The sequence below is a fragment of the Streptomyces sp. MAR4 CNX-425 genome (assembly GCF_048656465.1).
In the GTDB taxonomy this organism is placed as follows: domain Bacteria; phylum Actinomycetota; class Actinomycetes; order Streptomycetales; family Streptomycetaceae; genus Streptomyces.
The window spans coordinates 115,344-171,623 of the sequence record NZ_JBMDLF010000007.1 but is presented as its reverse complement, the minus strand read 5'-3'; the positions used below and the strand labels follow the sequence as shown (position 1 = coordinate 171,623).

Annotated in this window: 50 protein-coding genes (1 of these 50 cut by a window edge); 25 read left to right on the top strand and 25 right to left on the bottom strand. The window is 73.8% G+C overall.

The features are described from left to right. Positions 1 to 356 precede the first annotated feature (356 nt). Entirely contained in the window at positions 357 to 1,112 is a 756-nt protein-coding gene (locus ACHZ99_RS20870; protein WP_420306388.1) for a S16 family serine protease, read from the top strand. Between the two features lie 69 nt (positions 1,113 to 1,181). Beyond that, a complete protein-coding gene (locus ACHZ99_RS20865) occupies positions 1,182 to 1,688 on the top strand; it encodes an FBP domain-containing protein (RefSeq protein WP_420306189.1) in 507 nt (168 codons plus the stop codon). Here the strand turns inward: ACHZ99_RS20865 and ACHZ99_RS20860 are convergent. Continuing rightward, entirely contained in the window at positions 1,672 to 2,184 is a 513-nt protein-coding gene (locus tag ACHZ99_RS20860) for an Lrp/AsnC family transcriptional regulator (RefSeq protein ID WP_420306188.1), read from the bottom strand. The two genes, ACHZ99_RS20865 and ACHZ99_RS20860, sit on opposite strands and share 17 nt — an antisense overlap. Positions 2,185 to 2,309: 125 nt before the next feature. On the opposite strand from ACHZ99_RS20860, the gene hppD reads away from it, so the two are divergent. The 3 genes from hppD (at position 2,310) to ACHZ99_RS20845 (ending at position 7,110) form a co-directional block, all read left to right on the top strand. After that, positions 2,310 to 3,455: a 4-hydroxyphenylpyruvate dioxygenase gene (gene hppD, locus ACHZ99_RS20855; protein ID WP_420306187.1), complete on the top strand. Its 1,146-nt coding sequence runs from the start codon at positions 2,310 to 2,312 to the stop codon at positions 3,453 to 3,455. A gap of 73 nt (positions 3,456 to 3,528) precedes the next feature. Next, on the top strand, positions 3,529 to 5,676 hold the full coding sequence (locus ACHZ99_RS20850; RefSeq protein ID WP_420306186.1) for an acyltransferase family protein: 2,148 nt from the start codon (positions 3,529 to 3,531) through the stop codon (positions 5,674 to 5,676). A gap of 45 nt (positions 5,677 to 5,721) precedes the next feature. Beyond that, positions 5,722 to 7,110: an FAD-binding oxidoreductase gene (locus tag ACHZ99_RS20845; protein WP_420306185.1), complete on the top strand. Its 1,389-nt coding sequence runs from the start codon at positions 5,722 to 5,724 to the stop codon at positions 7,108 to 7,110. On the opposite strand, the gene ACHZ99_RS20840 is transcribed toward ACHZ99_RS20845, so the two are convergent. Then, a complete protein-coding gene (locus ACHZ99_RS20840; RefSeq protein WP_420306184.1) occupies positions 7,085 to 7,612 on the bottom strand; it encodes an ATP-binding protein in 528 nt (175 codons plus the stop codon). The genes ACHZ99_RS20845 and ACHZ99_RS20840 overlap by 26 nt on opposite strands. A gap of 173 nt (positions 7,613 to 7,785) precedes the next feature. Here ACHZ99_RS20840 and ACHZ99_RS20835 point away from each other — a divergent pair, with 173 nt between their 5' ends. The 4 genes from ACHZ99_RS20835 to ACHZ99_RS20820 all read left to right on the top strand — a co-directional run bounded on the left by ACHZ99_RS20835 (position 7,786) and on the right by ACHZ99_RS20820 (position 10,911). After that, positions 7,786 to 8,628, top strand: coding sequence for a helix-turn-helix domain-containing protein (locus ACHZ99_RS20835; protein WP_420306183.1), 843 nt, complete (start codon positions 7,786 to 7,788; stop codon positions 8,626 to 8,628). Then, positions 8,625 to 8,891: a DUF397 domain-containing protein gene (locus ACHZ99_RS20830; protein WP_420306182.1), complete on the top strand. Its 267-nt coding sequence runs from the start codon at positions 8,625 to 8,627 to the stop codon at positions 8,889 to 8,891. Before ACHZ99_RS20835 ends, ACHZ99_RS20830 begins: the two co-directional genes overlap by 4 nt. 150 nt (positions 8,892 to 9,041) lie before the next feature. Continuing rightward, complete coding sequence (locus ACHZ99_RS20825; RefSeq protein ID WP_420306181.1) at positions 9,042 to 10,436, top strand: AAA family ATPase; 1,395 nt, start codon at positions 9,042 to 9,044, stop codon at positions 10,434 to 10,436. Continuing rightward, positions 10,408 to 10,911, top strand: a complete 504-nt coding sequence (locus ACHZ99_RS20820) for a hypothetical protein (RefSeq protein WP_420306180.1) — start codon at positions 10,408 to 10,410, stop codon at positions 10,909 to 10,911. The genes ACHZ99_RS20825 and ACHZ99_RS20820 overlap by 29 nt, the downstream gene beginning before the upstream one ends. 87 nt (positions 10,912 to 10,998) lie before the next feature. Here the strand turns inward: ACHZ99_RS20820 and ACHZ99_RS20815 are convergent, their stop codons facing one another. Both ACHZ99_RS20815 and ACHZ99_RS20810 read right to left on the bottom strand, forming a co-directional pair. Continuing rightward, entirely contained in the window at positions 10,999 to 11,568 is a 570-nt protein-coding gene (locus tag ACHZ99_RS20815; RefSeq protein ID WP_420306179.1) for a hypothetical protein, read from the bottom strand. Between the two features lie 542 nt (positions 11,569 to 12,110). Beyond that, positions 12,111 to 12,770: an NADPH-dependent F420 reductase gene (locus tag ACHZ99_RS20810; RefSeq protein ID WP_420306178.1), complete on the bottom strand. Its 660-nt coding sequence runs from the start codon at positions 12,768 to 12,770 to the stop codon at positions 12,111 to 12,113. A 72-nt stretch (positions 12,771 to 12,842) separates the two neighbouring features. Here ACHZ99_RS20810 and ACHZ99_RS20805 point away from each other — a divergent pair, with 72 nt between their 5' ends. The 3 genes from ACHZ99_RS20805 to ACHZ99_RS20795 all read left to right on the top strand — a co-directional run bounded on the left by ACHZ99_RS20805 (position 12,843) and on the right by ACHZ99_RS20795 (position 15,348). Continuing rightward, on the top strand, positions 12,843 to 13,214 hold the full coding sequence (locus ACHZ99_RS20805) for a winged helix-turn-helix transcriptional regulator (protein ID WP_420306177.1): 372 nt from the start codon (positions 12,843 to 12,845) through the stop codon (positions 13,212 to 13,214). Positions 13,215 to 13,682: 468 nt separating this feature from the next. Further along, entirely contained in the window at positions 13,683 to 14,192 is a 510-nt protein-coding gene (locus ACHZ99_RS20800) for a DinB family protein (RefSeq protein WP_420306176.1), read from the top strand. Positions 14,193 to 14,346: 154 nt separating this feature from the next. After that, the gene (locus ACHZ99_RS20795; RefSeq protein WP_420306175.1) at positions 14,347 to 15,348 is read left to right on the top strand and encodes a hypothetical protein; all 1,002 of its coding nucleotides are present in this window, start codon (positions 14,347 to 14,349) and stop codon (positions 15,346 to 15,348) included. Here ACHZ99_RS20795 and ACHZ99_RS20790 read toward each other — a convergent pair. The 6 genes from ACHZ99_RS20790 to ACHZ99_RS20765 form a co-directional block, all read right to left on the bottom strand. Further along, positions 15,317 to 15,961, bottom strand: a complete 645-nt coding sequence (locus ACHZ99_RS20790) for a GyrI-like domain-containing protein (protein ID WP_420306174.1) — start codon at positions 15,959 to 15,961, stop codon at positions 15,317 to 15,319. The genes ACHZ99_RS20795 and ACHZ99_RS20790 overlap by 32 nt on opposite strands. An 88-nt stretch (positions 15,962 to 16,049) precedes the next feature. Next, positions 16,050 to 16,697 carry a hypothetical protein gene (locus ACHZ99_RS20785; protein ID WP_420306173.1) on the bottom strand — a complete coding sequence of 216 codons (648 nt, stop codon included), beginning with the start codon at positions 16,695 to 16,697 and terminating at the stop codon, positions 16,050 to 16,052. 186 nt (positions 16,698 to 16,883) lie between these two features. Continuing rightward, entirely contained in the window at positions 16,884 to 18,665 is a 1,782-nt protein-coding gene (locus ACHZ99_RS20780) for a DEAD/DEAH box helicase (RefSeq protein ID WP_420306172.1), read from the bottom strand. Between the two features lie 159 nt (positions 18,666 to 18,824). Further along, on the bottom strand, positions 18,825 to 19,244 hold the full coding sequence (locus ACHZ99_RS20775) for a type II toxin-antitoxin system death-on-curing family toxin (protein ID WP_420306171.1): 420 nt from the start codon (positions 19,242 to 19,244) through the stop codon (positions 18,825 to 18,827). 3 nt (positions 19,245 to 19,247) lie between these two features. Beyond that, a complete protein-coding gene (locus tag ACHZ99_RS20770) occupies positions 19,248 to 19,451 on the bottom strand; it encodes a ribbon-helix-helix domain-containing protein (RefSeq protein ID WP_420306170.1) in 204 nt (67 codons plus the stop codon). A 24-nt stretch (positions 19,452 to 19,475) separates the two neighbouring features. After that, positions 19,476 to 21,002, bottom strand: coding sequence for an MFS transporter (locus tag ACHZ99_RS20765; RefSeq protein WP_420306169.1), 1,527 nt, complete (start codon positions 21,000 to 21,002; stop codon positions 19,476 to 19,478). A 200-nt stretch (positions 21,003 to 21,202) separates the two neighbouring features. Here ACHZ99_RS20765 and ACHZ99_RS20760 point away from each other — a divergent pair, with 200 nt between their 5' ends. After that, positions 21,203 to 21,502, top strand: a complete 300-nt coding sequence (locus ACHZ99_RS20760; protein WP_420306168.1) for a hypothetical protein — start codon at positions 21,203 to 21,205, stop codon at positions 21,500 to 21,502. A 117-nt stretch (positions 21,503 to 21,619) separates the two neighbouring features. After that, entirely contained in the window at positions 21,620 to 22,444 is an 825-nt protein-coding gene (locus ACHZ99_RS20755; RefSeq protein WP_420306167.1) for a hypothetical protein, read from the top strand. Positions 22,445 to 22,679: 235 nt separating this feature from the next. On the opposite strand, the gene ACHZ99_RS20750 is transcribed toward ACHZ99_RS20755, so the two are convergent. From ACHZ99_RS20750 to ACHZ99_RS20725, 6 genes are all read right to left on the bottom strand, one after another. Further along, complete coding sequence (locus ACHZ99_RS20750) at positions 22,680 to 24,965, bottom strand: xanthine dehydrogenase family protein molybdopterin-binding subunit (protein WP_420306166.1); 2,286 nt, start codon at positions 24,963 to 24,965, stop codon at positions 22,680 to 22,682. Further along, on the bottom strand, positions 24,962 to 26,647 hold the full coding sequence (locus ACHZ99_RS20745; RefSeq protein WP_420306165.1) for a 2Fe-2S iron-sulfur cluster-binding protein: 1,686 nt from the start codon (positions 26,645 to 26,647) through the stop codon (positions 24,962 to 24,964). The genes ACHZ99_RS20750 and ACHZ99_RS20745 overlap by 4 nt, the downstream gene beginning before the upstream one ends. Beyond that, positions 26,644 to 27,540, bottom strand: a complete 897-nt coding sequence (locus ACHZ99_RS20740; RefSeq protein WP_420306164.1) for an FAD binding domain-containing protein — start codon at positions 27,538 to 27,540, stop codon at positions 26,644 to 26,646. Before ACHZ99_RS20740 ends, ACHZ99_RS20745 begins: the two co-directional genes overlap by 4 nt. 252 nt (positions 27,541 to 27,792) lie before the next feature. Beyond that, positions 27,793 to 29,481, bottom strand: a complete 1,689-nt coding sequence (locus ACHZ99_RS20735; RefSeq protein WP_420306163.1) for a beta-N-acetylhexosaminidase — start codon at positions 29,479 to 29,481, stop codon at positions 27,793 to 27,795. A 168-nt stretch (positions 29,482 to 29,649) separates the two neighbouring features. Beyond that, entirely contained in the window at positions 29,650 to 29,952 is a 303-nt protein-coding gene (locus ACHZ99_RS20730; RefSeq protein ID WP_027754355.1) for a DUF3039 domain-containing protein, read from the bottom strand. 30 nt (positions 29,953 to 29,982) lie between these two features. Then, entirely contained in the window at positions 29,983 to 30,567 is a 585-nt protein-coding gene (locus tag ACHZ99_RS20725) for a YqgE/AlgH family protein (protein ID WP_420306162.1), read from the bottom strand. A 1,295-nt stretch (positions 30,568 to 31,862) separates the two neighbouring features. Between ACHZ99_RS20725 and murA the strand changes: the two genes are divergently transcribed. Then, entirely contained in the window at positions 31,863 to 33,236 is a 1,374-nt protein-coding gene (gene murA, locus ACHZ99_RS20720) for a UDP-N-acetylglucosamine 1-carboxyvinyltransferase (RefSeq protein WP_420306161.1), read from the top strand. Positions 33,237 to 33,371: 135 nt separating this feature from the next. Here the strand turns inward: murA and ACHZ99_RS20715 are convergent, their stop codons facing one another. The 7 genes from ACHZ99_RS20715 to ACHZ99_RS20685 all read right to left on the bottom strand — a co-directional run bounded on the left by ACHZ99_RS20715 (position 33,372) and on the right by ACHZ99_RS20685 (position 42,190). Further along, positions 33,372 to 33,653 (bottom strand): HU family DNA-binding protein, encoded by a 282-nt coding sequence (locus tag ACHZ99_RS20715; protein WP_027741684.1) that lies wholly within the window; start codon positions 33,651 to 33,653, stop codon positions 33,372 to 33,374. 273 nt (positions 33,654 to 33,926) lie between these two features. Then, entirely contained in the window at positions 33,927 to 35,360 is a 1,434-nt protein-coding gene (locus ACHZ99_RS20710) for an NAD-dependent malic enzyme (protein WP_420306160.1), read from the bottom strand. A 378-nt stretch (positions 35,361 to 35,738) separates the two neighbouring features. Next, positions 35,739 to 38,030, bottom strand: a complete 2,292-nt coding sequence (locus ACHZ99_RS20705; RefSeq protein WP_420306159.1) for a HelD family protein — start codon at positions 38,028 to 38,030, stop codon at positions 35,739 to 35,741. A 210-nt stretch (positions 38,031 to 38,240) separates the two neighbouring features. Next, a complete protein-coding gene (locus tag ACHZ99_RS20700) occupies positions 38,241 to 38,984 on the bottom strand; it encodes a zf-HC2 domain-containing protein (RefSeq protein WP_420306158.1) in 744 nt (247 codons plus the stop codon). Then, positions 38,981 to 39,529 carry a sigma-70 family RNA polymerase sigma factor gene (locus ACHZ99_RS20695; RefSeq protein WP_420306157.1) on the bottom strand — a complete coding sequence of 183 codons (549 nt, stop codon included), beginning with the start codon at positions 39,527 to 39,529 and terminating at the stop codon, positions 38,981 to 38,983. The genes ACHZ99_RS20700 and ACHZ99_RS20695 overlap by 4 nt, the downstream gene beginning before the upstream one ends. A 60-nt stretch (positions 39,530 to 39,589) precedes the next feature. Beyond that, positions 39,590 to 40,732, bottom strand: a complete 1,143-nt coding sequence (locus ACHZ99_RS20690; protein WP_420306156.1) for a uroporphyrinogen-III synthase — start codon at positions 40,730 to 40,732, stop codon at positions 39,590 to 39,592. 69 nt (positions 40,733 to 40,801) lie between these two features. Beyond that, complete coding sequence (locus tag ACHZ99_RS20685; protein WP_420306155.1) at positions 40,802 to 42,190, bottom strand: nitrate/nitrite transporter; 1,389 nt, start codon at positions 42,188 to 42,190, stop codon at positions 40,802 to 40,804. 324 nt (positions 42,191 to 42,514) lie between these two features. Between ACHZ99_RS20685 and ACHZ99_RS20680 the strand changes: the two genes are divergently transcribed. Then, on the top strand, positions 42,515 to 42,883 hold the full coding sequence (locus tag ACHZ99_RS20680) for a MerR family transcriptional regulator (protein WP_420306154.1): 369 nt from the start codon (positions 42,515 to 42,517) through the stop codon (positions 42,881 to 42,883). Between the two features lie 57 nt (positions 42,884 to 42,940). Next, positions 42,941 to 43,939, top strand: a complete 999-nt coding sequence (locus tag ACHZ99_RS20675; protein ID WP_420306153.1) for a zinc-binding dehydrogenase — start codon at positions 42,941 to 42,943, stop codon at positions 43,937 to 43,939. 71 nt (positions 43,940 to 44,010) lie between these two features. On the opposite strand, the gene ACHZ99_RS20670 is transcribed toward ACHZ99_RS20675, so the two are convergent. Next, complete coding sequence (locus tag ACHZ99_RS20670) at positions 44,011 to 45,087, bottom strand: LysR family transcriptional regulator (RefSeq protein WP_420306152.1); 1,077 nt, start codon at positions 45,085 to 45,087, stop codon at positions 44,011 to 44,013. Between the two features lie 83 nt (positions 45,088 to 45,170). Between ACHZ99_RS20670 and ACHZ99_RS20665 the strand changes: the two genes are divergently transcribed. Further along, on the top strand, positions 45,171 to 46,496 hold the full coding sequence (locus ACHZ99_RS20665; protein WP_420306151.1) for an MFS transporter: 1,326 nt from the start codon (positions 45,171 to 45,173) through the stop codon (positions 46,494 to 46,496). A gap of 80 nt (positions 46,497 to 46,576) precedes the next feature. On the opposite strand, the gene ACHZ99_RS20660 is transcribed toward ACHZ99_RS20665, so the two are convergent. After that, a complete protein-coding gene (locus ACHZ99_RS20660; RefSeq protein WP_420306150.1) occupies positions 46,577 to 46,954 on the bottom strand; it encodes a nuclear transport factor 2 family protein in 378 nt (125 codons plus the stop codon). 436 nt (positions 46,955 to 47,390) lie between these two features. On the opposite strand from ACHZ99_RS20660, the gene ACHZ99_RS20655 reads away from it, so the two are divergent. The 7 genes from ACHZ99_RS20655 to ACHZ99_RS20625 form a co-directional block, all read left to right on the top strand. Next, the gene (locus ACHZ99_RS20655; protein ID WP_420306149.1) at positions 47,391 to 49,025 is read left to right on the top strand and encodes an FAD-binding protein; all 1,635 of its coding nucleotides are present in this window, start codon (positions 47,391 to 47,393) and stop codon (positions 49,023 to 49,025) included. 146 nt (positions 49,026 to 49,171) lie between these two features. Beyond that, positions 49,172 to 50,446, top strand: coding sequence for a lactonase family protein (locus ACHZ99_RS20650; protein WP_420306148.1), 1,275 nt, complete (start codon positions 49,172 to 49,174; stop codon positions 50,444 to 50,446). Positions 50,447 to 50,664: 218 nt separating this feature from the next. Continuing rightward, positions 50,665 to 51,969: an extracellular solute-binding protein gene (locus ACHZ99_RS20645; protein WP_420306147.1), complete on the top strand. Its 1,305-nt coding sequence runs from the start codon at positions 50,665 to 50,667 to the stop codon at positions 51,967 to 51,969. Then, a complete protein-coding gene (locus ACHZ99_RS20640; RefSeq protein ID WP_420306146.1) occupies positions 51,966 to 52,967 on the top strand; it encodes a carbohydrate ABC transporter permease in 1,002 nt (333 codons plus the stop codon). Before ACHZ99_RS20645 ends, ACHZ99_RS20640 begins: the two co-directional genes overlap by 4 nt. After that, positions 52,964 to 53,785, top strand: a complete 822-nt coding sequence (locus tag ACHZ99_RS20635) for a carbohydrate ABC transporter permease (protein ID WP_420306145.1) — start codon at positions 52,964 to 52,966, stop codon at positions 53,783 to 53,785. Before ACHZ99_RS20640 ends, ACHZ99_RS20635 begins: the two co-directional genes overlap by 4 nt. A 28-nt stretch (positions 53,786 to 53,813) precedes the next feature. Continuing rightward, a complete protein-coding gene (gene yicI, locus ACHZ99_RS20630) occupies positions 53,814 to 56,117 on the top strand; it encodes an alpha-xylosidase (RefSeq protein ID WP_420306144.1) in 2,304 nt (767 codons plus the stop codon). A 52-nt stretch (positions 56,118 to 56,169) separates the two neighbouring features. Continuing rightward, positions 56,170 to 56,280, top strand: partial view of a LacI family DNA-binding transcriptional regulator gene (locus ACHZ99_RS20625; RefSeq protein WP_420306143.1) — the beginning only. It continues 897 nt past the right edge of the window; 111 of the gene's 1,008 nt are visible here — the first part of the coding sequence; its start codon is at positions 56,170 to 56,172; the stop codon falls past the right edge of the window.

Below are 56,280 nucleotides of genomic sequence, written 5' to 3'. Positions count from 1 at the left end.
ACGCACGTACGTGGGAACAGCGGCTCCGCCGCGGGACGCGCCGCGCTGCGTGACGCGGTGCGGAAACGCGCGGACGCGACGGCCGGTGCGCACGACGCGGCGCGGAGTCACCTGCGCCGAATCGTGCGACACCAGGCGGCCGCCGCGCAAGCGCGGCGTCGCCGACGCGGGACGCCCCGGCCACCAGGCCGCGCCGGCACTCGGCCCGCACCCGGGGCGCGCCGCCCGCCCGGCGAAGATACGGCCCCGCCCCGCGCCACCGATCCGCACAGCGCCCGCGGAGCGCGCTCGGCGCACCATCCCGCGGCGCCCGCCCGGCGAGGGCGCCGTAGATTGGAGCCGTGCTCTCTCGCCGTGTGACCCTCGCGCTCGCCGCCGTGCCCGTGGCCGGGCTGCTCGCCGCCGCGGCGTTCGCGCCGCTGCCGTTCTCGCTCGCCAAGCCCGGGATGACCGCCGACGTCCTCGGCGAGCACCGGGGCGAGCCCGTCATCTCCGTCTCCGGGGCGGAACAGCACCCCACGGACGGCGAGTTGCGGATGACGACGATCGCCGCGACCGGACCGGAGGTCGACCTGCGGATCGCGGACATCGCCTCCGGCTGGTTCGCCACGGACGAGGCCGTGATGCCCCAGGAGGCGGTGTACCCCGTGGGCGACTCCAGGAAGGAGATCCGCGAGTACAACGCCGAGCAGATGCGCGAGTCCCAGAACACCGCCGTCACCGCCGCCCTCGCCCACCTCGGCCGCGACCCCGGCAGCGTCGACGTCGAGCTGCGCCTGACCGACGTCGGCGGCCCCAGCGCCGGGCTGTTCTTCGCGCTGGGCATCGTCGACAAGCTCGGCCCCGACGACCTCACCGGCGGCGAGGTCGTCGCCGGTACGGGCACGATCGACGCCGACGGCACCGTCGGCCCGGTCGGCGGCGTACCGCTGAAGACGCAGGCCGCCAAGCGCGACGGGGCGACGGTGTTCCTCGTGCCGGCGGCGGAGTGCGGCGACGCGGAGTCGGAGCTGCCGGACGGGCTGCGCCTGGTGCCGGTGGAGAAGCTGTCGGACGCGGTGACGTCGCTGAAGGCGCTGGCGTCCGGGGACGGCGACGTACCGGGCTGCTGATCCGGTGCGCGTACGGCCCGCGCGGAATTCGGATGCGGCCCGTACGCGCTGTCCGTAGGGTCGGCGGGCGTGGAACCGCTCAGCGAGAAACAGATCCGCGCGTCCTTCGTGAACTGCACCAAGGGCGACGCCACCCGGCTCAGGCTGCCGCTCGACTTCGCCGCGACGCCCTGGGCGGATCTGGACTTCCTCGGCTGGGTGGACCCCGGCGCCCCGCTCCGCGCCCACCTCGTCGTCCCGCGCCCCGACGGCCCCCTCGGCATCGCCCTGCGCGTCCCGGCGGCGGGCCGCGCGAGCGCGATGCGCTCGCGCATGTGCCAGCTCTGCCTGACCGCGCACGCCGCCTCCGGCGTGCGGCTCCTCGCCGCCCCGCTGGCGGGCGCGCGGGGGCGGCGGGGCAACACGGTCGGCGTGTACGTGTGCGCGGACCTCGCCTGCTCCCTCTACCTGCGCGGCCGGCGGCAGCCGAAGCTGCGCACCGTGCCCCAGGAGGAGTCGCTGACCGAGGCCGAGCGCGTCGCGCGCATGCGGGGCAACCTGGAGGACTTCACGGCGAAGGTCACGGCCGGCGCGTAGGACCGCCGTCCGGGCCGGCGCCGTCCCCGGGGCCTGCGCCCGCCGCCTGCCGCACCAGCGGCACGATCCGCAGCGGCACCGGGTTCTCCATCACGATCGCCGTCGACGCGCGCACGATCCCGTCGAACCCCACCACCAGGTCGATCACCCGTTGCAGGTCCGCGTTCGACCGCGCCACCAGCCGGCACAGCATGTCGCCGTGCCCCGTGATCGTGTGCAGCTCCAGCACCTCCGGCACCCCGGCGAGGTGGCTGCGTACGTCCGTGCCCCGGCCCTGCGTGATCTCCAGGGTGGCGAACGCGGTCACCGGGTAGCCCAGGGCCGCCGGGTCGACGTCGGGGCCGAAGCCGCGGATGACGCCGCCGGACCGCAGCCGGTCCAGCCGGGCCTGGGTGGTGCCGCGGGCGACGCCGAGGCGGCGGCTGGCCTCCAGCACGCCTATGCGCGGCTCGTTCGCGAGCAGCTCCAGCAGCCGGCCGTCGAGCTGATCGATCATCTGGCGCGCTCCTCGCTGGTCAGCTTGTACAGATAGCCCGACGATCACCGAGTTCGACCGGGCATTATGTCCAGTGTTTTCGGCAACTATTGCACACCTTGCCAACCGGAGAGACCCTTTTGAGCATGACCGAGACCATTGATCAGCCCGCTCCGCAGACCCGGCAGGACGACCCCTTCCCGGTGAAGGGGATGGACGCCGTGGTGTTCGCGGTCGGCAACGCCAAGCAGGCCGCCCACTACTACTCGACGGCGTTCGGCATGCAGCTGGTCGCGTACTCCGGACCGGAGAACGGCAGCCGCGAGACGGCCAGTTACGTCCTGGAGAACGGCGCCGCCCGATTCGTCTTCACCTCCGTCATCAAGCCCGCCACCGACCGCGGCCGCGCCCTCGCCGCGCACGTCGCCGAGCACGGCGACGGCGTCGTCGACCTCGCCCTCGAAGTCCCCGACGCGCGCGCCGCCTACGCGCACGCGGTCGCCCAGGGCGCCACCGGCATCGAGGAGCCGTACGAGCTGAAGGACGAGCACGGCACCGTGGTGCTCGCCGCCATCGCGACGTACGGCGAGACCCGCCACACCCTCGTCGAGCGCACCGGCTACGACGGCCCGTACCTGCCGGGCTACGCGGCCGCCGCGCCCCTGGTCGAGCCGCCGGCGCGGAGGACGTTCCAGGCCGTCGACCACTGCGTCGGCAACGTCGAACTCGGGAAGATGGACGAGTGGGTGGCCTTCTACAAGAGGGTCATGGGCTTCACGAACATGAAGGAGTTCGTGGGCGACGACATCGCCACCGAGTACTCCGCGCTCATGTCGAAGGTCGTCGCCGACGGCACCCTGAAGGTCAAGTTCCCGATCAACGAGCCGGCGCCGGGCAAGAAGAAGTCCCAGATCGACGAGTACCTGGAGTTCTACCACTCCCCCGGCGTCCAGCACATCGCGCTCGCCACGAACGACATCGTCGGCACGGTACGCACCATGCGCGCGGCCGGCGTCGCCTTCCTCGGCGTGCCGGACGCGTACTACGACACCCTCGGCGAGTGGGTCGGCGAGACCCGCGTGCCGATCGACGAGCTGCGGGAGCTGAAGATCCTCGCCGACCGCGACGAGGACGGCTACCTGCTGCAGATCTTCACCAAGCCGGTGCAGGACCGGCCGACCGTCTTCTTCGAGATCATCGAGCGGCACGGCTCGATGGGCTTCGGAAAGGGCAACTTCAAGGCGCTGTTCGAGGCCATCGAGCGCGAACAGGACAAGCGCGGCAACCTCTGACCGCCGGCCGGCCCCCGCCCGTTTCCACACCCCCGGCTCGACCGTTCCGCGACCGGGATGATACGCAACTGTGATGCGTATCGAGCGGAAGCAGCAGGAGGCTGCGCAGGAGAACGAGCAGGACGAGCGGCGCCGCCCGGCGTTCCGCCCCGACGTGGAAGGGCTCCGGGCGGTGGCGCTCGGACTCGTCCTGCTCTATCACGCGGGCGTCCCCTGGCTGGCCGGCGGATACGTCGGCGTGGACGTCTTCTTCGTCCTCTCCGGCTTCCTCATCACCGGCCTGCTGCTGCGCGAGGCCGAGCGGCACGGCACGGTGTCGCTGCTGCGCTTCTACGGCCGCCGCGCCCGCCGGCTGCTGCCCGCGGCGGCGGTCGTGGTGCTCGCGGTGTGCCTGGCGGCGGTGCAGTGGATGCCGCCGCTGGAGCGGCGGAACGTCGCCGAGGACGCGGTGGGCGCCGCGCTGTACATGACGAACTGGCAGCAGGCCGGGCGGGCCGTCGACTACTCGGCGGAGGACGCGGCGGCCAGCCCGTTGCAGCACTACTGGTCGCTGGCGGTGGAGGAGCAGTTCTACCTGGTCTGGCCGCTGCTGGTGCTGACCGTGCTGTGGACCTTCCGGACGGCGCGCGGCGGCCCGGGCGGCGGCCGATGGGGCGCGCGGCCGGTCGGCCCGCGGGGCGGCTTCGGGCTGCGGGGCCGGCTGGCGGTGGTGCTGGCGGCGCTCGCGGCGGTGTCGTTCTGGCACGCGGTGCGGCTGAGCGCCGAGGAGGGCGGGGCCGCGTACTTCTCGACGTTCACGCGCGGCTGGGAGCTGGCCGCCGGCGGGCTCCTCGCCCTCGTCCCGGCGACCGCGTGGCGCCGGGTGCTGCCGGCGGCCCGCGCCGGCGCGGCGGCGGCGGGCGCGCTCGCGGCCGCCGGGCTGGCGGCCGTCGCGTACGCCGGGCTGCGGTTCGACGACGCCACCCGCTTCCCGGGCCCGTGGGGCCTGCTGCCGGTGCTGGGCACCGCGGCCGTCGTCGCCGCCGGCTGCGGGCCCGCCGCGCACCCCGTCGCCCGGCTGCTGGCCGTCCCGCCGCTGCGGTACGCCGGGCGGATCTCGTACTCCTGGTACCTGTGGCACTGGCCCGCCGTCGTCTTCGTACCGCTGGCCCTCGACCGCGAGCTGTCCGTCCGCTGGATGCTCGTCGTGGTCGCCGCCGCCGCGCTGCCCGCGGCGCTCACGCACCGGCTGGTGGAGGAGCCCGTACGCCGCGCCCGCGCCCTGCTCCCCACCCCCCGCGCCCTCGCCGTCGGCGCCGCCTGCACCGCCACCACCGTGCTGGTCGCGGCCGGCTCCTGGGTGACCACCCCGACGATCGCGCTCGCCTCCCCCGAGCAGGCCCGCGGCGCCGCGGCCCTCGCCGACGAGGAGCAGCCGCAGAAGGACGCGAAGGCCCTGCGCCCGCTGCCCGAGAAGGCCGCCGACGACCGCGGCCGGGTCCACGACGACGGCTGCCTGGCCGAGAAGCAGGAGACCGAGTCCGGGGACTGCGCGTACGGGGACACCGAAGGCGACGAGACCGTCGTCCTCTTCGGCGACTCGCACGCCATGCAGTACGCGCCCGCGCTGGAGAAGGTCACCGAACGGCGCGGCCTGCGCCTGGTCACCCTCACGAAGGCGGGCTGCACCCCGGCGCAGGTCACCGTCTACAACAGCGGGCTGAAGCGGGCGTACACCGAGTGCGACGAGTGGCGCGCGCACGCCCTGGAGCGCATCGGCGACGAGAGCCCGGCGCTGATCATCACCGGCACGCGGGACGCGAAGACCGTCATGGAGGACGGCCGCCGGCTCAGCTCCGAGGACGGCGCGCGGGCCCACCAGAAGGGCTACGAGAAGACCCTCGACGACCTCCTCGGCACCGGCGCCACCGTCATGACCCTCGCCGACAACCCCTACCCGCCCGAGGACATCCCCTCCTGCGTCTCCGGCTCCTTCCGGGACCTGGAGGACTGCGCGTTCCCGGAGTCCGACGGGTACGGGTACGAACCGGTCAGCACGCGCGCGAACGCGAAGTTCGACGAGGTCGCGCTCATCGACCCCAAGCCGGTGATGTGCAAGGACGGCACGTGCCCGGCGGTGATCGGGAACGTCATCGTGTACCGGAGCGGGGCGCACATCACGGCCTCGTACATGGAGACGCTGACGGACTGGCTGGACGCGCAGCTTCCGCAGGTGGTGTGAGGCGGCGGGGTTCCGCGGCGGGAGGAGCCGTTGCAGGCTGGAGCCATGAGCGATCAGGCAGTAAGGGACGAGGCCGTGCAGGCCGCACTCCGCACCGGCCTGCCCGCGGCGGCGGTGCTGACCGACCCGGAGGTCACCGCCTCGTACGCGGGCGACATGGCCGGGTTCTGCCCCTCCGGCACGCCCGCGGCGGTCGTGCTGCCGCGGACGGTCGAACAGGTGCAGCACGTCATGCGCACGGCGACGGCGCTGCGGGTCCCCGTCGTCCCGCAGGGCGCCCGCACCGGCCTGTCCGGCGGCGCCAACGCGGGCGACGGCGCCATTGTGCTGTCCTTCCTCAAGATGGACCGCATCGTCGAGATCGACCCGGTCAACCGCATCGCCGTCGTCGAACCCGGCGTCGTCAACGCCGCCCTGTCGCGCGCGGTGGCCGCCGAGGGCCTGTTCTACCCGCCGGACCCGTCGAGCTGGGAGACCTGCACGATCGGCGGCAACATCGGCACCGCCTCCGGCGGCCTGTGCTGCGTGAAGTACGGCGTCACCGCCGAGTACGTCCTCGGCCTCGACGTCGTCCTCCCCGACGGCCGGCTGCTGACCACCGGCCGCCGCACGGCCAAGGGAGTCGCCGGCTACGACCTCACCCGGCTCTTCGTCGGCTCGGAGGGCAGCCTCGGCGCGGTGGTCGGCGCCACGCTCGCCCTGAAGCCCGCCCCGCCGCCGCAGCTGGCGCTGGCGGCCGAGTTCCCGTCCGCGGCGGCGGCGTGCGACGCGATCTGCCGGATCATGGCGGGCGGGCACGTCCCGTCGCTGCTGGAACTCATGGACCGTACGACCGTACGGGCCGTCAACACCCTCACGAAGATGGGCCTCCCCGAAACCACCGAAGCCCTCCTCCTCGCCGCCTTCGACACCCCCGACCCGGCCGCCGACCTCGCGGCCCTGGGCACCCTGTGCACGGCGGCCGGCGCCACCGAGGTCGTCCCGGCCGCGGACGCCGCGGAGTCGGAACTGCTGCTCGCCGCCCGCCGGTCGGCCCTCCCGGCCCTGGAGTCGCTGACCGGCACGACGATGATCGACGACGTCTGCGTCCCCCGCAGCCGCCTCGGCGCGTTCCTCGACGGCGTCGCCGCCATCGCCGACACGTACGACCTGACCATCGGCACCTGCGTCCACGCGGGCGACGGCAACACCCACCCCAACGTCTGCTTCGACCCCCGCGACCCGGACGAGACGGCGCGGGCGCGGGAGTCGTTCGACGCCATCATGGCGCTGGGCCTGGAGCTGGGCGGCACGATCACGGGGGAGCACGGGGTGGGGCTGCTGAAGAAGGAGTGGCTGGCGAAGGAGCTGGGGCCGGTGGGGCTGGAGTTGCAGCGGGACATCAAGCGGGTCTTCGACCCGCTGGGGCTCATGAACCCGGGCAAGCTGTTCTGACGCCCGGGGGCTGCGGCTGGGGCCGTGGCTGCGACTGCGGCGGGGGCTGCGGCTGCCGGCGGACCTCGGCCCAGACGGTCTTCACGGCGGCGTGCGGCTGGAAGCACCCCCACCGCTCCGCGAACGCCGCCACGAGCACGAGCCCCCGCCCGCCATCACCGCCGGGAGCGTGGGACGGGCCGGGGAACGGGCCGGTGGGCAGGGGGCGTTCGGGCCGGGCGTCGGAGACCTCGACCCGTACGACGCGCTCCCCCAGCGACAGCCGCAGCCGGAAGTACCGCCCCGGACACCGCCCGTGCACGGGTACCGGTAGGCCGGCCAGCTCGGCGGTCACGGCGGCGACGGCCCGCGCGGTGGGAGCGGCTCGGGGGATGCCCCACTCGCCGAGCTGGTGCACGGCGAGGAGCCGGGCGCGGCGGGCGCCGCGGGGGGTGGGGCTGAAGAGGGCGGAGAGGACAGCGGGGTCGGTGGGGTTGGTGGGGTCGGCTGTTGGTGCGTGCATGGAGCAACGGTGGCGAGGGACGGGCAAGGGTCGGCAGGGTCACCGGACTTCAGAAGCGCCACGTACGAACGGGGGCGGACTTTGTACGAGTCGATGCCCGAAACCCTTGCCGGTACGTGTCGTTGTACCCGGGTAGCACGCGCGTACGACCGTGAGACAGGGGCGTGGGGCAGATGGGGAACAACCGCCGCCGGGGGAAGCGCATCAACGACGACGACAGGCCGGGCAGCTGGGTCGCGTACGGCAAGCTGCTGAAGTTCTTCCGCACGAAGGCGGGGCTCACGCAGGAGGAGCTGGCCGACCGGATGGGGTACTCGGTAGACCACGCGGCGTCGGTGGAGCAGGGACGGCGCCCGGCGAAGGCGGAGTTCACGGAGCGGGCGGAGGAAGTGGTGGGGGCGGGGGGCGTGTTGTGGGAGTTGCAGGACGAGGTGGACTTCGCGCAGTTGCCCACGTTCTTCCACGACTTGGCGATCCTGGAGAAGGAGGCGGTGATCCGGTTCTCGTACGACCCCCTGGTGATCCCAGGGTTGCTTCAGACGGAGGACTACGCGAGAACCATGCTCAGCGGCGCCTACCCGCCCCTGGACGACGAGACGGTCGAGGAGTGGTTGACCGCACGCCTCGCCCGGCAGTCGCTACTCACCCGCAAGAAGCCCATGGTGACGTTCTCCTTCATCATCGAGGAGGCGACGCTGCGTCGCCTGGTAGGCGGCCGCGAGGTGATGCGAGCGCAGCTCCACCGGCTGCTGGAGTGCGCCAAGCTGCGCAACGTCGACCTCCAGGTCATGCCCTCGTCACGAGCGGTGCATGGCGGCCTGAACGGGCACATGGTGTTGCTGGAAACACCCGATGGAAAGCAGATCGTCTACGTCGACTCCCAGGGCTGCGTGATGTCCCGGGCCGGCCGGGAACAGACCAGCCCCTTCTGGCTCCGCTACGGTTCAATGCGCGCGTTCGGCCTCAGCACCGACGAGTCGGTCCGCGTCATCGAGCAAGCGGCAGGAGAGCTATGAGCACTACCAAGACGGAGACCCAGGAGCCGGGGTTGTCCTGGTCCAAGTCGAGCTACAGCGGCACGCAGGGCGGCGACTGCATCGAGGTAGCCCTGACCTGGGCCAAGTCGAGCTACAGCGGCCAGGACGGCGGCGACTGCATCGAGGTAGCCCCCACCCCCCGCACCGTCCACGTACGCGACTCGAAGGACCCCGAGGGCCCCATACTCCGCTTCACCCCCGACGCCTGGGCCGACTTCCTCACGTACGCCCGCACCCTCTGAGGCACCCTCCTGCCGCACATCCACGCCGCACGCCGCGGGCTGCCCGCAGCTCGTGGCACGCGGCGGGTTCGTGTGCGCGTACACACCGATGGCACCGACCGGCTGAGTGATCTGCCGTCCATGCGAGGACCCACCGGATAGGTTCATCCCATGCCCGGCCGTCTCCTCGAACTGCGCGTCGAGAACTTCCGCAGCCTGCGCGACGTACGCATCCCTCTCGGTCCGCTGACCGTGCTGGTGGGGCCGAACGGCGTGGGCAAGTCGAACGTGCTGAAGGTCTTCGACTTCCTCGCCGACATCATCCGTACGGACCTCCAGCCCGCGCTCGACGCCCGAGGGGGATTCGACGAGGTCGCCTTTTGGGGCGGCCAGAAGCCGCCGACGTTCATGCGCGTCCGGCTCACAGCCACCTGGACGACCAACTCCACCCTCACCGCGCCCGACGAGTACAGCCTGACGATCAGGCGCCGATCGCTGCCCGCGAACCGGGACAGCAACCGCGCCGCCTACACCCTGTCGCGCGAAGAGAGCTTCGTGTTCAGGCGGACGCAGGGCCGGGGACGGCGCATCACGATCTCGGGCGAGGAAGCCCGTGTGGTCGACAAGCGCGCCGGAAAGGAAGAGAGTCCCGGAAGCAGCATCGGCATCCGCCGGCTGAGCAGCGGCTTGTCCACGCTCCCCAGGCTCGGTCCCGCGGACGGCGGCAACGAAGTGACCCGCCTCGCCGACCGCCTTTCCTCCTTCCGCGTCTTCGACGTCGACGTGTCCGCCGCCCGGCTGCCCGCTCGCCTGCGTGGCGCGGAAATGGCGACGCTGGCGCCGCACGCCGAGAACCTGGCCGCCTTCCTCATCCACCTGAGCGGCCTGGAGGAAATCTGGGAGAACCTCGTCGAGGATGCCCGGCGGTGCCTTCCCCAACTGGAGAACATCGAATTCGAGGAGGCCGGCGGCTCGGTCGATCAGCTGCTCGTCGTCCTGCGCGAGCGCGGCCTGCGTCGCCTGACGCCACTGGCCGACGCCTCCTACGGCACGGTGCGACTGCTGGGCCTGCTCGCCCTGCTTTATGATCCCCACCCGCCGGCCCTCACGTGTATCGAAGAGATCGATCACGGACTGCACCCGCAGGCGCTGGAACTCGTCGTACAGCGGCTGCGGGAAGCATCCGAGCGGACCCAGTTCATCGTGGCCACACACTCACCCGCACTCGTGAACCGGCTTCGCCCGGACGAGTTCGTCGTGTGTGATCGGGACGACGAGAGCGCGTCCATCATTCCGGCACTGACCACGGGTGAAGTGGAGGGAATCGTCGAAGCGTCCGGTGATCAGCCGCTCGGCGAGCTGGGACGTGCTGTGAATGCCAGAGGGCGCGGCGGGAGCCGAAGCTCCGGCCCTCGGGACCGAGTGATCGTCTTCGCCGGTGAAGACCAGAACGACTGCGCAATCATGCCCGATCTGGTCCGAGCGCATCGTCCCGACCTCAGCGAACGCCGCCAAGCTGGTGCGCATCAACGATCCCGTGCGGCTGCGCAGGAAGTCCGGTCCTGACCTCGACGCAGCCGTCCAGGTTCTCGTGGGAAAGGCCCGGGCCAAGGCACTCCAGCAGCGGGCGACGTTGCTGGGGTTTGTGGTGCATGAGGACCTGGACGGTTTCACCGACGGCGAGTACGCCGGAATCCGGGCAGCGGTCACGGACGCGCTCGGCCGCCAGTGCGACGGAGTTCACCACACTGCACTGGCGCTCGCTGCCTGGGAGTCCGAAGGCTGGCTTCTCCTCTTCCCGGACGCCTTCCCCCACGTGAAACCTCAATGGATAGTCCCCGCGCGGTTACGCGGCAGGGACTTCGGCCGGATCGGGGAGCCCAAAGAAGAACTCAAGAGACACCTGGGCCTCCCGCGTTTCCGCGAAAGCGACGGCCCCGCGGTCGCGCGTAAAGCTCGGGAAAAAGATCTGATCCACGCCCCCGAGGGGCGGAACGACTCGTACACCGACTTCATCGAGGACCTCAAGGGATGGACGTGAGCGTCAGGCCAAGGCGGTGACGCTCCGTGCGGTCTTCGACGTCGCAGTACTCGGCGTCATGTGGGCCGCGCGCTCGTCCGGCCGCACTCAGTAGCCCGGCGGGCCCTGTTCGCCGTCCACGTCCGGCTCGACCTTGTCGCCTTCGGCGTCGAGGACGAACCACTCGGCGCCGAACTCATCGAGGCCCTGGCCGTTGGTGTCGCCCGGCTCGGAGTCGCCGTCGTACCGGTAGAGCGGGTGGTCGTTGTACGTGACCTGGGTCTTGCCGTCAGGCCGCTCCGACGTGCCCAGCAGCTCGGACCTCGCCGAGCCTTCGGCCTCCGGCTCCTTCGGCGTGAGCAGCGGCGGCCAGGCTTCGGCGCACTCGTCGTCGCAGGTCGAGGCCGTGGACTCGTCGGCCTCGAACAGGTAGAGGGTGCGGCCCTTGGCGTCGACCAGGATGGTGCCGAGGTCGCCGACCGACTCGGTCTTCACGGTGGCCCGCTTGTCGTCCTGCGCGACGGCCGACGCCTGGGTCGACGCCGTGGCCGACGGCTTGCTCGACGGCGGTGCCGACGCCGAGGCTGCGGAACCGCCGTCGTCGCCGGAACATCCGCTCGCGGCGGTGATCGTCATGAACGCGGCCGTTCCCACGACGGCCAGGCGGTATCGCCTCATCACAGCTCCACACCTCATGAGGCCCTATGTCTCAAGGGCCGGTGCGTGCATGTTCCCCGACCGTGGGATTTCCGCGGCGCACGGTTTCCTCCGCGCCTCCAAGATCCACCCGGATGGCGGCGCCAGCCCCGGCCCGGGCCGTCAGCGACACCGAACGCCGAACGTCGACGAGTCGGAGCCTTTACGTACGTGCTTCACGTCCGATGCGTGACCTTTGGACGGACCATTGTGCAGCGCGTCCCTCCGACGTCAGGCCGTGCAGTCGAGGGACACGAGCCAGCGGATCGCGTCCGGGAGCACGGCTCCCGGCGAGGGCTGGATGCCCTGCTACGGCACCGACGGTCTCTACATCGACGTGGACACCAGTTCCGCGCACTTCGACGGCACGCCCACCTCGGCGGGCAGTGGCTCCTGTTCCGCCTCTACATCCGGAAGAGCGACGGGGGCCCCATCACCCCCACTGAAGCCGAGCAGTTCCAGTGGCACGTCAACTGGATCGGCGTCGACAACCCCTGACGCAACGCCTCCGCGGCGCCCTCGCCCTACCGGTGGCCGGCGGGCCCGGTCGCGTACGCCAGCGGCGGTGCGATCGCCTGCGCGTCCGCGCCCTCGCCGACCCACAGGGTGATGAACAGCGCGGCGGTCGCTTCCAGGAGCCCGGCCTGTTCGAGGCCGCCGCCGGCGACGGGTTCGCAGCCTATGTCCCGTACCAGCTCGCGGGCGCGGGCGAGGGCGGTCTCGTCGTCGCCGCAGACCGGAACGGCCAGGGGGCGGCCGTCGAAGACGGGCGGGCGCATGCGCCACACGTCTTCGTGGCAGAGGTTGAACGCCTTGACCACGTGGGCTCCGGGGGCGGCGGCGGCAAGTTGCCGGGCGGCCGAGGGGCCGGATTCCGTGAGCAGTCGGAAGCCGGGTCCGACGGGGTTGGAGCAGTCGAGGAGGGCCTTGCCGACCAGGGCGGCGCGCAGGTCCTGTACGACCTCCGCCCCCGCCCCGAAGGGCAGCGCGACCAGCACCGCATCCTCACCGGCCTCGGCCGCGGCACGCAGACCGCCGGCAGTGGCGGTGCCGCCGATGCGCGCCGCGAGGCGCCGCGCCCCGCGGACGTCCCGGCCCCCGATGGTCACCCGGTGCCCGGCCCGTACCCAGTGGGTAGCGAGCGCGTCGGCCATGTTGCCCGTGCCCAGTACGCCGATCCTCATCACGCGTGTCCTTCCGTTCCTGCGCGACTGTTCACGACGACGCTAGAAGGTCGTTCAGGCACCATTTGGTACGTGACGACCAACGCCTTCCTCGCCGACTGCCGCGCCCGCCTCACCTTCGACCTGCTCTCCCACACCTGGAACCCCGTGGTGCTGTGGGCGCTGCGCGACGGGCCCAGGCGGCCGGTGGAGCTGCGGGAGCGGATCGGGGGCATCAGCTCGAAGGTGCTGACGGAGACGCTGCGGCGGCTGCAGTTCAACGGGCTGGTGGACCGGCTGGCGCACGGGGAGGCGGCGGCGGGGGTGGAGTATCGGCTGACGGAGCTGGGGGAGAGCCTGCTGGGGCCGATAGGTGCGGTGGGGGCGTGGGGGTTTGCGCACGGGGATGAGGTGATGGCGGCCCAGGAGAGGGTGTGTGGGGCTGAGGCGGAGGGGGGTTGGTGAGGGTGGCGGGGCCGGGGGTCTCGTGTCAACCGCAACCCCGACCCCGCACCCCCGACACCCGGCCCACCCCACCGGATCACCACAACCCCGACCCCGCGCCCGCCGGAGCCGGATCGCCTCGCGGGGCACGTACCGATGTCAGCCGCAGGGGGCGGGCCGAGGCGGAGGCTCCGAACGCGCCGAGGTGACGGCCTTGCCGGAGGAGGCGACGGGGCCGCGTTGTCCGAGGAGGCGCATACCCTGGGGCGGGAGTGCGGGGCACGTGGGCGGTGGTTTGGGGTGGGTGAGGTGGTGGGGTAGTGGGGTGGTGGGGTGTGTGAGCGAGATTGACTCCGCGTCCACCTCCGCCTTCACCTCCGCCTCCACCCCCAGCCTGGGCTCCCCCGCCCTCGTCCCGGCTCCGACACCGCCCCCGACCCCGCCCTCAGTCCCTCTCCCCCACCCCGCCCCACTTACGAAAGCCTCCCCATGCCCAGCGACTCCCGCCCGGAACCACCCCGCACCGGAAACGAACGCGACACCCTTCGCGCCTTCCTCGACTACCACCGCGCGACCCTCGCCATGAAGTGCCAAGACCTCACCGACGACCAGCTCCGGCAGCAGTCCATGCCCCCGTCCACCCTCTCCCTCCTCGGTCTCGTACGGCACATGGCAGAGGTCGAGCGCGCCTGGTTCCGTCGCGTCTTCGAGGACAACGACGCACCCATGGTCTGGTCCGACAAAATCGACTTCCAGGCCGCCTACGACGCCACCGCCTCGACCCGGGACGAGGCGTTCACCGCCTGGCAGGCCGAGGTGGAGAACTCCCGCCGTATCGAGCGGCAGGCCGCGTCCCTGGACCAGATCGGTTTTCAGCCGAGGTGGCGCCAGGACGTGTCGCTGCGCATGGTCATGGTGCACGTCCTCCTGGAGTACGGGCGGCACAACGGCCACGCGGACTTCCTCCGCGAGGGTGTGGACGGCACGACGGGCGCCTGAGTCCGAGCCGATGAAGTGGGGTTTGGCACTCGTTGTCTGATTTTCCGCCTGTGAGGGTGGGTTCATCTCATGGATGATGGAGGAGTGAGAACTGCTTCATACAAGGGCACCCCGGGCACTTCGCTCCGGGGCCGTCCCGTTAACCTCCGCGACTATGACCGATCTTGAGACCCATCAGCCGGCCGCGGACGGCACCGGCGGCGAACCCGCCGCCTCCGCGTCCACGACCGAGGCTGACGCCGAAACCGGCAGAGACGACGACACTGCCGACACTGCCGAAACCGCCGACGCCGTCGACACCGACGGCGCCGTCGACACCGCCGACACCGACAAGGCCCCCGCACCCCCCACCCACCGCCTGCTCTGGGCCGTCGGCGGCACCACCCTCGCCGTCCTCGCCGCCGACCTGGTCTCGCGCGGCATCAACGCCTACGAGGACATACCGAGCGTCCGCCGGATGCTCAACGTCGACCTCGAAGCCAACCTCGCTACCTGGTGGAACAGCACCCTCCTCCTCGCCGTCACCGGCGTGGCCCTCGTCGCCGCGCTGCTCAGCGGGCGCGACTCGCGGCCCGGCCGGCTGTCGTGGCTCGGCTTCGCCGCCGCCACCGCCCTCCTCAGCATCGACGAGACCGTCTCGCTCCACGAGCGCCTCGGCGAGGTCGGCAAGTCGTGGAAGGAAACCGCCGGCGTCGCGCTGCCCTCCCACGCCTGGGTCCTTCCCGGGGCAATCGTCGCCGTGGCGGGCACCGTGTGCGCCGTGCTGTGGGCGCGGCGGCTGCCGCGGGATCTGCGGTGGGGGCTGCTGGGCGCGCTGGGGGTGTATCTGGGGGGTGCGCTGGTGGTCGAGGCGTTCAACGGCTGGGCGCACAAGAACGACTACAGCCTCACCCTCATGCTCGGCACCCTCGTGGAAGAGGGCCTGGAGATGGGCGCCTGCGTCGTGGCCCTGGCCGCCCTCGGCCGCTACGTCGTCCTGGAGCGCGACCCGCTGACGGGCCGGGCCACCATCCACCTCCGCTCCGAGCACCGCGAGCGTCCCGAGCGCCCCAGGCCCCCCGAGCGCCCGGAGCCCCCCAAGCCCTCCGGCAACGGCGGCGAGGCTTCCTCCGCCGACCGGTCCGTCAGCCGTTCCCCCGTGCGACCGGCTGCCTGAGTACGGTCTTCAGCCTCTCCGGCCGCGTGCGCCGCGGGTCGCTGAGGTAGACCTCGTGGTGGCGCCCCGTCATCCGGAGGCCGTTCGCGGCCAGGTACTCGTCGTGGAGCCTGGCCAGCGCCGGCCCTTCGTCGTCGTACGGGCCCACGTGCAGGAGCTGCGCGCTGGTGCCCTCGTGCAGGGTCTCGACGCGCAGCAGCGGCAGCGCGGGCAGCGCGGCCGCGCCCTTCTTCGCCAGCGCCGCCTGCCGGGCCTCTGCCACCGACTCGGCCATGATCCACTCCGGCAGGCTGATCAGCATGCGCCACTGCCACGCGCCCTTGTCGCGGGTCACGAACACCTCCGGGCGGTCCGCCCACCACAGCCCCTCCAGGGGCCCGACGACGAAGTCCCGGCCCAGCCCGCGCTTGCTCGCGAACTTGATCGTGTACGCGACCGAGTACAGCGCCTCGACCGCCTGGGCGTAGGAGGCGCTCGTGTTGGGATCCCCCTCGCCGTCGACGGCGAGGAAGCGCTGCGCCGGTACGTCGACGAGCGCCCAGTCGGTGTTCGTCGGCGCGTAGAGCTGCTTGAGGTCCCGCTTGACGTCGTACTTGCTGTCCGGTGGCGGCATCCGGGTCAGCGTAGACCGCCCCTCTGTCAGTCCGGTTCCGAACCCGCGTCCACGCGCCCCCGGCACCCCCGTCAGCCCCGCCCCCCGCCTACCGGCTCAGCGACACCCCGTGTTCGTCGGCGTACGCGCGCCGGCACAGCCCGTGGCAGAAGCCGTACAGGACCCCCTCGTGCACGAGCGTCAACGCCGAGTCGTCGAGGTCCACGGCCATGCCGCAGACCGGGTCGATCAGTTGCCCCTGCGGCGGTTCCGGCGCCGGGCGGGCCGCGGACTCGTCGCGGTACGGCCGGGAGATGAGTTCGGTGAGGTCCAGGCTGCTCATGGCCTTTCCCTGGATGCCGACACCGCCCTCGGTGATGCCGTCCACGAGGACGATCGCGTGCGGTTCGCGCCGTACCCGGTCGGGGTCGCGGCCGGCGGCGCGCTCGCTCTCGGCCAGTACGTCGGTGACGATTCTCACCGTGTGGTCGCACATCTCCTTGCGCCACGAGGCGGGCACGGTGACCCGTACCAGGTAGCGCGGCGGATCCGCCGGATCGGCGGCCGGCCGCTGCCCGAGGTACCAGGTGGCGGGCTCGTGCACCAGCACCTGGGTGAGGGCGCGCTGGGCGTCGATGATCTCGATGGCGTGGCTGTCGTCCTCGACCATGAGCGTGTCGACGAGCCGACGCGCCAGCGTCTGCCGCTCCTCCTCGTTCAGCGCGCCGGCGGGCACGAACACCTCGATCAACAGCATCCCGGACTCCTGTGGTGCGCTCGACTGCGGGGACACCGGTTACTGTGCCCCGGAGGGGTATCCACGGGCATCCGTCGTGGGAAGGACGGTCTCCCTACTCCAGGGGATGCAGCCGGGGTGAAGGTGACCCCAGGGACGCAGGGCGCAGGGCGCAAGGAGCAGGGCGCAGGCGTCCCGCTCCCGCGCTCACTTCATCCGCGTGGCCCACTCCCGCACCTTGGCTATCCGCTGCCGGATCTGCCCCGGCGTCGCCTCCGCGCTCGGCGGGCCGCCGCAGACGCGGCGCAGCTCGGTGTGGATCACCCCGTGCGGCTTGCCGCTCTGGTGGACGTACGCCCCGACCAGGGAGTTCAGCTCCTTCCGCAGCTCCATCAGCTCCCGGTGCGTGACGACGGGGCGCCGGTCGGCGGGCAGTTCCAGCAGGTCCGCGTCCTCCGCCGGTTTCTTCCGGCTGTGCGCGATCTGCCGTGCCTGCCGCTTCTGGAGCAGCATCTGCACCTGGTCCGGCTCCAGCAGCCCGGGGATGCCGAGGTAGTCCTGCTCCTCCTCGCTGCCCGGGTGGGCCTGCATGCCGAACTCGGCGCCCTCGTAGACGACCCGGTCGAAGACGGCGTCCGACTCCAGCGCCTCGAAGGGCAGCTCGTCCTGGTCGCCGGTGTCCTCGTCCTGCTGCTTCTCCGCCTCCGCGAGTTCCTTCTCGCTCTCGGCGTACGGGTCCTCCTCGCCCTCCGGCTTCGGCTTGTCGAGGACGTGGTCGCGTTCGACCTCCATCTCGTGCGCGAAGCCGAGCAGCGCGGGGATCGTCGGCAGGAACACGGACGCGGTCTCGCCGCGCCGCCGGGACCGTACGAACCGGCCCACCGCCTGCGCGAAGAACAGCGGCGTCGAGATCGTCGTCGCGTACACCCCGACCGCCAGCCGCGGCACGTCCACGCCCTCCGACACCATCCGGACCGCGACCATCCACCGGTCCTCCGAGGCGGTGAACTCGTCGATGCGCTTCGAGGAGCCCGCGTCGTCGGAGAGGACGACGGTGGCGCGGTGGCCGGTGATCTCCTTGAGGAGTTTGGCGTAGGCGCGGGCGGAGTCCTGGTCGGCGGCGATGACGAGGCCGCCGGCGTCGGGGATGCCGCGGCGGATCTCGGTGAGGCGGCGGTCGGCGGCGCCGAGGACGTTGGGCATCCACTCGCCGCGGGGGTCGAGGGCGGTGCGCCACGCCTGGGCGGTGGCGTCCTTGGTCATGGGCTCGCCGAGGCGGGCGGCGACCTCGTCGCCGGCCTTGGTGCGCCAGCGCATGTTGCCGCTGTAGGAGAGGAAGATGACGGGCCGGACGACGCCGTCGCCGAGGGCGTTGCCGTAGCCGTAGGTGTAGTCGGCGGAGGAGCGGCGGATGCCGTCGTTGCCCTCTTCGTAGACGACGAAGGGGATGGGGTTGGTGTCGGAGCGGAACGGGGTGCCGGTGAGCGCGAGGCGGCGGGTCGCGGGCTCGAACGCCTCCAGGCACGCCTCGCCCCAGGAGCGGGAGTCGCCGGCGTGGTGGATCTCGTCGAGGATGACGAGGGTCTTGCGCTGCTCGCAGCGGTTGCGGTGGAGCATCGGCCGCACGCCCACGCCGGCGTAGGTGACGGCGACGCCGTGGTAGTTCCTGCCGACCGGCCCGGCGCTGTACTCGGGGTCGAGGCGGATGCCGATGCGGGCGGCGGCCTCGGCCCACTGGGTCTTGAGGTGCTCGGTGGGCGCGACGACGGTGATCTGCTGGACGACGTGGTGGTGGAGCAGCCAGGAGGCGAGGGTGAGCGCGAAGGTGGTCTTGCCGGCGCCGGGGGTGGCGACGGCGAGGAAGTCCCGGGGCTGGGACTGCAGATAGCGGTCCATGGCCGCTTCCTGCCAGGCGCGCAGCTTGCCGGCGGTGCCCCAGGGGGCACGGCCGGGGAAGGCCGGTGAGAGGTGATGAGAGGTGGTGCTCACGGTCTCCGGGGGGTCGTTCGCGGTCGGCTGTCGGTCGGTTGGCGATCGGTGGGTCGGCCGGCAGCCGGGGCGTAGCGGCGGGTACGTCCCGGCAGCGGTAACCGCGTCAGCCTACCGGGGCCGCGGAGGCGGCTCCCGGGGCGCCGGACGAGACGAGATTCACACGAAGCCCGGTCGCGGGCCCTCCGTTTCGCCCTGGCCGCCCCGGCGCAGGGCCCGCAACTCCGCCGCGATCACGGCGACATCCTCGGTCTTGCCGGCCGCGATGTCGATGACGAGGCCGAAGGCCCGTTCCGGGTCGATGTCCAGCATGTCCACCCCGTTGATGTCGAGGAACACGACCGTGCACATCCAGGCAGTGCGCTTGTTGCCGTCGACGAGCGGGTGGTTGGTCGTGAGGGACTGCAGCAGTGCCGCCGCCTTCTCCACCAGGCCGGGATAGGCTTCGATGCCGAACATCTGCGACTGCGGCCGTCCCAGCGCAGAGGTGAGCAGCCCCAGGTCCCGTACCACCACGCGCTGTCCGGCGCAGGCAAGTTCTGCCAGGTCCAGGGCTTCCTGGACCGTCAGGTACTTCACGCGCTACTCCCCCAGCCTCCGGAGCAGATCCGCGTGGTGCGTGGCGTACTTCGCCCCGAGCTTGCGGACCGTGGCCCGGTCAGCCTCTTCGGTCAGATAGCGCTCGATCGCCACCAGCACTATGGCGTGCATGCTTCGACCCTCCTCGTCGGCGCGCTCCTTCAGCGCCTCCTGGAGGTCGTCCGGCAGCCTCAGATTCATGGCCATACCACAATGGTACCGCACTTCGTATCAATGCGGTACCGGCTTCACCCCGGGCGTCCGCAGCCGCCCCGCCACCGCCGCCCCGACCAGCGCCACCCCCGCCATCGGCAGCATCACCGCCACGAACGCCCCCGGCCGCCCGCCGCCGCCCGCGTCCAGCGCGCCGTGGCCGACCGCCGCGCCGCCCAGGGCGGCGAAGACGACGCCGGCGACGGCCAGCAGGACGACGTTGGCGAGGCTGTCGGAGAGTTGCAGGGCGGCGGAGTTGGTGCCCGCCTCCTCGGGGGCGGAGAGCTTGAGCAGCAGCACGCTCGTGCCGGAGATGGCCATCCCCATCCCGTAGCAGCCGAAGGCCCACTCGACGGCGACGATCCACACCGGCAGCGACTCCACCAGCACCAGCGGCGCGGTCGCGATCGCCGTGGCGGCCAGCACCATGCCGATGCGGACGAGGCGGACGCGGTACGGGTCCAGCCGCGGCCGCGCCTGCGTCCAGGAGCCCAGCGCCCAGGTCCCCCCGCCGACCGCCAGGCACATCCCGGCCTCCGTCACGGACAGCCCGCGCTGGGTGACCAGCATCAGCGGCACGAAGCTCTCCGCCGCGATGAACGACCCCGCCGCGATGCCGCGCATCAGCACGACGGTGGGCAGCCCGCGGGCGGCGACGTACGTGCCGCGCGGCAGCAGCATGCGCGCCGCCGGGACGAGCAGCGCGGCGCCGGCCAGCGCGGGCAGCAGCGAGAGCCAGCGCATGTCCTGGCCCGCGTACTGCAGCAGGCCGCCGCCCGCGGCGATGGCCAGCGCCAGCCGGATGCGGCGCCGGTCGAGGGCGGGGGGCGCGGCGGGGTCGACGGGGCCGCGGGCGCGCCGGCGGATGGCGGGGAGGGTGACGGCCAGCGGCACGACGACCAGCGGCGGTATGCCGAGGAAGACCCAGCGCCACCCCAGGTGCTCGGTGACGCCCCCGGCCGCGAGCGGCCCCACGACGGACGGCACCACCCACGACGCAGCGAACGCCGCGAGGATCGACGGCCGCAGCCGCTCCGGATACGCCCGGCTGACGGTCACGTACAGCGCGACGATGACCAGCCCGCCCCCGAGCCCCTGCACGGCCCGCCCGGCGACGAACGCCCACATGGCCTGCGCGGTGCCGGATATGAGGAGCCCGGCGGCGAACGCGCCGATTCCGGCGGTCAGGGGGTGCAGCGGCCCGCTGCGGTCGCACCACTGGCCGGAGAAGACCATGGCGAACAGCGCGGTGGTGTAGAAGGCGGAGAAGGCGTAGGCGTAGAGCCCGATGCCGTCCAGGTCGTGCGCGGCGGCGGGCATCGCGGTGCCCACGGCGGTGGCCTCGAAGGCGATGAGCAGGACGACGGCGACGATGCCGATGCTGAGCGCCCGGTACGGCCGCCGCAGCACACCCCCGGACGCGCCCGGGGCGCCGTCGGTGCCGGTGCCGCCGGTGTCACGGGCGCCCGCATCGCCGTCGCCATCGCCACCGCCGCCATCGGCGGTGGCGTCGGTATCGGTGTCGCGCGATTCGAGGCCGGCCATGAGCAGCAGGGTATGGCCCGACACCGACACGCGCGCCTGTCCATGGTCGGTCCGCCCCTAGGCCGTTGGGCCTAGGCCCGCCCCCGCCCCCCGCGCGTACGCCCACTGGCCCTCTCGGGATGCGGCGCTCCGGCGTCGCGATGACGATCGACGGGCGGGCACGGGAGCGTGCCCGGTAGTGAACGAGAGGTGGAAAAACCGTGAGGGTGCTGCTGACCGCTCAGCTGGACACCGAGAAGGCGAACCGGGCAATCACGGACAATAAGCTCCCCAAGATCATGTCGTCGCTGCTCGAACAGGTCACACCGGAGAGCGCGTTCTTCGGGGCGAAGGACGGGGTGCGCACCGCGTTCATCGTCTTCGACCTGAAGGAGCCGTCCGACATGCCCTCCGTCGCCGAACCGCTCTTCCAGGAACTCGGCGCCAAGGTGACCGTCATGCCCGTGATGAACTTCGACGACGTTCAGGCAGGGCTGCGGAAGAAGTACGGATCGAGCTGACCGCCGACGCGCGTTCGGCCCGCGCGCGTCTCCGCGCCGGCGGCGTCGGGCCGTGAGCGGCACCGGGCGGATCCCGTCCGCCGGCATCCGGGTCCAGGCGAAAGGTGCAGACGCGGTATGGGCGACGGCCGGCTCACCCTCTCCATGGTCGACACCGGGCGCGTGCCTCCGCTGCTGGCGCTGGCGGCGCTGGTGGTCACCTTCCTCGTCACCCGCGGCATCACCCGGATGATCCGCGCCGGCCGGGGGCCGTTCCGGAACGTCAGCCCTGGCGGGATGCACATTCACCACGTGGTGCCGGGGGTCGTTCTCATGGTGATCGGAGGGTTCGCGGCGATCTTCGTGACGGGAGGCGTGGTCGCCGAGTCCGTGGCCGCCGTCGTGTTCGGCGTGGGCACCGGTCTGGTGCTGGACGAGTTCGCCCTGATCGTCCACCTGCACGACGTCTACTGGAGCGAGCAGGGCCGCGCCTCGGTCGAGGTCACCGTGCTGACGGTGGTGGTCGTCGGCATGGTGCTGATCGGCTCGTCCCCCTTCGACGTCGACGACCGAGGGGGGCCGCAGGAGCAGGGGGTGCTGCTGTGGGCGGTCAACCTCGTCGTCGGCACCCTCATCGCCGTGGTCGCCTTCGCCAAGGGCAAGTTCCGGATGGGGGTGCTCGGCGTGGTCATCCCCCTGGTCGGGGCGGTCAGCGCGATCCGCCTGGCCCGTCCCCGGTCGCCCTGGGCGCGCCGCTTCTACGCCCGCCGGCCGCACAAGCTCGCCCGCGCCACCCGCCGCGCGGCCCGGCACGACGCCCGCTGGAGCGGCCTGCGCACCCGCTTCGAGAACGCCATCGCCGGCGCCCCCGGCCGACCCCCGCAGCAGGACCGGGACCGGGATCGGGATCGGGATCGCGACCGGGACCAGGACCGGGACGATCCTCCCCTGCCGCCCGGGTGACCCTCGGCGGGACAACGTCGCGGGCAGGGCCCGGAGCCGGTCCGGACGCGTGTGCACGTCCCCGTACGGCCCCTCCGGTGGGCGGTGCCGCGTTCCGGCGATGCGGCTCACTGCGCGTGGACCGTACCGCCCGGGAGGGGACGTTGCGGGGGGGGGACGTTGCGGACAGGGGCGCGTGACGAGCCGGAAGGGACCTCCTACGGCCCGGTCGGCGCCCGGCGCGCGACCCGCTCGCCTACTGCTGCACCGCCGCCGACTGCGGCCGGATCGGCAGCCGGCTCACCGGCCGCCCCGTCGCCGCCCGCACCGCCGCCGCGACCGCCGCCGGCGAGGTGACCACCGGCGCCGCGCTCGCCGCCTTCGCGCCGAACGGCGCCACCACGTCCCGCTCCTCGACCAGCTTCACGATCCGCACGGCGGGCGCGTCGAGCGCCGTGGGCAGCGGGTAGCCGGTGAAGTCGGGGCGGCGGACGATGCCCTTGTTCGTGCGGAGGTTCTCCATCAGCGCCGCGCCCACGCCCTGCGTGACGCCCGCCTCGATACGGGCCGCGAGCTGCCGCGGGTTGAGGACCTTGCCGACGTCCTGGGCGACGGTCATCTCCACCACCCGCACCGCGCCCAGCTCCACGTCCACGTCCACCACCGCGCGCACCGCGCAGAACGCCAGGCCCACGAACGCGTCGCCCTGCCCGCTCGCGTCCAGCGGCTCCGTCGGGTGCGGGCGGCACTGCGCCGTGGCCCACAGCTCCTTGCCCTCCAGCGCCTCCGCGACCGTCGTCGACAGCACCCCGTCGTACGACGTGATCTTGCCGTCGGCGATCGTCAGCAGCTCCGCGGACATCCCGAACTTCTGCGCCAGCGGTTGCAGCAGCTGCGTACGGACCATCTTCGCGGCCCGCTCCACCGCCCCGCCCGAGACCCAGGTGTGCCGCCCGTGGCAGGCGGGGCCCGCGGTGGGCTGGTCGGTGTCGACGGGCGCGGTGTGCACCTCGTCGACGCCGAGGACCTCCTGCACGATCTGCCGGGCCAGGGTGGCGAAGCCCTGGCCGGTCTCGACGGCCGCGCAGATGACGGTGGCGACGCCGCCGCTGACCCGCACGGTCGCGGTGGCCACCTCGTCGGCGCCCTCGGCGCCGAGCATGTGCACCATGCCGAGCCCGTAGCCCACGCCCCGGCGCACGACGTCCGGCTCGCCGGCGCCCTCGGGGCCGCCGGGCAGCAGCCCGTCGTCCTGGTCCGCGGGCAGCGGCGCCTCGCGTACGGCGGTGAGCAGTTCGGCGACGGGCGCCGGGCAGGTGACGGTCTGGCCGGTGGGCAGCAGGTCGCCGGTGGCCATGGCGTTGCGGGCGCGCAGCTCGGCGGGGTCCATGCCGAGGGCGGCGGCGAGCTTGTCCATCTGCCCCTCGTAGGCGGCGCAGACCTGCATGGCGCCCTCGCCGCGGACGTGGCCGGAGGGCGGGTTGTTCGTACGGACCGCCCAGCCGTCGACGAAGGCGTGCGGGACGACGTACGGGCCGCAGGAGAAGGACACCGCGGCGGCCAGCGCCTCGGCGGAGGTGTCGGCGTAGGCGCCGCCGTCCATGAGGATCTGCGCCTCGACCTTGACGAGCTTGCCGCGGGCGTCGGCGTGGTGCCGGTAGCGCATGAGGGTGGGGTGGCGGTGGGCGTGGCCGAGGAAGGACTCCTCGCGGGTGGCGAGGAGCTTCACCGGCGAGCCGGTGCGCAGCGCGAGCAGCCCCAGGGGCAGCTGCATGGAGCCGTCCTCGCGGTCGCCGGTGGCGCCGGGGACGCCGGTGACGACGACCTTGACCCGGTCGGCGGCCAGGCCCAGGCAGGCGGAGACCTGGTCGCGTACGGAGTGGGGGTCGGTGGCGGCCGCGTAGATCTCGACGCCGCCGTCGGGGCGCGGGACGGCGAGTCCGGCCTCGGCGCCGATGGGGGCGGGGTCCTGGCGGCCGATGCGGTACGTGCCCTCGACGACGACCTCGCCGGCGGCCTGCGGGTCGCCGTAGCGCAGCGGGATGTGCCGGATGAGGTTGCCGTCGGGGTGCAGGGGTTCGGCCTCGAAGGCGGCCTGCGGGTCGGTGACGGGGTCGAGCAGCTCGTACTCGACGACGATGGCGGCGGCGGCGAGCCGCGCGGTGTCGGGGTGGTCGGCGGCGACGGCGGCGACGGGCTCGCCGTGGTGCCGGACGACGTCGTGGGCGAAGACCGGCCGGTCGCGGACGCCGCGGCCGTGGGCGGCGGCCTCGGGCACGTCGCGGTGGGTGACGACGACGCGGACGCCGGGCATGGCCGCGGCGGCGGCGGTGTCGACGGAGACGATGCGGGCGTGCGCGTGCGGGGAGCGGTGCAGGGCGGCCCAGAGGAGGCCCTCGGCCCACAGGTCGGCGGCGTACGGGAAGGTGCCCTCGGACTTGGCGACGAGGTCGGTGGCGGCCAGGGACGCCCCGATGCCGTGCCCCTCCGGGTCGCCCGGGGGGACGGCGGTCGTCGCGGTGCGTTCCGGGGAGGGGGTCATCGGGGGCCTCCCTCGCGGGGGTTCGGCGGGCGGGGCGGGGGCATGCGGAGTCCGCCGGGCTCGGGGTGGGTGCCGTGGGCGGGGTGGGCGCCGCCCTCGCCGGGTCCGGCCTGCTGGGGGATGCGGGCGCGTTCGGCGTCGCCCGCGGGGGCCGCGGGGCCGGGCGGGGGCGCGTCGTCGGCGTCGTCGGGGGCGCGGCGGCCGGCGATGACCTCCTGGACGGCGTCGAGGACGGCGCGGTAGCCGGTGCAGCGGCACAGGTTGCCGCTGAGCGCCCGGCGGGCCTCCAGCTCGCTCGGCGCGTGGTTGCCCTCCAGCAGGTCGTGCACGGTCATCGCCAGGCCCGGCACGCAGAAGCCGCACTGCACCGCGCCCGACGCGGCCAGCGCCCGCTGGACGTCGGAGTGCACGCCCTGGTCGGCCAGGCCCTCGACGGTGCGGATCTCCGCGCCCGCGGCCGTCGCCGCCGGTACGAGGCACGCGGCCACGAGGCGGCCGTCGACCTTCACCGAGCACGCGCCGCACTCGCCCTGCGCGCAGCCGTCCTTCGCGCCCGCGAGCCCGAGCCGCTCGCGCAGCACGTACAGCAGGGATTCGCCGATCCAGGCGCCGGTGACCGGGCGGTCGGCGCCGTTCACCCGCAGGACGTACGAGGCCAGGGGGTGTTCGTCGGGCGGGGGCGGAAGCGCGGGGGGCGGGGCGGTCTCCGGCACGGTCTCCGGGGCCGGTTCCGGCTCCGGCGCGTCCGGGCCCGCGGGCCCGTCCGGCTCCGCGGGCGCCCCGGCCTCCGGCGGCAGCGGTACGTCCTCCGCCGGAGGCGCGCCGTGCTCGCGGGCGTCGTCGCCGTCCGGCTGCGCGCCGGCCGCGGAGCGGTCGTGCAGCGCGTACTCGCCGGAGTCCTCCGGCAGGTCGTCGGGGGCGGTCGGGATCTCCCAGGACGGCGCCGCGTGCTCGCCCGGCTGCACCGGGCGCCACGCGCTGATCCGGCCCTCGGCGGGCGGCCCCTCGCGGTCGGCGGGGTGCTCGGCGGGCCCGGGCGGACCGGGGGGGACGTCGCCGTACGGGCCGTCGCCGGCGTCCGCGTGGGCGGCGGCGCCGGGCCACGCGCCCGGGTCCGTACCGGATCCCTGCCCGCCGCCCGCGGCCGGGTCGTGGTCGGCCGGGTAGCCGGGGCCGGCGGTCCACGCCGGAGCGCCGTGCGGGCCCGCGTCCTGCGGCAGCCCGTACGCGCCGGGACCGCCCTGCGCGTAGCCCTCGGCCGCCGCGCGGCGGCTCTCCGCCACCGCGCGCAGGCCCGCCTGCCCGAAGCCGCCCGCCCCGGGGCCGGGCCGCCGGGTGCCCTCGTCCGGACCGGCCTGCGGCCCGTACCCGTACGCCTCCGCAGCCTCCGGGCCCGGCGCCGCCTCCGCCGCCGTCGCGGCCTCCTGGCCCCGCAGCCCCTCCGGGATCTCGAACTGGCCCGTCTGCCCCGGGTCCGTCGCCGGGACCGCTATCGGCGGCGGCACGTACCCGTGCCCCGGGGCCGCCAGCGGCGCCCCCGCGTCGCCCTCGGCGAACACCTCCGGCGGCAGCTGCACGAACGCCGTCGCGTCCGGATCGCCGTCCGCGCCCTGCGGCATCGGCTGCCAGCCCCCGGTACCGTACTGCGGCTGCTGCTGGTCGTCCGCGTGGTCCCGGCTCACGACAGCGCCCTCCCCAGTGCCCGGCGCGCCAGCGCCGCCACCGTACGCCGCAGGTGCACCGCCGCCGCCGGCAGCCGCGGCGGCTCCGCGCCCTCCGCGGCGGGCGGCGGGTCGGGGATGCACGCGGCGGCGACGTACTCGCCGAAGGCGGCCAGCGCCTCCGGGGGCAGGCCCCGGTTGCCGTCCCAGTCCATCAGCCCGGCGACCCACTGCTCGGCGTCCAGCGGCCGCAGCGGCGCCGGCGCCACCGCGCCGACCGCGCACCGCACCGAGCGGTGCGCCGGGTCCAGCACCAGCGCGACCGAGGCGACGGCGCGCCCCGGCCCCGTACGCCCGGTGGCCTTCAGGAACACCTGCGGGGCGTGCAGCAGCGGGGCCCGTACGAACGCGATCAGCTCGCCGGTGCGCATCATCTCCACCCCCGCGAGCAGGTGGCTGACGGGGATCTCGCGGTGCCCGCCGGCGGGCTCGGCGATCACCACGGTGGCGTCGAGCGCGGCGAGCACCGGCAGCGCGTCCCCGGTGCGGCCGGCGGAGGCGATGTTGCCGCCGAGCGTGCCCGCGTTGCGCACCTGCGGCGGGCCCGCGGCGCGGGCGGCGGCGGCGAGCGCGGGGATGAGCGCGGCGAAGTCGGGCCGGCCGATGCGCGCGTGGGTCAGGCCGCTGCCGAGAAGGGCGGCGCCGTCCTGGTAGTGCCAGCCGCGCAGCTCGCTGATCCGGCCGAGGCCGACGAGCGCGGAGGGGCGCAGCAGTCCGGCGTTGACGGCGGCCATCAGGTCCGTCCCGCCCGCGACGGGCACGGCGGCGGGCATGGCGGTGAGCGCCGCGACCGCTTCGTCGAGCGAGTCCGGCAGCACCACCGTCTGCGCGGCCTGCGGTGCATGAGTGGTCAACCCTGCTGCCCCTTCCGCAGTGTCCCCCTGGTGTTCCAGCCGTTCCGCCGTACGGTACGGGCTCCCGGCCGGGACGAGGCAACTCTGGCACATCCGTCCCGGTCCGGGGCCGCCTGAAGGCGGCGCGGAAGAACACGAGCGTACCCCGCTCGGCACCCAACTCGCGGGCCCGGATTGGGACCTGGTCGGCGCCGAGTGGGGATTGTCACTCTTCGGGGAGTCTTGTACGACTTCTCGGGGCGGCTGACCGGCTCACACGATCGGGGGCGGCCCTTCGATCGGGCGTCCGAGCACCCCCGGGCGCCGCTGCCACGGCCGCGGGCCGCCGGGCGGGCGGTAGTCGACGCCGAGCGCGTCGAGGCGCCCGTAGTGCTCCTCCATGCGGGCCGCGAAGCCGGCGAAGTCCCGCTCCGCGGACGGCGGCAGCGCGGACCAGGCGACCTCGGCGAAGGCGGCGAGCCGCGGATAGACCTGGTAGTCGAAGCGCTGCGGGCTCTCCAGCACCTCGCTCCAGACGTTGGCCTGGGTGCCGATGACGTGCTTCGCCGCGGCGTCGTCGCCCTGGAGCTGCGGCGGTACGGGCTCGAAGCGGTAGACGTCCTCCAGGGTGCGTACCTGCGCGATCGGGATCGGCTCGTCCGGGTCGCCCGATTCACGGTAGTTGAGGTAGACCTGCTGCTCGGGGCACATGACGACGTCGTGGCCCGCCCGGGCGGCGGCGATGCCGCCGGCGTAGCCGCGCCACGAGGAGACGGTGGCGCCCTCGGCGAGGCCGCCCTCCAGGATCTCGTCCCAGCCGATGAGGCGGCGGCCGCGGTCGGCGAGCCAGCGGTCGAAGTGCCGGATGAACCACGACTGGAGCTCGTCCTCGTCGGCCAGGCCCAGCTCGCGGATCCGGGCCTGGGCGGCGGGCGAGGACTTCCACTGGTGCTTGGGGCACTCGTCGCCGCCGACGTGCACGAAGGTCGCCGGGAAGAGGTCGAGGACCTCCTCGAAGACGCCCTCGTAGAAGCGCAGCACCTCCTCGGTGGGCGCGAGGACGTTCTCCGAGACGCCCCACTCGCACCACACGCCGAGCGCCTCGGTGTCGACGACGTCGGTGTTGCCGAGCCAGGGGTAGGCGTGGATGGCGGCCTGCGAGTGGCCGGGGATGTCGATCTCCGGGACGACGGTGATGTGCCGGGCGGCGGCGTACGCGACGATCTCGCGGATGTCGTCCTGGGTGTAGAAGCCGCCGTGCGGGCGCTCGTCCCACACGTCGGAGGCGCGGTGGCCGACCTTGGTGCGCGGGCGCCAGCTGGCGTCCTCGGTGAGCTTGGGGTGGCGCTTGATCTCGATGCGCCAGCCCTGGTCGTCGGTGAGGTGGAAGTGCAGCACGTTGAGCTTGTGCGCGGCCATCAGGTCCAGGTGGCGCAGCACCTCGCGCTTGGTGAGGAAGTGCCGGCAGACGTCGAGCATGAAGCCGCGCCAGCCGAAGCGGGGGGCGTCCTCGACGCGGCAGTGCGGCAGCTCCCAGGCGCGCTCGCCGAGGGGCGCGGTGCGGTAGGCGGCGGGGCCGAGGAGCTGCCGGAGGGTCTGCGCGCCCCAGAACAGCCCGGCGGGGCCGCCGCCGGTGACGCGGACGCCGCCGGGCCCGACGGTGAGCCGGTACGCCTCGGGCCCGGCCGGCGCGGCGGGGGCGGCGGCGAGGGTGAGGCCGGGGTCGATGTCGAGGCGTACGACGTCGGCGGCGGCACCTGCGGCGGGCTCCGCGGCGGGCTCTGCGGCGGCCGGGTCTCCCGGGGCGAGCGGCAGCCCGGTGGCCGCGCCGAGCTCGGCGCGCAGCCACCGGGCGACGTCTTCCGCCCCGTCGCCGGCGACGAGGACGGTGCCCTGGCCCAGGGCGAAGGTCGCGGTGTCGCCGGTGCGGGCGGCGCTTCGGGGCGCGGGGATGAGGTCCATGATTTCATCCTGCACCAGGAAGCCGTTTTGGACTAGACCATTCCGGCCGCGACCCGGGGACCGGGGGCCGCGGCGTCGGATCCCCGGTCCGGGACGACCGAAGCGGCACGGCCGGGGCAGAACGGGGCGGTCAGGCGGTGCGGCCGAAGCGGGACGGCCGGAGACCGGCTACTTCTTCTTGCCGCCGTCCTTACCGCCGTCCTTGCCGCCGCCACCGGCACCCATGGACTCGTAGATCTCCTTGCACATGGGGCAGACGGGATACTTCTTCGGGTCGCGCCCCGGTACCCACACCTTGCCGCAGAGCGCCACGACGGGCGTACCGTCGAGCGCGCTGGCCATGATCTTGTCCTTCTGGACGTAGTGGGCGAAGCGCTCGTGGTCGCCGTCGCCGTGCGACACCTCCGGCGTCGGTTCGACGAGGGTGCCGGTGCCGGTTCCGCGATCGGGCTCGGGGAGAGGAGTGCTCATGTTGGCCAAGGGTACCGACGGCACCCCGGATTAGTTGAGGCTCGGGTCGTCCGGATATGTCGCGACCATGGCAAGCTCGCTGCGCTGCCGCCGCAACACGGCCCGCCACAACCCCTCCGGCGCAGGCGAGGACACGTCCCCGGGCTCGGACTCCACGACGTACCACGCGCCGTCGTCCAGCTCCTCCTCCAACTGCCCGGGCCCCCACCCCGCGTACCCCGCGAAGATCCGCAGCGTGCCCAACTCCGCCGCGAGCAGCTCCGGCGGAGCGTCCAGATCGACCAGCCCGATGGCGCCGTGCACCCGCCGCCAGCCCAGCGGCCCGGCCCCACCGCCCGGCCCGCCACCCTGCTCCCCCGGCACCACGGCCAGGCCGAGCGCCGAGTCGAGGGAGACCGGCCCGCCCTGGAAGACCACGCCGGGATCACCCGCGAGACCGGCCCAGTCCCGCAGCACGTCACCGACGCCGACGGGCGTCGGCCGGTTCAGCACAACGCCCAGCGAGCCCTCCTCGTCGTGATCCAGCAGCAGCACCACGGTCCGGGTGAAGTTCGGATCGGTGAGCGCCGGCGTCGCGACGAGCAGCCGGCCCGTCAGGGATGACACCTCCGTCATGCGGACATGATCCCGCAGTTACGGGCGTGTGGGGAGCGGACGACCGAGGAATACGGCAAAGCGCGCACGGAGCGCCGCGCGCGGCGACCCCGGGCGCCCCTCCCGCCCCCGCGGGACCGCAAGCGGCGCGGCGGGGGCGCGCGAACCGCACCCACGCGGCCCCGGGGGCCCGTACCCCGCCCCCGCCCCTCCCCGAACCCGTGGGCTCCGCCCCCGGCCCCCACGCACGTCCGCACCCCCGGGGGCTCCGCCCCCACACCCCCACACGACCCGCACAAACCCGAGGGCTCCACCCACCCCGCAGCGGCCCGGGCGCCCCTCCCGGCCCCGGGGCCCCGCGAGCAGCGCGCGCGGGCCCACAACGCACGCCCCCGCGCGCGAGGGGGTCGACCCCCGACCCCGCCCCATCCCGACGCCCCGGGGGGCTCCGCCCCCACGCCCCCACACGGCCCGAGGGTTCCACCCGCCCCGCGGCGGCCCGGGCGCCCCTTCCGTCCCCGGAGACCCGCAGGCCGCACGGCGAGGACGCACAAAGCGCGCCCCCGCGCGCCCGGAGGTCGACCCCCGACCCCGCCCCGCCCCGAACCCGGGGGCTCCACTCCAGCCCTCTTCACGCACGTCCCGCCCGGGGCTCCGCCCCCACACCCCCGCACGGCCCGCACGAACCCGAGGGCTCCGCCCGCCCCGCGGCAGCCCCGGGCGCCCCTCCCGTCCCCCGGGGCCCCGCAGGTAGCACGGCGAGGACGCACAAAGCGCGCCCCCGCGCGCCCGGAGGTCGACCCCCGACCCCGCCCCGCCCCGAACCCGGGGGCTCCGCCCCCGGCCCCCACACGCGTCCCGCCCCCCGGGGCTCCCGTCCCCACACGGCCCGCACGAACCCGGGGCTCCGCCCCAGCCCCCTTCACGCACGTCCCCACCCCGGGGCTCCGCCCCCACCCCGCTCACACGCGGCCCCCGCGAACCGAAGGGCTCCCCCCGGGCCCCACACGCCGCCCTGCCCCGCGGGGGCTCCGACCTCACACTCCGCCGCCCCGGCCTCACTGCCCCGCACCGCGCGGCCGCGCGCATCCGCGCGGCCGGGTCCCCCGGGCCCCGCGCCCCGCGGCCACCGCGGCCGCGGGGCCCGCGGTCACGCTGTGCAGCTCCACCCGCCACACCGCGTCCCCCACCCCCTCCCCCTTCGGTTCTGTAGCGAACTCATGACGTTTCCCGCCCCGCCCCGCACCGGGGGTGCGGTGCCCGCGGGGCATTAGCATTTCTGTCTGTCCCAGCCCGTCTCCAGGATCGCGAGCCTCATGACAGCTCCTGACAGCGCCGATGTCCTTCTCGTCCACGGCGGCACCCCCCTCCGCGGCGAGATCCACGTCCGCGGGGCCAAGAACCTCGTGCCCAAGGCGATGGTCGCCGCGCTGCTCGGCAGCTCCCCCAGCCGGCTGCGCAACGTCCCGGACATCCGCGACGTCCGCGTGGTGCGCGGGCTGCTCCAGCTGCACGGCGTGACCGTCGGTCCCGGCGACGAGCCCGGCGAGCTGGTGCTCGACCCGACGCACGTCGAGAGCGCGCACGTCACCGACATCGACGCGCACGCCGGCTCGTCCCGTATTCCGATCCTCTTCTGCGGGCCGCTGCTGCACCGCCTGGGGCACGCCTTCATCCCCGGGCTCGGCGGCTGTGACATCGGCGGCCGCCCCATCGACTTCCACTTCGACGTGCTGCGCCAGTTCGGCGCCCGCATCGACAAGCGCGCCGACGGGCAGTACCTGGAGGCCCCGCAGCGGCTCCGCGGTACGAAGATCACGCTGCCGTACCCCTCCGTCGGCGCCACCGAGCAGGTGCTGCTCACCGCCGTGCTGGCGGAGGGGGTCACCGAGCTGTCCAACGCCGCGGTCGAGCCCGAGATCGAGGACCTCATCTGCGTCCTGCAGAAGATGGGCGCGATCATCGCGATGGACACGGACCGGACCATCCGCATCACCGGCGTCGACACCCTCGGCGGCTACACCCACCGCGCGCTGCCGGACCGTCTGGAGGCCGCCTCCTGGGCGTCCGCCGCGCTCGCCACGGAGGGGGACGTCTTCGTCCGCGGCGCACTCCAGCGGTCGATGATGACGTTCCTCAACACGTTCCGGAAGGTCGGCGGTGCCTTCGACATCGGTGACGACGGCATCCGCTTCTGGCACCCCGGCGGGCCGCTCAACGCCATCGCGCTGGAGACCGACGTCCATCCCGGTTTCCAGACCGACTGGCAGCAGCCGCTCGTCGTCGCCCTCACGCAGGCGTCGGGGCTGTCGATCGTGCACGAGACGGTGTACGAGTCCCGCCTGGGCTTCACCTCCGCGCTCAACCAGATGGGCGCGCACATCCAGCTCTACCGGGAGTGCCTGGGCGGCACGCCCTGCCGCTTCGGGCAGCACAACTTCCTGCACTCCGCGGTCGTGTCCGGGCCGACGAAGCTGGAGGGCGCCGACCTGGTCATCCCCGATCTGCGCGGCGGCTTCTCGTATCTCATCGCCGCGCTCGCGGCGCAGGGCACCTCGCGCGTGCACGGCATCGACCTGATCAACCGCGGCTACGAGAACTTCCTGCAGAAGCTCGCGGACCTCGGCGCCCGCGCCGAGCTGCCGGACGCACCGGAGGTGCCGGTCGGCGCCGGCGCGGCGGCCGGCTGACGGCGCCGGCGCGCACCTCGGCGCGCGCCTTCGCGCGCGCACCCGGGTGTCCGCCCGCGCGGATGTCCGCGCGGGGATGGCGAAGGGCGGCCGCCCCCGCTGGGTCCGGCCGCCCTCCTCGTAGGTCCGCGGGCCTTACTTGCCCTTCGCCGCTTCCTTGAGCTTCGAGCCGGCCGTGACCTTCACGCTGTAACCAGCGGGGATCTGGATCGGCTCGCCGGTCTGCGGGTTGCGGGCGGAGCGCGCCTTGCGGTGCGTACGCTCGAAGGTCAGGAAGCCGGGGATGGTGATCCTCTCGTCGCCCTTGCTGACGACCTCCCCGGCGACCTCGGCGAGGGCGGCCACCACGGCGTCGGCGTCCTTGCGGGTCACCTCGGCGCGCTCAGCGATCGCGGCCACCAGCTCACTGCGGTTCATATCTGTCTCCCGTGTGTTCTTGCCATTGAGGCGTGAGATCAAAGCCGATGCTGCCAGGACCCGCTGACAGTCCCCGTAACCGGGTCCCGTTGACAGCGCCTCGCGCCCGACTACGCATCCTGCCCTCACCTGCGGCGGAAACGCCAATCCGGCGCCCCCATGGCCTGTCGTACGCCGCAGCCCGTCCATCCGGACACTTATGACGTACGAACGGCCCGAAAGCCAGGCGACGCGCCGGGGCCCGGCGCCTTCCCACGCGGTGTGCAGGGGCCGTTACGCGCCCGTGGCGGGCGGCTCCGTCACGCCCGCGGCCTGTGCGGCGTCGCGTACGGCGTCCGCGACGGTGGGGGCCACCCGGTCGTTGAAGACGCTCGGGATGATGTAGTTCGGGTTGAGTTCGTCGGCCTGGACGACGTCGGCGATGGCGCGGGCCGCGGCGATCATCATCTCGGAGCTGACGGTCCGCGAGTGCGCGTCGAGCAGGCCGCGGAACACGCCGGGGAAGACCAGCACGTTGTTGATCTGGTTCGGGAAGTCGCTGCGCCCGGTGGCGACGACGGCGGCGTGCTCGCGGGCGGCGGCCGGGTCGACCTCGGGGTCGGGGTTGGCGAGCGCGAAGACGATCGCGTCGGGCGCCATGGTGGCGACGTCGGCGCCGTCGATGACGTCGGGGGCGGAGACCCCGATGAAGACGTCCGCGCCGCGCACGGCGTCCTTCAGGGTGCCGGTGAGGCCGTCGCGGTTGGTGTTCTCGGCGATCCAGCGCAGCGCGGTGCCGGGCGGGACGTCGGCCAGGTCGGCGCGGCCGGAGTGGACCACGCCGTTGATGTCGGCGACGACGGCGTGCTTGACGCCGGCGTCGATCAGCAGCTTGAGGATCGCGGTGCCGGCGGCGCCCGCGCCGGACATCACCACGCGCACGTCGCCCAGCTCCTTGCCGACGACCCGCAGCGCGTTGGTCAGCGCGGCGAGCACGACGATGGCGGTGCCGTGCTGGTCGTCGTGGAAGACCGGGATGTCCAGGGCCTCGCGCAGCCGCGCCTCGATCTCGAAGCAGCGGGGCGCGGAGATGTCCTCCAGGTTGATGCCGGCGAAGCCGGGGGCGATGGCCTTGACGATCTCCACGATCGTGTCGGTGTCCTGGGTGTCCAGGCACAGCGGCCAGGCGTCGATGGCGGCGAAGCGCTTGAACAGGGCCGCCTTGCCCTCCATCACCGGCAGCGCGGCCTTCGGGCCGATGTTGCCCAGGCCGAGGACGGCGGAGCCGTCGGTGACGACGGCGACGCTGTTGCGCTTGATGGTCAGCCGGCGGGCGTCCTCGGGGTTCTCGGCGATCTGCATGCAGACGCGGGCGACGCCGGGGGTGTAGATCATCGACAGGTCGTCGCGGTTGCGGATCGGGTGCTTGGACTGCATCTCGATCTTGCCGCCGAGGTGCATGAGGAACGTACGGTCGGAGACCTTCCCGACGCTGACGCCCTCGATGCCGCGGAGCTTCTCGACGATGGAGCGGGCGTGGTCCGTGGAGGCGGCGGCGATGGTGACGTCGATGCGCAGCCGCTCGTGGCCGGATGCGGTGACGTCGAGGCCGGTGACGCTGCCGCCGGAGGACTCCACGGCGGAGGTGAGCTGGCTGACGGCGTTGCCGCCGGCGGGGACCTCCAGCCGGACCGTGTTCGAGTAGGAGACGCTTGGCGCCGTTGCCATGGCCGTGTGTTCCTTCTTGTGTGCTGTGCCGGGTGGTGAATGGATCGATGGTCGCACCTACTGTGCGGTATCCGGTATTCGGTAACCGGTCCGGAAAGCGGAATCACTTTTCCACAGGTCGGGAACGGCGGCAACGCGTACGGGCCGGGGTGCGGCGTTTCCGCCGAACCCCGGCCCGTACGTGGCAAGCCTGGTGGCACCGACCCGCCAGCTCGCCTCGCGGCAAGTGGGCGCTCGAAGCGCCGATGGTTGGGCCCGGGGGCATGGATCGGGCCGGTGCCACTGCCAGGCTAACAAACCGTTCCCGTAAGGCCATTCCCGTCGCGGCGGCCCCCGCGGCCCCCGTGGCCGCGCGGGTGGCGGCGGGGCGGGGGCGCGCTACGGGCGCAGCAGGTCCGGCACGCCGTCGCCGTCCGGGAGGTCCGGGGGCGTGGCGACGACCGTGAGCCGCTGCGTCGCCCGGGTCAGGGCCACGTACAGCACCCGCAGGCCCGCCGGCGACTCGTCCGCCATCTCCGCGGGCGAGAGCACCACCGTCGCGTCGTACTCCAGCCCCTTGGCCTCCAGGCTGCCCAGCACCACCACCCGCTCCCCCAGCTCCGCCAGCCGGCCGCGGGCCTCGTCGCGCCGCCCCATCGGCACCACGACGCCCACCGTGCCGTCCACGTCCGCCAGCAGCCGCCCGACCTCCGCGCGCACCGTGTCGTACGGGTCCGGCCCCGCGACCGCGAACGCCGGCACCGCCCCCGTCGACCGCACCGCCTCCGGCGCCTCGGCGCCGGGCATGGCCAGCGCCAGCACCCGGGAGGCGACCTCGGCGATCTCCGCCGGGTTGCGGTAGTTGACGGTGAGGGTGAAGCGGCGCCGCGGCCGGGTGCCCAGCGCCTCCGTACGGGCCGCGGCGGCCTCCTCCGGGTCCGGCCACGAGCTCTGCGCCGGGTCGCCGACGACGGTCCACGTGGCGTGCCGCCCGCGGCGGCCCACCATCCGCCACTGCATCGGCGTGAGGTCCTGCGCCTCGTCGACGATGACGTGCGCGTACTCCTGCCGCTCCTCGTCGCGGCGGCGCGCGGCGGGCGCGGTGCGGTCGGCGTACGTCGTCAGCTCGTCCAGGCCGGTGAGCGCCTCCAGCGGGTCCAGCTCCCGCGGCCGGGCCGGCCTGGCGGGGGCGCCGAGGAGCACCCGAAGCTCGTCCAGCAGCGCCACGTCGTGCGCGGTCAGGCCGTCGCGGGCGAGGGAGCGGGCGACGCCGCGGACCTCGGCCGGGTCCAGCACGCGGCGGGCGAAGCCCGCCAGCCGGCGTTCGTCGGCGAGCGCGGCGAGCACGCCGCGCGGCGTCAGCTCCGGCCACCAGGCGTCGAGGAAGTCGGTGAAGTCGTCCTCGGTGGAGATGTCCTCGTCGAACGCCGCCCGCGCCTCCGCGGCCAGCTCCGGGTCGTCGTAGCGCGGCCGGGCGCCGGACCGCTCCCACAGGGCGTCGAGGAGGAACCGGCGGGCCCGGGCCCGGAGCAGGTTCACCGGCGCCGTACCGCCGAGCACCGCCTGCCGTACCCGCCGCAGCTCCCGCGCGTCCAGCTCCACCCGGGCGCCGAACGCGACGACGCGCAGCCGCTCCGGGACGCCGCCGCCCAGCGTCAGCGCCCCCCGGGCCGCCCGGCGCAGCACCTTCACCATGCGCGCGGAGCCCTTGACGCGGGCCGTCCGCGGCTCGTCGTAGAGCGTCGCCTCGGCGCCCTCGACGAGCGAGCCCACCGCCCGGATCGCGACCTGCCCCTCCTCGCCCAGCGACGGCAGCACGCCCTCGGTGTACGCCACGAGCAGCGGCGTGGGGCTGACGACGAGGATGCCGCCGGCGTAGCGCCGCCGGTCCTGGTAGAGCAGGTACGCGGCGCGGTGCAGCGCCACCGCCGTCTTGCCGGTGCCGGGGCCGCCCTCGACCTCGGTGACGGAGGCGGCGGGCGCGCGGATGACGGTGTCCTGCTCGGCCTGGATGGAGGAGACGATGTCGCGCATGGCGTGCGTACGGGCCCGGCCCAGCGCCGCCATCAGCGCCCCGTCGCCGACCACCGGCAGCGCGGCGCCGGCGAGGGTCACGGACAGCTCGGGGCGCAGCAGGTCGTCCTCGACGCCGAGGACGCGGCGGCCCTTGGAGCGGATCACGCGCCGGCGCACGACGCGGCCGGGGGCGACGGGGGTGGCGCGGTAGAAGGGCGCGGCGGCGGGGGCGCGCCAGTCGATGACCAGGGGCGCGTAGTCGGCGTCGAGGACGCCGAGGCGGCCGATGTGCAGGGTCTCGGCGATCCGGGCCCGCTGCTCGCCGCCGTCCCGGGCGGTGTCGACGGCGTCGTCGGCGGGGTCGACGGAGGTGTACGCGCCGTCGGGGCCGCGGACGCCGTCCTTGCCGGGGAGGAGGTCGATGCGGCCGAAGAGGAAGTCCTCGAACTCGCTGTTGAGCCGGTTGAGGTGGACGCCGGCGCGGAAGACCTGCGCGTCGCGCTCGGCGAGCGCGCCGGGGGTGCCGACCTGGCCGCGCTTGGCGGCGTCGCTCATGAGGAACTCCGCCTCGTGGATCTTCTCCTCCAGGCGGTCGTACACGCGGTCCAGATGGTCCTGCTCGGCCTGGATCTCGCGATCCCGGACGGAGTCCGGGGCGGTGATGTGCGCGGTCACCCGCGGCCCCCTTCGTACGGACAAGGCAGCCGTACATCTTACCCGGCGGGGGCGGGCGGGCGGAGGTCGACCCAGGTGGGCAGGGGTGTGTGTGGGGTGGAGGCGCGGGGCGCGTACCCGGGGACCGGCGGGAGCGGTGCGGGACGCGGGAGCGGGCGGGCGGGGGCCGGACCGGGCGGGCGGGAGTTGTGCCCGACCGGTCCGCCGGCCTCAGCCCGCGCCGGTCGGGACCGACACCAGCCTGTCCCCCTCCGCGGTGACCACCTCGAAGCGGTCGATGTCGTCCGGCGACATGCTCGTCCCCCCGCTGGTCCGCAGGGTGTTCCCGCCGCCCTGGCCGCTGGCCCCCGCGTTCCTGCCGTTCCCCGCGCCGTAGCCGTCCGCGGGCACCCCCCAGCTGGTCACCGTCTCGTGCGAGCCGTCCTTGCCGACCGCCTGGAGGTCGCAGCGGCGCGGCCCGGTCACCCCGCGCAGGTCCAGGCCCACGCTCGTGCCCCAGGTCACCGGCCGCATGCTGATCCTGGCCTCCACCCCCGTCTCCGGGTCCACCGCCCGGATCTCCTCACCGTCCTCCTGCTCCTGCCCCTGCCCCGCGACGTCCTGGCGCCGCTGGTCCGGCGCCGCCTCGTCCCTCGCCAGCACCGCCGCCGTCACCACCGGTGCCGCGACGGCCACCACCGCCGCCGCCGTCACCGCGACGACCAGCCGCCGGCGCACCAGCCGCTGCCGCTCCCGTACCGCCGACAGCTCCGCCAGCAGCCGGTCGAGCGCGCCCGGCGGCGGCTCCTCCGGCGGCGGCACGTCCGCCAGCATGTCGGCGACCGGCACCAGCTCCGCCAGCGCGGCGGCGCACCGCGCACACGCGGCGAGGTGCTCCTCGAACCGTTCCGCCTCGTCCCGTTCCAGCGCGCCGATCGCGTACGCGCCGACGTCCGGATGCCGTTCTCCGGTCACGGCACCACTCCCCGTTCCTCCAGGGACAGCCGCAGCGAGCGGAGCGCGTAGAACACCCGAGAGCGCACGGTCCCCGCCGGGACGCCCAGCACCTCGGCCGCCTCGTTCGCCGTGCGGCCCTTGAAGTACGTCTCCACCAGCGCGGCGCGGTGGGCGGGCGTCAGGTCGGCGAGCGCGTCGGAGATGGTCATCAGCCGCAGCACCCGGTCGGTGTCGTCGGCTGCCGGGACGCTCTCCAGCGGCGCGGGGTCGGTCTCGCGCGGGCGCGCCTGCCGGCTGCGGTGCCCGTCGATCACTATGCGGCGGGCCACGGTGACCAGCCAGGGCCGTACGGAGCCGTCGGCCTCCGCCAGCTCCCCGGCGTGCCGCCAGGCCCGCAGCAGCGTCTCCTGTACGACGTCCTCCGCCCGGTGCCGGTCTCCGGCCACGAGTCGTAGCACGAAGCCGAAGAGCGGGCCCGCGTGCTCGCGGTAGAGGACCCGCATCAACTCCTCGTCGGGAGTCGGCTTCGAGCGCTGCGCTGCCACCACGGCATCGTCCCGCATCCCTCACCTCCGGGTCGAGGGATACGGAGATCGCGGCCGGAGCGTTCAACGCGCCCCCGGCTAGCCCTCCGCGTACTTGGTGTCCGCGGCGGGGTCCAGGGACAGCCGGTAGCCGCGCTTGACGACGGTCTGGATGAGCTTCGGCGCGCCCAGCGCGGTGCGCAGCCGCGTCATCGCCGTCTCCACCGCGTGCTCGTCGCTGCCCGCGCCCGGCAGCGCGCGCAGCAGGTCGGCGCGGGAGACGACCCAGCCGGGGCGGTGCGCCAGCGCGCGGAGCAGCGCCATACCGGCCGGCGGCACGGGGCGCAGCGCGCCGTCGAGGACGACGGCGTGGCCGCGGATCTCCATGCGGTGACCGGCGACCGGCAGCGGCCGTACGCGGCCGGGGAGTTCGAGGGCGACGAGCTGGACGAGCGGCCCGAGGCGGTAGCGCTCCGGCTGGTGCGTCGGTACGTCGTGGCGCTCCAGCGGCAGCGCGGTGAGCGGGCCGACGCAGGCGGGCAGCACGGTGTGGCGCAGGGCGTCCAGCACCTCGTCGCGGCACTGCCGCGCCGCCGCCCGGTTCAGGAAGCTGGCGGCGGCCGGCGCGCTGGTGAACGTCACCGCGTCCACCCCGCGGGCGAGGACCGCGTCCAGCAGCCGGTCCAGCGGCGCCGGGTCCTCCGGCGGCATCCACCGGTACACCGGCACCACGACGACGACCGCGCCCGCGGCCCGTAGCGCCTCGACGAACCCCGGCAGCGGCTCGCCGTGCTGCTGGAGCGCCACCCGCCGCCCCTCGGCGCCCTCGGCGAGCAGCCGGTCCAGCACCTCCGCCATCGACTCCGACGCCGGCGACCACGCCTCGGTGAGCCCCGCCGCCCGGATCGCGCCCCGCACCTTCGGCCCGCGCGCGAGCAGCTCCACCCCGGCGAGCCGGTCGAGCAGCGCGTCGCCGAGGCCCCAGCCGGCGGCGGCCTCGACCCAGCCGCGGAAGCCGATGGCGGTGGTGGCGACGACGACGTCCGGGGGGTCGCCGATGAGCTGCTTGGTGGTGTTCAGCAGTTCGTCGTCGTCGTGGAGGGGCACGATGCGCAGCGCGGGCGCGCGGTGGACGACGGCGCCGCGCCGCTCCAGGAGGGTGCTGAGTTCGTCGGCGCGGCGGGCGGCCGTCACCCCGACGGAGAAGCCCTCCAGGGGTTTGACCTCGGCGGGTACGGTCATGTGTCGCTGCTCCCCGGTCGGTGCCGTCTGCGCTGGTGGTGCCGTTCGTGCTGTTCTCGGGTGGTCCGCTCACACCCCCGCGTACGCGGGCTGCCGCGGCCCCGGGCCGTCCGCGCCGTCGTCGGCGCCCGGCGCGGGCGTGCGCGGGCCGCGCAGGTACACGGCCCAGGTCACCACGAAACACACAGCGTAGAAGACGAGGAAGCCCACGCAGGCGGCCGTGCCGCTGCCGTGGGCGAGGAACGACTGCCGGAACGCGAGGTTGACGCCGAGGCCGCCGAGCGTGCCGACCGCGCCGATGAGCCCGATCGCGGCGCCGGACAGCCGCCGCGCGTAGGTGCCGGCCTCCTCGCCCCGCAGCCCCAGGGCGGCGGCCTTGGCCTGGTAGATGCCGGGGATCATCTTGTACGTGGAGCCGTTGCCGAGCCCGGAGAAGAGGAACAGCGCGACGAAGCCGACGAGGTAGACGGGCAGCGACTCGCGTACGGACGCGAAGACGACGACGGTCGTCGCGCCGGCCATCGCGGCGAAGTTCCACAGCGTGATCCGCGCCCCGCCGTGCCGGTCGGCCAGCCACCCGCCGACCGGCCGGATCACCGAGCCGAGCAGCGGCCCGATGAACGTCACGGCCGCGGCCTGCAACGGGGTGCGGTCGAACTGCGTCTGGAGCACCAGCCCGAAGGCGAAGCTGTAGCCGATGAACGAGCCGAAGGTGCCGATGTACAGGAACGACATGATCCACGTGTGCGCGTCCCGGACGGACTCCCGCGCCGCGCCGGTGTCGTTGCGTACCGGCGCCAGGTTGTCCATCCGCAGCCACGCGAGGGTGGCGGCGACGACGATCAGGGGCAGGTAGATCGCGAGCAGCACCCGCGGCCGGCCGTCCCCGGCGACGGCGATGACGAGCAGCGTGACGAGCTGGATGACGGGGACCCCGACGTTGCCGCCGCCGGCGTTGAGGCCGAGGGCCCAGCCCTTGCGGTGCAGCGGGAAGAAGGCGTTGATGTTCGTCATCGACGAGGCGAAGTTGCCGCCGCCGACCCCGGCGAGCGCGGCGACGAGCAAGAAAGTGCCATACGACGTCCCCGGCTCCATCACGGCGAACGCGGCGGACGTCGGCAGCAGGAGCATCAGCGCGCTGAACACCGTCCAGTTGCGGCCGCCGAAGCGGGCGACGGCGAAGGTGTACGGCACGCGCACGCAGGCGCCGACGAGGGTGGCGACGGAGACGAGGAAGAACTTCCCGGCGGCGTCGATGCCGTACTCCTCGCCCATGAACAGGACGAGGACGGAGAAGAGGGTCCAGATGGAGAAGCCGATGTGCTCGGAGAAGACGGAGTAGAGGAGGTTGCGGTTGGCGGTCTTCTCGCCCTTCTCCGCCCAGAACGCCTCGTCCTCGGGATCCCACTCCTCGATCCAGCGCCTCCCCCTGCGCGCGGTCTGCCCGGAGCCGGTCATCGCAGCCGTCCCTGCCCTTCGTCGGCGGACCGCCGCCCGCGGGCGGGCGGCGGAATCTGGTTCAGGGTGACCGTAGGGACGGCGGGTTTCCACCCTGTGCCGACAGGTGACGCAGGCGCAACCGTGCCCTCACGGGAGGGGGTCTTGACATGTGAGGGCGGAGCGGCCCGCCCCGCGGACGGGCCGGCCCGCGGCGCCCTCCCGGGCCCGGGAGCAGGAGTTTCGCCGCACTTCACACGGCCGTAACAGGGGCGGAGGCCCGAGGCGCGGCGATTGCGGCCGGCGGCGGGAAGACCGCGGTGCTCCCGGGCGTTGCCCCGGGGCATGAGGATCGGTGAGGCCGCCCGGGTCAGCGGGGTCAGCGCGCGGTCGCTGCGGCACTACGAGGACGAGGGGCTGATCGTCCCCGGCCGGTTCGGCAACGGGTTCCGCGACTACTGCCCGTCCACGATCGACAGGGTGCGCGTCGTCCGCTCGCTGCTGGAGTCCGGGCTGCCCGTGCGGCTGATCCGGGAAGTCCTGCCCCGCCTCACCGGCGACGCCGGCGCCGGGGCGGAGACGGGGTGCACGGAGTTCCTGCGCGAGGTGGAGGACTACCGCGACCGGCTCGCGGCCCGCATCGCCGTGCTCAGCGACCGGCAGGCGGCGCTCGACGCGTACCTCCGCGAGGCCCGCCGCGGCGGAAGCGGCTGACCGCCGCCCGATCGCCGCTTGACCCTGACACAAGTGTCAGGCTCCTACGTTCGCCGCATGGAGAGCGACGAGCAGACCGTGCGGGCACTCGTCCAGCGGTCCCACCGGGGACCCGAGGACCTGGCCCTCACCACCGGCCACCCCCGCCCCGCCCCCGGACCCGGCGACTACCTGGTCCGCGTCGGCGCCGCCGGGGTCAACTTCGCCGACGTCATGCAGGCCCGCGGCACGTACGGGGGCGGCCCGCGGGCGCCGTACGTGGCGGGCTTCGAGGCCGCCGGCGAGATCGTCGGCGCCGGCCCGGACGTCGCGCGCCCGCTGCCGCCCGGCACCCATGTCGTCGGGACCGGGCCGGGCGCCTTCGCGCAGTACATGACGATGCCGGCCGCGGGTGTGCTGCCCGTACCGTCCGGCTGGAGTGACGCCGCGGCGCTCGGTCTCGTACTGAACTGGGCCACCGCCCTGGCGGCGCTGCGGCCGCTGGGCGGGGTCCGGGCGGGCGAGACGGTCCTCGTGCACGCGGCGGCCGGAGGCGTGGGGCAGGCGGCCGTCCGGCTCGCCCGCCACTACGGCGCGCGCGTGATCGCCACGGCGTCGCCGGCGAAGCACGCCGCCGTCGAGGCCCTCGGCGCCGACGCGGTCCTGGACGGCCGGCGCCCCGATCTGGCCGCGGAGATCACCCGCCTGACCGGCGGGGTCGACCTGGTCCTGGAGTCGGTGGGGCGGGCCACGTTCCGGGCCAGCCTGTCGGTCGCCCGGCCCTTCACCGGACGCGTCGTCGTGTTCGGCGCCGCCTCGGGCGACGCCTCCCTGACCACTCACGACCTGGTCTTCACGCACCAGGTCCAGGTCAAGGGCCTGCACATCGGGGCGCTGGCGGCCGCGGCCCCGGACCGCTACCGGTCGCTGCTCGCCGAGATCGAGAACCTCGTCGCCCGCGGCGTCTACCCGCCCGGAACGCCCCGGGTGCACCCGCTGGCCGAGGGACCGGCGGTGCTGCGGCGGCTCGCGGCGGGCCTGACCCGGGGCAAGCACGCCCTCGACCCCTGGCGTTAGGGACGGCGTATCGGTGGCGGAGCGTGCGGCGCCGATCGGGACGATGGGGGGGAACGCGCCGGTGGCGTGCGTCAGGGCGGTGAGGTTCGGGTCGATCCGCTGCCGCCGACCGGCGGCCGGGCCACGTCCGGGCCGTTCGCCCCGCCCCCGGCCTCGGCGGGCCCGGCGGCGGTGGCGGGCGCCGGGGTGTGCAGGGCGCGGTCGGCCTCGGGGAGCCAGGCGCTGCGCGGGCGGTGCAGCCAGTCGTGGGTACGGGCCAGCCGCCCCGCCGCCGCGCGCAGGGCGCGCAGGCCCGGGTGCGCCAGGCCGCGGCGCCAGGTCAGCGACACCGGGGACAGCGGGACCGGGTCGGTCAATGGGCGCAGCGCCATCCCGGGGATCTCCGCGAACTCCGTCGTCGCCAGCACCGACCAGCCGTGCCGGTGCACCAGCCGGACGAACTCCGCCTCGCCGTCGATCTCCGGGAACGGCGCCGCGAGGCGGATGCCGCGGCCGGCGAACAGCTCGCGGGCCAGGTCCGTCCACTCCGCCGTCGCCGCGTTGCCGTCGGCCGCGTACAGCGTCTCGCCCGCCAGCGCCGCCAGCGGCACCGCCGCCCGGGCCGCCAGCGGGTGCGCCGACGGCAGCAGCACCGCCATCGGCTCCAGCCGGACGAGTTCGTGCCGCAGCCCCGCCCGCGCCCCCGGCGCCAGCCCCGCCACCCGGCCGAACGACACGTCCAGCCGCCCCGCCGCGATCTCCGCCGCGGCGCCGGTCAGCCCGCTGTGGAACCGGGCCACCAGCTCCAGGTCCGGCGCCGCCGCGCGGGCGGCGTCCAGGATCCGCTGGCCGGTGCTGTAGCGGGCGCCGACGTCGACGAGCAGCGGCCGGGACCGCGGGTCGGCGGCGCCGGCGAGGTCGTCGTACGCGGCGAGCACCCGGCGGGCGTACGGCAGCAGCCGCTCGCCCTCGGCGGTCAGCCGCACCTGGCGGGTGGTCCGGACGAAGAGCTGCGCGCCCAGCTCGCGTTCGAGCCGGCGGATGTCGCGGCTGAGGGCCTGCTGCGCGACGTACAGCAGGTTCGCGGCGCGGGTGAAGTGCAGGGTCCCGGCCACGGCGGCGAAGGCGCGCAGCAGCCGCGGCTCGACGTCCCTCGGTGCTGTGGCCATCCGGCCATTTGACAACGTACGCGCGTGAATGGCCAGCGATCAGGTGTTGGACCGCCGCGACCGCGCCCGGCCAGCCTTTCCGCATGCCCCCGACACGTACGCGGCGACGGCCCGTCGCCGCCGCCCTCGCCCCCTACCGCCGGCTCTTCGCCGTCCCCGGCGCCCGCGCGTTCACCGCGGGCAACCTCGTCGCCCGGCTGCCCATGGGCATGTTCTCGGTCAGCGCCGTCATCATGATCGCCGAGCGCTACGGCTCGTACGCCCTCGCCGGCGCCGTCCCCGCCGCCGGGCTCGCCGCCACCGCCGTCGTCGGGCCGCTCACCGCGCGCCTCGTCGACCGGCGCGGCCAGGCCCGTATCGCCGTCCCCGCGGCGGCGATCGCCGCGGCCGGTTCGCTGACCCTCGCGCTCTGCGTCCACCTGCGCGCGCCCGCGTGGACGCTCTTCGCCGCGTACGTCCTCACGGCCACCACCCCCAACACGGGCGGCATGTCCCGCGCCCGCTGGGCCCACGCCTTCCGCGGCCCGGCCGCCGGGAACGCCGCGGCCCGGCACACCGCCAACTCCTTCGAGCAGGCCGCCGACGAACTGTGCTTCATGACCGGCCCGGTCCTCGCCGCGCTGCTCTGCACGGCCGCCTTCCCCGAGGCGGGCACCGTGACCGGCGCCGCGCTGCTGATGGGCGGCATCCTCCTCTTCGCCGCGCAGCGGGCCACCGAGCCCCCGCCCCGGCCGCGCGCGCCGGGTGAGCGGACGCGGTCGCCGCTGCGGGCGCGCGGGTTCCCGATGCTGGTGGCGGCGTTCGGCTGCGCGGGGGCGGTGTTCGGGTCGATGGAGGTGGTCACGATCGCGTACGCGGATCGCCTGGGCCGGCCGGCGGCGGCGGGCGGGATCCTGGCGCTGCTGGCGGCGGGGTCGTGCGTGGCGGGGCTGGTCTACGGCACGCGGAGGCCGCCGGCGGAGGCGGAGGCACCGGTCGCGGACGCGCCGGCGGCGGCCCCCGCCGCCGGACCCCGGTTCCTCCGCTGCGCCGCCGCCATGGCCGCCCTCATGCTCCTCCCCCTGCTCGCCGCCGCCACCGGCCGCCTCGCCCTCCTCGCCGCGGCCCTCCTCCTCGCCGGTATGGCCACCGCGCCGACGATGATCACCGGCATGTCCCTCGTCCAGTCCCGCACCCCCGCCGGCCGCCTCAACGAGGGCATGACCCTCGCCGTCACCGCCCTCCTGGCCGGCATCGCCGCCGGCTCCGCCACCGGCGGCTGGGCCGCGGACAGCTGGGCCGCCGCAACCCCCGCGGCCGCGTACGCCGTCCCCCTCGCCGCGGCCGCCGCGGCGGCCCTCGCCGCCACGGCGCAACGCGGCGCGGTGCCTCTCTGGACGCCGGGGAAGCCGAGGAGTCCGCGAAAATGATCCGCCGGGGCGGACGCCCTTTCAGCACCGCGGCCCGGCCAATCGCGAACCGCGCCTCCCGGAACGCCGGAGGGGCAGGTTCAGGAGGCGGAGGGCTCGATCTCCCCCGCGAAGACGATGACCTGGTCGATGAGGCTCCGCCGCAGATGCACGACGTCCGTTCCCGCCAGGCGGGGGCCTCCCTCGGGGGTGGTGAAGACCCATTGGTACCGGGCCCATTCGTCAGGCATGTCCACCGCTGAGCAGCGCACCATCGTGCCGGTCCCCGCCGGGTGCCGCCGGATGTCCAGCACGAACCGCTCGACCGCCGCGATTCCCTCGCTGCGACCCAGCGGTCCCCAGAAGACCACGTCCGAGGTCAGGGCCTGGGAGAGCAGGGCGGTCACATAGCTGTCGTCCGAGGCGTTGAACGCGGAGATGAACGTGTCGATCGCGGTGCGTGCGGTCTCTTCCTCCATGTCCCAGTAATACCAGCCGCTTCGCGTACGCTCGTCCCACGAGCCGCCTTCCGTGAACCGGCCGCGGTCCCCTTCCCGGGACTGCCGGCAGGCGTACGGGGCCGCCGACGCCGAGTCGCCCGGAAGCGCGGGCCGGCTCTGGGCGGGCAGCCGCCCGGCGGCTGGCGGAATTGGGCGTCTCGTTCTCCCGCGTCGGGCGGCCATCCGCATTTCCGTCGGCTGCGCTGCGCGCAACGGCGCAGGCAGTGCTTCAACTCCCCGCGAGTATCAGCGAGTTGAATACGGGCATTCCCAAACGGCCGTTTACTCACCGGCCGCCCGGGATTAGCATCTTCCCCCATCGAACGCCGCCCGGACGAAATTCTTCTGCCTCCGCACATGCGTGCCGCCGGAATTCGCGCTGCCCATTTTCTTCTGCGTCGACGGGAGTTTCCTCATGGACAATGTGTCACGCCGGAAAGTGCTTCTCTCCAGCGCGGCCGTGGGCGGTGCCGCCGCTCTCGGCGGCGCCCGGGCCGCCGCCGCGGCTCCGGCCGGGGCGGCCCCCCGCGGTGCCGCCGCGACCATCACGCCCGCCGACGCGCGGTATCCCGACTTCGTCTCCGGCAGCAACGGCCGCTGGCGGGCCGCCCCGGAGGCGGTCCGGGTGGCGACGACCACCGAGCAGGTGGTGGCGGCCGTGGCGGAGGCCGTACGCGGCGGAAAGCGCCTCTCCGTACGCAGCGGCGGCCACTGCTACGAGGCTTTCGTCTACCACCCCGACACCCAGGTCGTCATCGACCTGTCGGCGATGAACGACATCTCCTACGACCACCAGCGGCGCGCCTTCGTCATCGAGCCCGGCTGCACGCTGATGGAGGTCTACATGGAGCTGTACCGCGTCTGGGGCGTGACGATCCCCGGCGGCTCCTGCTCCTCCGTCGGCGCCGGCGGCCATATCCAGGGCGGCGGCTTCGGCTTCCTGTGCCGGCAGTTCGGGCTGACCGTCGACTACGTCCACGCCGTCGAGGTCGTCGTCGTGGACGCCGCCGGCAAGGCCCGCGCCATCGTGGCCACGAGCGACGAGAACGACCCGCACCGCGACCTGTGGTGGGCGCACACCGGCGGTGGCGGCGGCAACTTCGGCGTCGTCACCCGCTACTTCCTGCGCACCCCCGGCACCGCCGGGCTGCCGCCGGAGAAGCAGCTGCCCCGGCCGCCCGGCGAGGTGTACGTGCACCAGCAGTCGTGGCCGTGGAGCGGCATCGACGAGGGCCGCTTCCGCACGCTGCTGCGCAACTACAGCGGCTTCTACGAGGAGCACAGCGCCCCCGGCAACCCGTACGCCGGCATGTTCAGCATGCTCGTGTGCAGCACCAGGGCAAGCGGGTCGATCTCCATGACCACGCAGATCGACGCCACCCAGCCGGACGCGGCGCGCAAGCTGGACGACTTCCTCGCCGAGGTCGGCGGCCACATGGGCGAGGCCGAGCCGACGACGCTGTCGACGAACGAGATGCGCGCGATGCCCGAGCTGTTCGCGCCGCAGGCGCGGCCGTGGCTGGTCGCCACCCGTCGGCTCGGCGGGTCCGGCTGGGGCGGGCGCGGCGACTACAAGTCGGCGTACCTGCGGCAGGCGTTCCCGGACGAGCAGATCTCCGCCCTGTACCGGAACCTCACCGAGACCGACCTCACCAGCGCCCTGGTGTCGATCGACTCGTACGGCGCCCAGGTCAACGCCGTCGACGCGGACGCGACCGCGATGGCGCAGCGGGACTCGATCATCAAGCTCCAGTACCAGGCGTACTGGAGCGAGGACGCCCAGGAGGCCGGGAAGCTGGACTGGATCCGGACCATGTACCGCGACGTGTACGCGGCCACCGGCGGCGTCCCGGTGCCGAACGAGGTCAACGACGGCTGCTACATCAACTACCCCGACATCGACCTGGGCGACCCGCGCTGGAACACCTCCGGCACCCCCTGGCACGACCTGTACTACAAGGCGGGCTACGCGCGGCTGCAACGGGTCAAGGCCGCGTACGACCCGGGCGACGTCTTCCGCCACGCCCAGTCCGTCCGGCTGCCCGGGTAGGGCCGGCGACGCGGCGCCCCGCGGCGGCGGCGGAGGCACCCGCCTTCCGGGGCAGGTGAACTCCGGGCCGCGGGGCGCCGTATCCATCTCCGGCTCCACCGGCGGCCGCCACCGCCGCCGTCCCCCGCCACGAGAGGAGCACCGCCGTGAACACCTCCGCCCAGCGCCCCTCCCAGCCCGAACCCCCGTCCCCCGGCGACCAGGCCGGCGCCGAAGGCCCCACCCGCCGGCAGATGCTGCCCGTCTTCGGCGCCGCCGCGCTGGCGGGGGTCGTCCCGGCGCTCGGCTCCGCCGCGCCCGCCTCGGCGGCCCCCGCCGCCGCCACGCCCGCCGCGGCGGCGGACCGCGGCCCCCGCGCCGTCTACGTCGGCGGCTACGCCGGCGGCCCGGGCGCCCCCGCCGGGCTCGCGGTGTTCCGCATGGACGGCGGCGGCCGCCTCACGCCCGTCCAGAAGGTGCCCGGCGTGCCGAACCCCTCCTGGCTGGCGGTGCATCCGCGGCTGCCCGTCCTGTACGCCGTCTGCGAGGTGAGCACCTGGAACGGGCAGCAGGGCGGCGGCGTCGTCTCGTACGCCGTCGACACCGCCACCGGCGAGCTGACCCGCACCGGCGACCAGCCCGTGCCGGGGGTCCCCGCGCACGGCGCGCTCGACGAGCGCGGCGAGCACCTGGTCGTCGCCAACTACGGCGGCGGCACCTTCGCCGTCGTCCCGCTGCGCGCGGACGGCACCCCGGCCCCGGTGTCGGACACCGTCACCGCCACCGGCACGGGCCCCGACCCGCAGCGCCAGGCCGGCCCGCACCCGCACCAGGTCGTCTTCGACCCGGCGTACGGGTACGTCTTCGGCGCCGACCTGGGCACGGACCGGGTCTGGGCGTGGCAGTTGGACGGCGGGGCCGGGAAGCTGACGCCGAACCCGCTGCCGTTCCTCCAGGTGGCCTCCGGCTCCGGCGCCCGCCACCTGGCGTTCCACCCCACCGGCCGGTTCGTGTACGTCGTGAACGAGCTGACGTCGTCGGTGACGGCGTTCTCGTACGACGCCGGCCGCGGCACGTTCCGCTGGCTGCAGACCGTCAGCACGCTCCCCCGCGGCTTCACCGGCGAGAGCTACTGCGCGGAGGTCGCGGTGCGCCCGGACGGCGGGACGCTGTACGTGTCCAACCGCGGGCACGACAGCATCGCCCGCTTCGCCGTGGCCGCCGACGGCCGGCTGGACCTGTGCGACACCACCCCGACCGGCGGCGCGTGGCCGCGGCACTTCGCGCTCGCCCCGGGCGGCGACGTGCTGCTGGTGGCGAACCAGAACAGCGACGACGTGGTGGCGTTCCGCGTCGGCCGCTCCGGCGCGCTGCGCCGCACCGGCGCGTCGGCCGCGGCGCCGAGCCCGGCGTGCGTGGCCTTCGGGGGCGTCCTGCCGTAGCCGGCCGGCGAGCACGACCGACAGACACGACCACGGCACACACGGCAACGGGACGGGTGCCCACCGGGCACCCGTCCCTCTTGTCCGGCGCCCTTTCCCGAAACCTTTTGTCAACGCCATTGACATACCGCCGGGCCCTCTCTACGTTCCTCCGTCGAAACGCTTCGACATTTCTCATCGAAACGATTCGACGAGGACGAACTCTCCCGGAGGCAGTGATGTTGAAGGCACGGAGAAGGGCGCGCCTGCTGGCTGCCGCCCTGGCGGGAGCCCTGTCGCTGAGCACGCTGGCCGCGTGCGGCGACTCCGACGACGGCGGCTCGGGCGACGGAAAGACCCTCCGGCTCTGGCACTACGAGGGCCCCGACAGCGCCATGGGCAAAGCCTGGGCCGAGGCCATCAAGGAGTTCGAGGACAGCCACCCGGGGGTGAAGGTCGAGTTCGAGGAGAAGGGCTTCGAGCAGATCCAGAAGACCGCTCCCCAGGTCCTCAACTCCGACCAGGCGCCCGACCTCATGGAGTACAACAAGGGCAACGCCACCACCGGCCAGCTCTCCCGCCAGGGCCTGCTGACCGACCTCACCGAGGAGGCGGAGCAGCGCGGCTGGGCCGACGCCGTGCCGCCCACGGTGGCCACCACCAGCCGCTACGACGAGAGCGGCGTCATGGGCGACGGCGCCTGGTACGGCATACCCAACTACGCCGAGTTCACGATGGTCTACTACAACAAGGACCTCTTCGCGGAGCACGGCGTCGAGGTCCCGACCACGTTCGGGGAGCTGGAGGAGGCGCTCGCGACGTTCGCGGACGCCGGGATCACGCCGTTCGCCAACGCCGGCGCCGAGTACATGGCGCAGCAGTACCTCTACCAGCTGGCCCTCAGCCAGGCCGACAAGGCGTGGGTCGACTCCTTCCAGATGGGGGGCGAGACCGACTTCTCCGACGCCGCCTGGACCTACGCCGCCGAGACGTTCGCCGACTGGGTCGACAAGGGCTACATCGCCGAGAACTCCTCGGGCACCAAGGCCGAGGACGCCGGGGTCTCCTTCATCCAGGGCAAGCACCCGATGCTGTTCTCCGGCAGCTGGTGGTTCGGCCGCTTCCAGGCCGAGGTGCAGAAGTTCGAATGGGACACCTTCCTGTGGCCGGACAGCGACCTGACGCTCGGCTCCGGCGGCAACCTGTGGGTGGTCCCGGAGGGCGCCGACAACAAGGAGCTGGCGTACGACTTCATCGACATCACGATGAAGAAGGGCATCCAGAACATCCTCGGCGACAACGGCGGCGTCCCGGTCGCGGCCGACCCCGCCGCAATCACCGACCCGCAGTCGAAGGCCCTGATCCAGGACTACACGACGCTCGCCGACGGCGACGGCCTCGCCTACTACCCGGACTGGCCGGCGAACGGCTTCTACGACTCGATGACCTCCGAGACGCAGAAGCTCATCACCGGCAGCGCCGAGCCGGCCGACGTGCTGGAGTCGCTCCAGGCCGAGTACGACGAGAACGTGCTCCAGGAATGAGCGCCCCGGTCACCGGCGTCTCCAAGGACGCCGCCCGCACCGCCGGCGGGAGCGGAGCCCCCTCCCGCCGGCGGTGGCGCAAGAGCCGGGCCGGCCGGCCGCGCCCGACGTCCACCGAGGGCTCGTACGCGCTCTACCTGCTGCCCGGCGGGCTGGCGTTCCTCGTCGTCATCGTCGTGCCGTTCGTGATGAACACCGGGATCAGCTTCACCGAGTGGAGCGGCGTCGGCACGCCGGAGTTCACCGGGCTGGAGAACTACGACCGGCTCGTCGGTGACGAGGACTTCTGGGAGTCGTTCCGGCACAGCCTGGCGATGGTCGCGGCGATGGCGCTGCTGCCGACGGCGGTCGGCCTGGTGCTGGCCTCGGCGCTGTTCGACTTCGTCGGGCGGCACGCCGGCAGCCGGTGGGTGGCGGCGCTGCGCGCCTGCTTCTACCTGCCGCAGGTGCTGCCGATCGCGGTCGCCGGCATCGTGTGGAGCTGGATCCTGGCGCCGGAGAGCGGCTCGCTGAACGAACTCCTGGGCGCGGTCGGGCTGGACGCGCTGCAACAGGACTGGCTGGGCGACCCGGACCTGGCGCTGTACAGCGTGATGGCCGTGATGGTGTGGGTGCAGATCGGCTTCCCGCTGGTGATCTTCATGTCCGGGCTGCAACGCGTCGACCCGGCGCTGCACGAGGCCGCGGAGCTGGACGGCGCGGGCTGGTGGCGGCGGTTCTGGCACGTGACGCTGCCGCAGCTGCGGCCGGAGATCGCGGTGGTGCTGCTGTGGTGCACGATCGCGGCGCTGAAGGTCTTCGGCATGGTGTACGTCCTCACCGGCGGCGGGCCGGGCGGGGCGACGAACGTGCCGTCGTACTTCGCGTACCAGAACTTCTTCGAGAACTTCCAGGCCGGCTACGGCGCCGCGATCTCCACCGTCCTCACGGCGCTGATCCTGGTGCTGGCGGTCGTCGCCCTGAAGATGCAGACGCGGGCGGAGGACGAGAACGGATGACCGCGGTCAGGAAGTACCCCGTGCTCGCAGCTTTGGTGCTGGGCGCGGCGTTCATGGTGCTGCCGTTCGTCGTGGTGCTGATGAACGCGGTGAAGTCGCCGGAGGAGTACTCCAGCGACGGGCCGCTGAGCATGCCCGACGGCGTGTACCTCGACGGGCTCACGGACTTCTGGGAGCGCGTCGACTTCGGGCAGAAGCTGTGGAACTCGGTGCTGATCTCGGGCTCGGTGGCGCTGCTCGCCGTGGTGCTGTCGGTGCTCAGCGCGTACGCCATCGGCATCGGGCGGATCCGCGGGCGGCCGTACGTGCTGGCGTTCTTCGTGCTGGCGAACATGCTGCCGCAGGAGTCGCTGGTCTACCCGATCTACTACCTGTCGAAGGAGGCCGGCCTCTACGACACCCGGCTGAGCGTGGTGATCGTCTTCACCGTGGTGCAGTCCGCCTTCGGCACGTACCTGCTGTCCTCGGTGCTCGGCGGCTTCCCGCGCGAGGTGATCGAGGCGGCGCGGATCGACGGCGCGACCAAGTGGCAGGTGCTGTGGCGGGTCGTGGTGCCCGTCAGCCGGCCCACGATCGGCGTGCTGATGGTGCTGTTCTTCATCTGGACGTGGAACGAGTTCCTGCTGCCGCTGGTCATGCTCGTCTCGGACGACAACCAGACCGTGTCCGTCGCCCTCGGCGTGCTCCAGGGCCAGCGGGACATGGACGCCACGATGACCAACGCCGCCGCGCTGCTGGGCGTGCTGCCGGCGATCGCGTTCTTCCTCCTCTTCCAGCGGACGCTGACCCGCGGCATCGCCGTGGGCGCGGTCAAGTGACCTCCGCCCTGACCCCGAAAGGCAACGCATGAAGTTCACCGACGGCTACTGGATGCTGCGTGACGGAGTCCGCGCCGCGTACCCCGTCGAGGTGCTCGACGTCACCGCCGGGGACGGCACGCTGGACGTCCACGCACCGACCCAGCCCATCCGGCACCGCGGCGATCTGCTGAAGGGCCCGGTCATGACGGTCTCGTGCCACTCCCCCATGCCCGACGTGATCGGGGTGACGCTCACCCACTTCGACGGCGGCACCGACCCCGGGCCCCGCTTCCAGCTCGCGGACTCCGGGTCGCACGCGCACGTGTCGTACGACGAGGAGCACGCCCTGCTCACCGCCGGCAGCCTCGCCCTGCGGGTGGCCCGCGGCGGCCCGTTCCAGCTGGACTTCCGCACCGCCGACGGGCTGAAGCCGCTGACGTCGTCCGGGCCCAAGGGCATGGGGATCATGGAGACCGGCACCGGCGACGGCGGCAAGCCCCGGCACTACCTGCGCGAGCAGCTCGGGCTCACCGTCGGCACGCACGTGTACGGGCTCGGCGAGCGCTTCGGGCCGCTGGTGAAGAACGGCCAGGTCGTCGACATCTGGAACGCCGACGGCGGCACGGCCACCGAGCAGGCGTACAAGAACGTGCCGTTCTACCTCACCGACGCGGGCTACGGCGTCTTCGTCGACCACCCGGGCCGGGTGTCGCTGGAGGTGGGCTCGGAGGCGGTGTCGCGGGTACAGTTCAGCGTCGAGGGGCAGGAGCTGACGTACTACGTCATCCACGGGCCGACGCCGAAGGAGATCCTGCGCAAGTACACGGCGCTGACCGGCCGGCCCGCGCTGCCGCCCGCGTGGTCGTTCGGGCTGTGGCTGTCGACGTCGTTCACGACCTCGTACGACGAGGAGACCGTCACCTCCTTCATCGACGGGATGGCCGAGCGCGACCTGCCGCTGTCCGTCTTCCACTTCGACTGCTTCTGGATGCGCGAGTTCCACTGGTGCGACTTCGAGTGGGACCCGCGGGTCTTCCCCGACCCGGCGGGCATGCTGCGGCGGCTGAAGGAGCGCGGGCTGAAGATCTGCGTGTGGATCAACCCGTACATCGCGCAGCGCTCCCCGCTCTTCGCCGAGGGCCGCGACGCCGGCTACCTGCTGCGCAAGCCGGACGGCGGGGTGTGGCAGTGGGACCTGTGGCAGCCGGGGATGGCGCTGGTGGACTTCACCAACCCCGACGCGCGCGCCTGGTACGCGGGCAAGCTGGCGGCGCTGCTCGACATGGGCGTGGACTGCTTCAAGACCGACTTCGGCGAGCGGGTGCCCACGGACGTCGTGTACTTCGACGGCTCCGACCCGGAGCGGATGCACAACTACTACACGTACCTGTACAACGAGACGGTCTTCGACGTGCTGAAAAAGCACCGCGGGGAGGGCGAGGCGGTGGTCTTCGCCCGCTCGGCGACGGCCGGCAGCCAGCAGTTCCCGGTGCACTGGGGCGGCGACTGCGAGTCCACGTACGAGGCGATGGCGGAGTCGCTGCGCGGCGGGCTGTCGCTGGGCATGTCGGGCTTCGGCTACTGGAGCCACGACATCGGCGGCTTCGAGGGCACGCCGTCGGCGGCGCTGTTCAAGCGGTGGATCGCCTTCGGGCTGCTGTCGTCGCACAGCCGGCTGCACGGCTCGTCGTCGTACCGGGTGCCGTGGCTGTTCGACGACGAGGCCGTGGACGTGCTGCGGGTGTTCACCAAGCTGAAGCTGCGGCTGATGCCGTATCTGGACGCGGTGGCGCGCGAGGCGCACGAGCAGGGCGTGCCGATGATGCGGCCGATGGCGCTGGAGTTCCCGGAGGACCCGGCGTGCACGCATCTGGAGCGGCAGTACATGCTCGGGTCCGACCTGCTGGTCGCGCCGGTGTTCAGCGACGAGGGGGAGGTGTCGTACTACGTCCCGGAGGGCACGTGGACGCATCTGCTGAGCGGCGCCGAGGTGCAGGGGCCGCGGTGGGTGCGTGAGCGGCACGGGTTCGACAGCGCGCCGGTGCTGGTGCGGCCGGGCGCGGTGCTGCCGGTGGGCGCGGTCGACGACCGGCCGGACTACGACTACGCGGACGGGGTGACGCTGCGCGCGTACGGGCTGCGGCCCGGGCAGCGCGTGGACGTGCCGGTCGGGGGGACGGTGTTCTCCGTCGTCTGCGAGGGCGGCACGGTACGCGCGTCGGCGGGCGGTGCGGGAGCCGGTGCCGGAGACGGGGCCGGTGGGGCGAAGTCGTGGGCGCTGGAGGTCGTCGGCGGTCCCACGGTGCACGCGGAGGCGGGGCGCGCGGTGGTCGTGGCGGAGCTGGGCTAGGGTCCGGCTGTCCGGCATGTCGAACGGCGGGCCGGTCGGGAAGGGGCAGTTGATGGTCAAGATCACCGATGTGGCCCGGCACGCCGGGGTGTCGCCGAGCACCGTCTCGTACGCGCTCAGCGGCAAGCGCCCGATATCCGAGGACACCCGGCAGCGCATCGAG

Bases quoted from the DNA above. Each gene is read 5' to 3' on its own strand.
- ACHZ99_RS20680 (WP_420306154.1), top strand. From the start codon at position 42,515: ATGAGGATCGGTGAGGCCGCCCGGGTCAGCGGGGTCAGCGCGCGGTCG.
- ACHZ99_RS20765 (WP_420306169.1), bottom strand. From the start codon at position 21,002: ATGGCCGGCCTCGAATCGCGCGACACCGATACCGACGCCACCGCCGAT.
- hppD (WP_420306187.1), top strand. From the start codon at position 2,310: ATGACCGAGACCATTGATCAGCCCGCTCCGCAGACCCGGCAGGACGAC.
- ACHZ99_RS20825 (WP_420306181.1), top strand. From the start codon at position 9,042: ATGCCCGGCCGTCTCCTCGAACTGCGCGTCGAGAACTTCCGCAGCCTG.
- ACHZ99_RS20685 (WP_420306155.1), bottom strand. From the start codon at position 42,190: ATGACCGGCTCCGGGCAGACCGCGCGCAGGGGGAGGCGCTGGATCGAG.
- ACHZ99_RS20645 (WP_420306147.1), top strand. From the start codon at position 50,665: ATGTTGAAGGCACGGAGAAGGGCGCGCCTGCTGGCTGCCGCCCTGGCG.
- ACHZ99_RS20675 (WP_420306153.1), top strand. From the start codon at position 42,941: ATGGAGAGCGACGAGCAGACCGTGCGGGCACTCGTCCAGCGGTCCCAC.
- ACHZ99_RS20795 (WP_420306175.1), top strand. From the start codon at position 14,347: ATGACCGATCTTGAGACCCATCAGCCGGCCGCGGACGGCACCGGCGGC.
- ACHZ99_RS20690 (WP_420306156.1), bottom strand. From the start codon at position 40,732: ATGACCGTACCCGCCGAGGTCAAACCCCTGGAGGGCTTCTCCGTCGGG.
- ACHZ99_RS20840 (WP_420306184.1), bottom strand. From the start codon at position 7,612: ATGCACGCACCAACAGCCGACCCCACCAACCCCACCGACCCCGCTGTC.
- ACHZ99_RS20785 (WP_420306173.1), bottom strand. From the start codon at position 16,697: ATGCTGTTGATCGAGGTGTTCGTGCCCGCCGGCGCGCTGAACGAGGAG.
- ACHZ99_RS20755 (WP_420306167.1), top strand. From the start codon at position 21,620: ATGGGCGACGGCCGGCTCACCCTCTCCATGGTCGACACCGGGCGCGTG.
- ACHZ99_RS20800 (WP_420306176.1), top strand. From the start codon at position 13,683: ATGCCCAGCGACTCCCGCCCGGAACCACCCCGCACCGGAAACGAACGC.
- ACHZ99_RS20725 (WP_420306162.1), bottom strand. From the start codon at position 30,567: ATGACGGAGGTGTCATCCCTGACGGGCCGGCTGCTCGTCGCGACGCCG.
- ACHZ99_RS20660 (WP_420306150.1), bottom strand. From the start codon at position 46,954: ATGGAGGAAGAGACCGCACGCACCGCGATCGACACGTTCATCTCCGCG.
- ACHZ99_RS20695 (WP_420306157.1), bottom strand. From the start codon at position 39,529: ATGCGGGACGATGCCGTGGTGGCAGCGCAGCGCTCGAAGCCGACTCCC.
- ACHZ99_RS20710 (WP_420306160.1), bottom strand. From the start codon at position 35,360: ATGGCAACGGCGCCAAGCGTCTCCTACTCGAACACGGTCCGGCTGGAG.
- murA (WP_420306161.1), top strand. From the start codon at position 31,863: ATGACAGCTCCTGACAGCGCCGATGTCCTTCTCGTCCACGGCGGCACC.
- ACHZ99_RS20635 (WP_420306145.1), top strand. From the start codon at position 52,964: ATGACCGCGGTCAGGAAGTACCCCGTGCTCGCAGCTTTGGTGCTGGGC.
- ACHZ99_RS20830 (WP_420306182.1), top strand. From the start codon at position 8,625: ATGAGCACTACCAAGACGGAGACCCAGGAGCCGGGGTTGTCCTGGTCC.
- ACHZ99_RS20665 (WP_420306151.1), top strand. From the start codon at position 45,171: ATGCCCCCGACACGTACGCGGCGACGGCCCGTCGCCGCCGCCCTCGCC.
- ACHZ99_RS20655 (WP_420306149.1), top strand. From the start codon at position 47,391: ATGGACAATGTGTCACGCCGGAAAGTGCTTCTCTCCAGCGCGGCCGTG.
- ACHZ99_RS20835 (WP_420306183.1), top strand. From the start codon at position 7,786: ATGGGGAACAACCGCCGCCGGGGGAAGCGCATCAACGACGACGACAGG.
- ACHZ99_RS20640 (WP_420306146.1), top strand. From the start codon at position 51,966: ATGAGCGCCCCGGTCACCGGCGTCTCCAAGGACGCCGCCCGCACCGCC.
- ACHZ99_RS20860 (WP_420306188.1), bottom strand. From the start codon at position 2,184: ATGATCGATCAGCTCGACGGCCGGCTGCTGGAGCTGCTCGCGAACGAG.
- ACHZ99_RS20770 (WP_420306170.1), bottom strand. From the start codon at position 19,451: ATGGCCATGAATCTGAGGCTGCCGGACGACCTCCAGGAGGCGCTGAAG.
- ACHZ99_RS20735 (WP_420306163.1), bottom strand. From the start codon at position 29,481: ATGGACCTCATCCCCGCGCCCCGAAGCGCCGCCCGCACCGGCGACACC.
- ACHZ99_RS20790 (WP_420306174.1), bottom strand. From the start codon at position 15,961: ATGCCGCCACCGGACAGCAAGTACGACGTCAAGCGGGACCTCAAGCAG.
- ACHZ99_RS20810 (WP_420306178.1), bottom strand. From the start codon at position 12,770: ATGAGGATCGGCGTACTGGGCACGGGCAACATGGCCGACGCGCTCGCT.
- yicI (WP_420306144.1), top strand. From the start codon at position 53,814: ATGAAGTTCACCGACGGCTACTGGATGCTGCGTGACGGAGTCCGCGCC.
- ACHZ99_RS20850 (WP_420306186.1), top strand. From the start codon at position 3,529: ATGCGTATCGAGCGGAAGCAGCAGGAGGCTGCGCAGGAGAACGAGCAG.
- ACHZ99_RS20815 (WP_420306179.1), bottom strand. From the start codon at position 11,568: ATGAGGCGATACCGCCTGGCCGTCGTGGGAACGGCCGCGTTCATGACG.
- ACHZ99_RS20730 (WP_027754355.1), bottom strand. From the start codon at position 29,952: ATGAGCACTCCTCTCCCCGAGCCCGATCGCGGAACCGGCACCGGCACC.
- ACHZ99_RS20750 (WP_420306166.1), bottom strand. From the start codon at position 24,965: ATGACCCCCTCCCCGGAACGCACCGCGACGACCGCCGTCCCCCCGGGC.
- ACHZ99_RS20715 (WP_027741684.1), bottom strand. From the start codon at position 33,653: ATGAACCGCAGTGAGCTGGTGGCCGCGATCGCTGAGCGCGCCGAGGTG.
- ACHZ99_RS20845 (WP_420306185.1), top strand. From the start codon at position 5,722: ATGAGCGATCAGGCAGTAAGGGACGAGGCCGTGCAGGCCGCACTCCGC.
- ACHZ99_RS20670 (WP_420306152.1), bottom strand. From the start codon at position 45,087: ATGGCCACAGCACCGAGGGACGTCGAGCCGCGGCTGCTGCGCGCCTTC.